Consider the following 55,947-nt stretch of genomic DNA (forward strand, 5'->3'; position numbering starts at 1 on the left):
GTGAGAGTAGGACGTCGCCAAGCAACTAAACACGAGTCAAATGACTCGTGTTTTTTCGTGTTTTCTTTTATAATCCATAGTAATTAAAAAAATGTGCTTAAATAATTACTATTTTGATTAAATGCAGGGGAATGTGGCTAGGATAGTGAATAAGCAAAAGAGTTGCAAATTTTATTAATACGTATATAATTAAAGTCAAAGATAGTCAAAGTCAATAAAGGTGGCGGATAAATGAGAAATATATCTGATATCATTGAGCAATATCTAAAGCAAGTTATTGACTTAAGTAATAATAATGTGATTGAAATCAAAAGAAATGAGATTGCGGATCGATTCGAGTGCGTACCATCTCAAATCAATTATGTAATCAATACCCGTTTTACATTAGAAAGAGGATTTGTAGTAGAAAGTAAACGTGGTGGAGGAGGTTACATTCGCATTATAAAAGTCAAACTGCATGATGATATAGACATTATTGATCAAATGCTTCATATGATTGATCATAGCGTTGCACAAGGGAATGCAGAGAGTATGATTATACGTTTATTAGAAGAGGGAATCATAACAGGCCGTGAAGCAAAACTAATGTTAAGTGTACTAGATCGTTCTGTATTATCAATGGATATTCCTTCTCGAGATGAACTTAGGGCTCGAATATTATGCGCAATGTTAAGAACACTGAAATATAAATAAATACAGCTTTTGTAAAAGAATGATAATTAAGATAGGGCAGTTAAATATTGTAGAAGTTTTGAAAAAGAGCATGTACTTTTATCTAAATGGATTAAGGAAAGAGGACAATCTAGTAATGTATGAAAAGTATCATGAGGTAGATCGTTCCTGTTGTAAAGGTGGGGATATTGATGACTTGTCAAAACTGTAATATAAGACCAGCAACTTTACATTATACAAAAGTAATCAACGAGAAGAAGGCGGAAGTTCATCTTTGTGAGCAATGTGCAGAGCAAAGTGGCTATACGTCTTTCTTTCAATCATCACAGTCTAACTTTTCATTTCATGATGTATTTGCTGGTTTATTACACGGTGAATCAACAATGTTTGGAGAAGGAAAAAACGGGTTTTCAAATACAAATACAATAAGATGTCCAGGTTGTAAGATGACATACGAACATTTTACAAAGGTGGGACGCCTTGGTTGTGCTTCTTGTTACGATACATTTAAAGGACACTTAAACCCATTGTTAAAACGACTTCATGGTGGACATACAGAACATTGTGGAAAAATTCCGGAACGAATGGAAGGAAATATCCACTTAAAGAAAGAATTAGATGAACTAAAACTTATTCTGAAACAATATGTACAGAATGAGGAGTTTGAGAAAGCTGCTGAGGTAAGAGATGAAATTCGAGGGCTTGAAACTCAGCTTAGTGAGCATAGAGAGGGGGAGTAGTTCTATGTCACTGGACAAAATTATGAATGAAGCGATTAGTCCATGGATGAAGGGGGATGGCCCTGATTCTGATATTGTTTTAAGTAGTCGAATTCGTTTGGCTCGTAATTTTAAGCAATATCAATTTTCTACTATGCAAAACGAAGAGGAAGCTCAAAAGGTTCAAGAATTATTTAAAAAGAAATTTATAAATAAAGCGGTAGAGCCCTTTGGGAAGTTTGGACTATTAAAAATGAATGAATTAACGCCTCTTCAAAGGAGAGTTTTAGTCGAAAAGCATTTAATTAGTCCAAATCTAGCAGGGACTGAATATGGAGCATGTCTGTTATCAGAAAGCGAACACATTAGTGTGATGCTTAATGAGGAAGACCACATTAGGATTCAGTGCCTATTTCCAGGACTACAGTTATCAAAGGCGCTTCAAAGCGCCAATCAAATAGATAATTGGATTGAGAAAGAGGTTGAATATGCTTTTGATGAATCACTTGGATATATTACGAGTTGTCCTACTAACGTTGGTACAGGATTAAGAGCTTCTGTAATGATTCATTTACCAGGGCTGGTTTTAACAAAAAGAATTAGCCGTATTATACAAGTAATTCAAAAATTAGGTTTAGTAGTAAGAGGAATATACGGTGAAGGTAGCGAAGCGTTAGGTAATATATTTCAAGTATCAAATCAAATGACGCTAGGGAAATCCGAAGAAGATATTATTGCAGATTTAAAGAGTGTCATGCAGCAAATTATACAACAAGAAAAATTGGCCAGAGAATTAATTGTACAAAATTCGAGTATTGAGCTTGAAGATAAGGTTTATCGTTCTTACGGTATACTAGCAAACAGTCGTTTAATTCAATCTGCAGAAGCGGCAACTTGCTTATCGGATGTACGACTTGGTATTGATCTAGGATATATAAAAGGTATATCGAGAAATATTTTGACTGAGCTAATGGTTCTTACGCAACCTGGTATTTTACAACAATACGCAGGAGGACCTTTAGGACCAGAAGAAAGAGATTATCGAAGAGCAACCTTAATCCGTGAGCGATTACGTATTGAAAAAAACTAAGCGCAAGTAGGAGGCGATTTCTATGATGTTTGGAAGATTTACAGAAAGAGCACAGAAAGTATTAGCTTTATCTCAAGAGGAAGCAATTCGCATTGGGCATAATAACATTGGAACAGAACATATTTTACTTGGGCTTGTACGCGAAGGTGAAGGAATTGCAGCAAAAGCGTTAATTGCTCTTGGATTGAGCCCGGAGAAAGTGCAAAAAGAGGTAGAAGCGTTAATTGGACGTGGAACAGAAGCTTCTCAAACTGTACATTATACACCTCGTGCTAAAAAAGTTATTGAATTGTCTATGGATGAAGCGCGTAAGCTAGGACATTCTTACGTTGGAACAGAACATATTTTACTTGGCTTAATCCGTGAAGGTGAAGGTGTAGCGGCACGTGTTTTAAATAATTTAGGCGTCAGCCTCAACAAAGCAAGACAACAAGTGTTACAACTTCTTGGAAGTAACGAAGCAAGTTCAGGTCACCAAGGTGGTTCATCGACAAATGCAAATACACCGACACTAGACAGTTTAGCGCGCGACTTAACAGTTGTTGCACGTGAGAATCGTTTGGATCCTGTTATTGGACGTAGTAAAGAAATTCAACGTGTAATTGAAGTGTTAAGCCGTAGAACAAAAAACAATCCAGTGTTAATTGGAGAGCCTGGTGTAGGTAAAACAGCAATTGCTGAAGGGTTAGCACAGCAAATCGTAAATAATGAAGTTCCTGAAACGTTAAGAGATAAGCGTGTTATGACACTAGATATGGGAACAGTGGTAGCTGGGACGAAATATCGTGGTGAGTTTGAAGATCGTTTAAAGAAAGTAATGGATGAAATACGTCAAGCAGGGAATATTATTCTATTTATTGATGAACTTCATACACTAATCGGTGCAGGTGGAGCAGAAGGTGCAATCGATGCATCAAATATTTTAAAACCATCTTTAGCACGCGGAGAATTACAATGTATTGGTGCGACAACTTTAGATGAGTATCGTAAATATATTGAAAAGGATGCAGCTTTAGAGAGACGTTTCCAGCCAATTCATGTTGATGAGCCGAGTCTAGAAGAATCAACTCAAATCTTGAAAGGTTTACGCGATCGTTATGAGGCCCATCACCGTGTGTCTATTACAGATGATGCAATTGATGCAGCTGTGAAACTTTCCGATCGTTATATTACGGATCGTTTCTTACCAGATAAAGCAATTGATTTAATTGATGAAGCTGCTTCAAAGGTTCGCTTACGTTCTTATACAACACCACCAAACTTAAAAGAGCTTGAAGTGAAGCTTGAGGAAATTCGAAAAGAAAAAGATGCGGCTGTACAAAGTCAAGAGTTTGAAAAGGCTGCTTCCTTACGTGATATGGAACAACGCTTACGTGAGAAATTGGAAGATACAAAGCGTCAGTGGAAAGAACAACAAGGAAAAGAAAATTCAGAGGTTACGGTAGAAGATATTGCAAATGTCGTTTCTACATGGACACGTATCCCTGTTTCTAAACTTGCACAAACAGAGACTGATAAATTATTAAACTTAGAATCCATTCTTCATGATCGTGTCATCGGCCAGGATGAAGCGGTAGTGGCTGTAGCGAAAGCTGTTCGTCGTGCAAGAGCAGGACTGAAAGATCCGAAACGTCCAATTGGTTCATTTATTTTCTTAGGACCAACAGGTGTAGGTAAAACAGAATTAGCAAGAGCGTTAGCAGAATCTATGTTCGGTGATGAGGATGCAATGATTCGCATTGATATGTCTGAGTATATGGAGAAACATTCAACTTCTCGCTTAGTTGGTTCTCCTCCAGGATATGTTGGGTATGAAGAAGGCGGACAATTAACAGAGAAGGTTCGTCGTAAGCCGTATTCAGTTGTCCTATTAGATGAAGTAGAGAAGGCGCATCCTGATGTATTTAATATTTTACTACAGGTATTGGAAGATGGTCGTTTAACTGATTCTAAAGGACGTACAGTTGACTTCCGTAATACGATTGTTATAATGACGTCTAACGTTGGTGCTGAGGCGTTAAAACGTAACAAACATCTTGGATTTAACGTACAAGATGAAAGCCGTGATTATTCGGATATGAAAGGTAAAGTAATGGATGAGCTGAAAAAGGCATTTCGTCCAGAATTCTTAAACCGTATTGATGAAATTATCGTATTCCATATGCTTGAGAAAAAACATATTCAAGAAATTGTGACTCTTATGGTAAATCAGTTAGTGAATCGCTTAAAAGAACAAGAAATTGAATTGCAATTAACAGAAGGGGCGATTGCAGCTATTGCTGATAAAGGGTTTGATCGTGAATATGGTGCTCGTCCACTACGTAGAGCAATTCAGAAGCATGTAGAAGATAGACTATCGGAAGAACTTTTAAAAGGTGCTATTGAGAAAGGACAAAAAGTTATCTTTGATGTAGAAGGGGAAACATTTGTCATTCATAGTGCTGAAAAGGTAAAATAAGTATAGACAAACTAAGAGGGCTACGAGATAGCCCTCTTTCTTGTACGAGAAGGTCAAATGTTTATAGATGAAAGCGAAGTGAAATATAAAAAGATATGGCTAAAAAGAAAACAAAATTCACATGTCAAGAGTGTGGTTATCAATCACCAAAATATATGGGTAAATGTCCAGGGTGTGGTCAATGGAATTCGCTTGTTGAAGAGATGGAACCCGTTGTATCATCCAGACGCCTAAATTATGCAAATGCAATTCAAACAGAAGTAACAAAACCAAGACGTCTTACAGAAGTAGAAACAAAGTCTGAGGCACGTATTGAAACAAAATTTCAGGAGTTTAACCGTGTACTAGGTGGCGGAATTGTAGATGGATCTTTAGTACTTATTGGTGGGGACCCTGGGATTGGAAAATCAACGTTATTATTACAGATTTCCTCGCAATTAGCAGATGCTTCATATGATGTATTGTATATATCAGGTGAGGAGTCAGCAAAGCAGATTAAACTTCGTGCAGATCGTTTACATGTAAATGGTAGTAATCTATTTGTTGTATCAGAGACAGATTTACAGCGTATTGCAGCACATATTGAAGAGATGAATCCTGCTTTTGTTGTTATTGATTCTATTCAAACGATACATTTACCTGAAGTGACATCAGCTCCTGGTAGTGTGGCGCAAGTACGTGAATGTACAGCAGAATTAATGAAACTTGCAAAAACAAAGGGAATCCCAATTTTCATCGTAGGGCATGTGACAAAAGAAGGTGCAATTGCGGGACCGCGTATGCTAGAACATATGGTCGATGCAGTTCTTTACTTTGAAGGAGATCGACACCATACATATCGTATTTTACGAGCTGTAAAGAATCGTTTTGGTTCTACGAATGAAATGGGTATCTTTGAAATGAAAGAACTTGGCCTTGCAGAAGTCTTAAATCCTTCTGAAATTTTCCTTGAGGAAAGACCAGTTGGAGTTGCAGGTTCAACAGTAGTTGCCTCAATGGAAGGAACAAGACCAGTTTTAGTAGAAATACAGGCATTAATTTCCCCTACTAGTTTTGGAAATCCTCGAAGAATGGCGACAGGAATTGATCATAATCGTGTCTCGCTTATTATGGCGGTACTAGAGAAAAGAACAGGTTTACTATTACAAAATCAAGATGCGTATTTAAAAGTAGCTGGTGGTTTGAAATTAGATGAACCGGCAATTGATTTAGCTGTTGCCTTAAGTATAGCTTCAAGTTTTAGAGATAAATCTACGGCACCAACTGATGCGGTAATAGGAGAAGTTGGATTAACTGGAGAAATAAGAAGAGTATCAAGAATCGAACAACGTGTACAAGAAGCAGCTAAATTAGGATTTCAACGTGCTATCATTCCTAGAAAAAATTTAGGGGGGTGGACAATTCCAGAGGGGATTGAGGTTGTAGGTGTTTCTAATTTAGGAGAAGCGCTTCGTTTGACATTAGGAGGCTAGGCTATGGAAGAAAATAAGCAACGTGTCAAAAGTATAATTAATATTTTACAGCTCGTGGCCCCGGGAACACCACTGCGCGAAGGGATAGATAATGTACTTCGTGCACAAACAGGGGGACTAATTGTTCTTGGGTATAATGAGCAGATTAAAAGCATTGTTGATGGTGGTTTTCATATTAATTGCGCATTCTCTCCTGCTAGTTTATATGAATTAGCAAAAATGGATGGAGCACTTATTTTAAATGAAACTGGAAGTAAAATTTTAATTGCAAACGCACAGTTAGTTCCGGATTCATCTATTGATTCTATTGAAACAGGTATGCGTCACCGAACAGCAGAGCGTGTAGCAAAGCAGACGGGCAGCCTTGTTGTGGCCATTTCACAAAGACGTAATGTAATTACGCTATATCAAGGGAACTTACGTTATACATTAAAAGATATAGGTGTCATTTTAACAAAAGCAAATCAAGCAATTCAAACGCTAGAAAAATATAAGGCTGTATGGAATGACGGCATTACGAATTTGGGTATTCTAGAATTTGAAGAGGTCGTTACAATGTCCGAGGTGGTTCACGTTTTACATAGTGTTGAAATGGTGCTGCGTATAAAAAATGAAATATTGAGCTATATTCATGAGTTAGGAACAGAAGGTAGGTTAATTCGTTTACAGCTTACAGAATTACTAGCTGATTTAGAGGCAGAGGCAGCATTGTTAATTAAAGATTATCACCAGGAGAAAACACAAGACCATCATCAAATCTTGAAAAAGTTACAAGATCTTGCAAATACACAACTTTTAGAGGATAGTGATTTAGTTAAATTACTTGGCTATCCAGGACAAACAAGCTTAGAAGAAAGTGTGACACCTAGAGGGTACCGAATCACAAGCAAGATTTCTCGTGTTCCGCCACTTATTATCGAGAATTTAATTAATCGATTTAAAACATTGCAAGGTGTTTGCCGAGCAACTATTAATGAATTGGATGATGTGGAAGGAATTGGAGAAGTGAGAGCGAAGAAAATACGAGAAGGTCTAAAAAGAATTCAAGAGCATCTCTATATGAGTAGACACAATTAAGAATATTACATTGATTCTATAATATAACGACACTAGAACATTTTTGGTATATGATATGATATATTGGTAAATAAAACTATTTACAAAAAAACACGTCCGCTTTTGCATTCGGCGTTTTGATTAGCGAAACAATGGTTAATAATGAGTAGGAGGTGGTTGGATGTTAAAACGGATTGTACAGCTCTTCTTTTTAGTGATCGGGGGAGCGTTAGGGATTTACTTAATCCCAAAAATTATTAATGTATTAGATATCGGTGCGGTTCCTTTGTTGGAAGGATCGTATGTTCGTGCAATTATTGGTGCAATTATTTTATTTTTAACAACATTTTGGCTTGTAGATTATATTGTTCAACTTATTAAGCATATTGAAGAGGCTCTTGTAAAGGCGCCTGTAGCAGATGTTTTATTTGGTACATTAGGATTAATCTCTGGTCTTATTGTTGCATATTTAATTTTGATACCAATTCGTGAATTTACAATTCCAGTTATTAGTACGGTGTTGCAAGTGTTCTTCACCCTTTTACTTGGATATTTAGGATTCCAAGTAGGATTTAAAAAGAGGAATGAATTGCTAGGATTATTTACATTACCCCAACGCGGAGGTAAGAAGAAAAACAATAGTGAGAATGAAGAGGTAGAGGTCGAAGCAGAAAAATCTACGACTCATTGGAAAATTCTCGATACGAGTGTAATTATTGACGGACGTATTGCAGATATTTGCCAAACAAAGTTTTTAGAAGGAACAATTGTCATTCCGCAATTCGTATTAGAAGAGCTTCAGCATATTGCCGATTCTTCAGATGCTTTAAAGCGTAATCGTGGCCGCAGAGGGCTAGACATTTTAAATCGTATTCAAAAGGAGATGCCAATTCCGGTAGAAATTTATGAAGGCGATTTCGATGATATCCAAGAAGTAGATAGCAAGCTTGTAAAGTTGGCAAAAATCACTGGTGGAACTGTAGTAACAAACGATTTCAATTTAAACAAAGTTTCTGAATTACAAGGGGTTACGGTGTTAAACATTAATGATTTAGCTAATGCGATTAAACCAGTCGTACTCCCTGGTGAAGAATTAAGTGTTTATGTTGTGAAAGATGGTAAAGAACAAAATCAAGGTGTTGCATACTTAGATGATGGTACGATGATTGTAGTAGAAGATGGTAGAGAGTATGTGGGTTCACAACTTGACGTACTTGTTACTAGCGTATTACAAACATCGGCTGGTCGTATGATTTTTGCAAAACGTAAATTGCTAGAAAAAGCATTATAAGTAGAGGATTATTAATATGTATACATTAATTATTCCGGCAGCGGGCCAAGGAAAACGAATGGGTGCTGGTAAAAATAAGTTATTTTTACTTATAGATGAAGTACCAATTATTGTGCACACATTGCGTGCTTTTGAAAAAGATAAAGCGTGCAAAAGTATTATTATGGCAATTAACGAAGAAGAACGCCCGTATTTTGAAGAGTTAATGCAGAAGTACCAGATTGAAAAGCACGTACAATTTATTCAGGGTGGAGCCGAAAGACAAGATAGCGTATATAACGCACTTCAGTATGCGAGTGGTGTCGAATATGTTCTTGTGCATGACGGGGCGCGCCCGTTCGTAACGAATAAAGTGATTCGCGATGTATTAATTGCAGCAGAAAAATATGGAGCTTCCATTTGTGCAGTGCCAGTAAAAGATACTGTTAAGAAAGTAGAGCAGGGTGTTGTTGTAGAAACGGTAGAGCGATCTCAACTTAACGCTGTACAAACACCACAAGGATTCTCTGTTTCTCTTTTGCTAGAAGCTCATAGAAGCGCAAAGCAAAGTTGTTTTCTTGGCACAGATGATGCAAGTCTCGTAGAACGTGTTGGGAAGCAAGTAGGTGTAGTAGAGGGGAGTTACTATAATATTAAAGTGACGACTCCGGAAGATCTATTAATTGCTGAAAGTTTCCTACGTGTTCAGAAGAAATAATGTTGATGATGTGTTAATAAAGAAAAGCTCGGCAACAGCCGGGCTTTTCTTTATAAGGATAGCGATATAATATAGAGTCATAAAGCTCAGTAGTTTAGCTTAAGGAGGAAGTAAGGATGTTTCGAATTGGACAAGGTTTTGATGTACATGAATTTGCGGAAGGGCGCCCGTTGATTATCGGTGGAATTACAATTCCACACGAGAAAGGATTAATTGGTCATTCAGATGCAGATGTATTGTTACATACGATTGCTGATGCATGTTTAGGTGCGATTGCAGCAGGAGATATCGGAAAGCACTTTCCTGATACAGACCCAGCTTTTAAAGATGCAGATTCAGCTGTATTGTTACAAAAAGTTTGGGAATTTGTGCGTGAACAAGGTTACGAGTTAGGAAATTTAGATTGTACAATTATTGCTCAACAACCAAAAATGGCACCACATATTGAGAGCATGCGTAAGCGCATTAGTGAACTGTTAGAAACGTCTATCGATAACATTAATGTAAAGGCAACAACAACAGAAAAATTAGGATTTACAGGTAGAGAAGAAGGGATTGCTTCTCAAGCGGTTGTTTTATTACAGAAAAAATGATGGTTTTTAATTCGTAAGATGGATAATCACATTTTTTTGGTGTACAATTATAGAATGTGTTGACATTAAGGATGGAAGGTGTACCAATTATGGAAAAGCAAGTGAGAGTACGCTACGCGCCAAGTCCAACAGGACACTTACATATCGGAAATGCGCGTACGGCATTATTTAATTATTTATTTGCTCGTCATTTAGATGGCAAATTTATTATTCGTATTGAAGATACTGATGTAAAACGTAACGTGGCTGGTGGAGAAGAAAGCCAATTAAAATACTTGAAATGGCTCGGTATGGACTGGGATGAAGGTGTTGATGTTGGTGGTGAATTTGGACCATATCGCCAAACAGAGCGTTTAGATATTTATAAAAAATTATATGAAGATTTATTAGAGCGTGGTCTAGCTTATAAATGTTATATGACAGAAGAAGAGCTAGAAGCAGAGCGTGAAGGACAAATCGCTCGCGGTGAAACACCTCGTTACGCAGGTAACCACCGTGAATTAACTGAAGAACAAGTGAAAGAATTTGAAGCTGAGGGACGTATTCCAAGTATTCGTTTCCGTGTACCAGCTGATCGTGACTACACATTCAAAGATATTGTAAAAGATGAAGTTGCGTTCCATTCAAATGATTTCGGTGATTTTGTTATTGTGAAAAAAGATGGAATTCCAACTTATAACTTTGCAGTAGCAGTAGATGATCATCTAATGGAAATTACACATGTACTTCGTGGTGATGATCATATTTCAAATACACCGAAACAAATGATGATTTATGAAGCTTTCGGCTGGGATATTCCACAATTCGGTCATATGACTCTAATTGTTAATGAAAGTCGTAAAAAGTTAAGTAAGCGTGATGAATCTATTATTCAATTTATTGAGCAATATAAAGAGCTTGGGTATCTTCCAGAAGCAATCTTTAACTTTATTGCACTACTAGGTTGGTCTCCGGTAGGAGAAGAAGAAATCTTCTCTAAAGATGAGTTTATCAAAATGTTCGATGCAGCTCGTTTATCAAAATCACCTGCATTATTTGATTCTCAAAAACTAAAATGGATGAACAACCAGTATATGAAAAAGCAAGATTTAGATACGGTTGTAGAGTTAAGCTTACCGCATTTAGTGAAAGCTGGACGTGTGGGAGAAACTTTAAGCGAACAAGACCAAGCTTGGATTCGTGATGTAATTGCTTTATACCATGAACAAATGAGTTTTGGAGCTGAAATTGTAGAGCTTTCTGAAATGTTCTTTAAAGATCATGTTGATTATGAAGAAGAAGGACAAGAAGTATTAAATGGTGAACAAGTACCTGAAGTACTTCGTGCATTTGCTGGTCAAATAGAAGCTCTAGAAGCAATGGAGCCAGCAGCAATTAAGGCAGCGATTAAAGCAGTTCAAAAGGAAACAGGACATAAAGGTAAAAATTTATTTATGCCAATCCGTGTTGCAACTACAGGACAAACGCATGGTCCAGAGCTTCCGAATGCTATTGCACTTCTTGGAAAAGAAAAAGTTTTAAATCGTCTTCAAAAAGTAATTGGTTAACATTTTCTAGGTTTAGAAATATAATAAGTATACCTAAAACCTAATAAGGAAAAGCGACGAGAAGGAGAAGTAGAAAATCAGGCTTTTTACAGAGAGAACCACCTTTAGGCTGGGAGTGGTTTATAAGCGGATTTTTGAAATGCCCCTTCGAGTCTTCTGCTGAACAGCGAATTGCTTCGTGGGATGTCTTAGGCCGCAAAGTAAGCAGGAGCGGTGTACACCGTTATCATGGATGAGTTTGAGGCTTTTTTAAGCCTAAACAGAGTGGAACCGCGCTTAAAAGGCGTCTCTGTCAATATGACAGAGACGCCTTTTTTTTATACCGTGTAAATAGGTATGAATATAGAATTTATCTCCTTATATAAAGAATTAGGGGAGAAGTGATGAGTTAGGGGAGTTAGTTCGTTCGACAAAAAAGCAGCCCATAAAGGGGAGGGAACACCGATGTTTAAGAGGCTTCGGGAAGATATTGAAGTCGTTTTTGAACAGGATCCAGCGGCAAGAGGTTATTTCGAAGTCATTTTAACTTACTCTGGATTACATGCAGTTTGGGCCCATCGAATTGCACATGCTTTTTATAAAAGAAATTTTTTCTTTCTTGCACGTTTTGTTTCACAAGTGAGCCGCTTTTTTACTGGCATTGAGATCCATCCAGGAGCAACTATTGGTCGACGCTTTTTTATAGATCATGGAATGGGAGTTGTAATTGGAGAAACTTGTGAAATTGGTGATAATGTAACGATTTATCAAGGGGTTACATTAGGTGGTACAGGAAAAGAAAAAGGGAAGAGGCACCCAACAATTCAGGATAATGTATTAATTGCGACGGGTGCTAAAGTTCTTGGGTCTATTACTGTGGGAGAGAATTCTAAAATCGGAGCAGGGTCTGTCGTATTAAAAGAAGTTCCTGCACATTCTACAGTTGTAGGTATACCTGGCCGTGTCGTTATTCAAAATGGAGTAAAGATTGGTCAAGAATTAAATCACTCTGACCTTCCAGATCCGATTTTTGATAAATTAAAGGCTATGGAAGTAGAACTTGATAAATTGAAGAAACAATTGGAATTAAAGGTAGAAAGGAAGGATAAAAATGACTATTCACATTTATAATACGTTAACACGTCAAAAAGAAGAGTTTGTTCCATTAGAAGAAAATAAGGTAAAGATGTATGTATGCGGACCTACAGTTTATAACTACATTCATATTGGGAATGCAAGACCTCCTATGGTATTCGATACAGTGCGTCGTTATTTAGAATACAAAGGATACGATGTGCAATATGTATCTAACTTTACGGACGTAGATGATAAATTAATTAAAGCGGCAAATGAATTAGGTGAAGATGTACCAACGATTGCTGATCGTTTTGTTGAAGCGTACTTTGAAGATGTAACAGCACTAGGTTGCAAACACGCAACAGTTCATCCTCGTGTAACAGAAAATATGGATATCATTATTGAATTTATTCAAGAACTTGTGAATAAAGGGTATGCATATGAATCAGAGGGTGATGTGTACTTTAAGACGAAGGAATTCGAAGGTTACGGTAAATTATCACATCAACCAATCGCAGATTTACGTCACGGTGCTCGTATTGAGGTAGGGGAAAAGAAACAAGACCCTCTTGATTTTGCTTTATGGAAAGCTGCGAAAGAAGGAGAAATCTTCTGGGAAAGCCCTTGGGGGCAAGGACGTCCAGGATGGCATATTGAATGTTCAGCAATGGCGCGTAAGTACTTAGGGGATACAATTGACATTCATGCTGGTGGGCAAGACTTGGCGTTCCCGCATCATGAAAATGAAATTGCGCAGTCAGAGGCATTGACTGGAAAAACGTTTGCACGTTACTGGATGCATAATGGATATATTAATATTAACAATGAGAAGATGTCTAAATCGCTGGGTAACTTTATTTTAGTTCACGATATTATTAAGCAATACGACCCGCAGTTAATTAGATTCTTTATGTTATCAGTACACTATCGTCACCCGATTAACTTTAGTGAAGAGTTATTACAAAGTACGAATAATGGACTGGAAAGAATTAAAACAGCTTATGGAAACTTAAAGCATCGTATGGAGAGTAGTACGGATTTAACGGACCATAATGAGAAATGGTTAGCTGAAATAGAGAAATTCCAGACTGCATTTGAAGAGGCAATGAATGATGACTTTAACACTGCAAATGCAATTACCGAATTATACAACGTAGCAAATCATGCAAATCAATATTTACTTGAAGAGCATACATCTAAAGTTGTGATTGAAGCATACGTAAAACAACTGGAAACGTTATTTGATATTTTAGGATTAGAATTATCAAAAGAAGAATTACTGGATGAAGAAATTGAAGAGCTTATCCAAAAGCGCATTGAAGCTCGTAAAAATCGCGATTTCGCATTGTCTGATCAAATTCGTGACGATTTAAAAGAACGTAATATTATTTTAGAAGATACCGCTCAAGGTACAAGATGGAAAAGAGGATAAGGATGATTGATGCAAAGCAATTAAACAGCTTGGCGTTAGCGTATATGGGTGATGCGGTATATGAACAATATATCCGCTATCACCTCCTTCAAAAAGGAAAAGTTCGCCCTAATCAATTACATCGCTTAGGGACGAGCTTTGTTTCAGCAAAAGCACAGGCGAAAGTTGTTTATCATTTATTAGAGACGGCATTTTTGACAGAGGAAGAAGAGGCGGTATTAAGAAGAGGGCGTAATGCAAATTCAGGTACAGTTCCGAAAAATACGGATGTACAAACATATCGACATAGTACAGCCTTTGAAGCACTAATTGGTTATCATCATTTATTAAATAATCGTGAAAGATTAGACGAAATTGTATATAAGGCAATTGCAGTTTTAGAAGAAAAGGAAGGGGGCACATCATCATGACTAGTGAATATATTATCGGACGTAACCCTGTAATTGAAGCGTTAAGATCAGGGAGAGATATTAATAAAATTTGGATCGCAGAAGGTGCTGCCAAAGGACAAGTACAAATTGTACTAGCGTTAGCGAAAGAAAATAAGATTATTTTACAACATGCACCAAAGAAAAAGTTAGATCAATTAGTTGAGGGTAATCATCAAGGTGTAATTGCTCAAGTAGCTGCATATCAGTATGCAGAGTTAGAAGATTTATTCAAAGTGGCAGAAAAACGTAATGAAGATCCGTTCTTCTTGATTTTAGATGAGATTGAAGATCCGCATAACCTAGGTTCTATTATGCGTACTGCTGATGCAACAGGAGCTCATGGAATTATTATTCCGAAGAGAAGAGCTGTGGGACTTACCGCATCAGTTGCGAAAGCATCAACAGGAGCGATTGAATACATTCCTGTTGCGCGCGTAACAAACTTATCTCGTACAATTGATGAATTAAAAGAGCGTGGACTTTGGATTGCTGGTACAGATGCCAAAGGGAAAACGGATTACCGTAATTTAGATAGTACAATGCCGATTGGATTAGTAATTGGTAGTGAAGGAAAAGGTATGAGTCGTATTATTGGTGAAAAGTGTGATTTCTTAATCACTCTACCGATGGTTGGTAAAGTTACATCCTTAAATGCTTCAGTAGCCGCAAGTTTGTTAATGTATGAGGTATATCGTAAACGTCACGAAATTGGTAAATAAAAAATGAACGATATTTTAATCGTTGACGGCTACAACATTATCGGAGCTTGGGGAGATTTGAAGAAACTGCGGGATGTAGATTTACAATCATCAAGAGATGCGCTTATTGATAAGATGGCGGATTATCAAGGTTATACAGGCACAAAAGTGATGATAGTCTTTGATGCCTATACAGTCCATGGTATTGAAAAAAAGATGAAACAATCTCGTGTAGAAGTAATATTCACACGAAAGAATCAAACTGCAGACGAAAAGATAGAGCAACTTGCGATAGAGCTTAGAAATATAAATACACAAATATATGTTGCGACTTCTGATTATACAGAACAATGGGTTATATTTGCGCAAGGTGCCCTTCGAAAATCTGCGCGTGAATTAGAGTTGGAAGTACAAGCAATGGAACAACAAGTAAGAAGGCGTACAAAAGACGCGAAAGAACAGCAGCCCGCCATGCGAAAGATATTTAGTAAGGATATTACAGAAAAATTAGAAAAATTAAGAAGAGGAGAGCGTTGAAGCATTGACGCTCTTTATCTTTTTACTGTATAATATTGCTAAATAAATAGCGGTCGGAGGGATCAAGGTGGAAGCAGGCTTCGTAAGTATAGGCGACGTTACATTTCGTGATTTAGAGGATGAGGCAATCGTTGAGTTAGTTCGAAAAGGTAATACTGACGCTCTAGAATATTTAATTCACAAGTATAAGAACTTTGTTCGTGCGAAATCAAGATCTTACTTTTTAGTGGGTGCCGATCGAGAAGACATTGTTCAAGAAGGTATGATAGGGTTGTTTAAAGCAATTCGTGATTATAAAGAGGACAAGCTGTCTTCATTCAAAGCATTTGCTGAACTATGTATCACTCGACAAATTATTACCGCTATTAAAACGGCAACAAGACAAAAACATATTCCTTTAAATTCGTATGTGTCTTTAGATAAGCCGATTTACGATGAGGAATCTGATCGAACGTTATTGGATGTTATTTCTGAAGCGAAGGTGACTGATCCTGAAGAGATGATCATTAGCCAGGAAGAATATACAGACATAGAATCAAAAATATCTGAATTATTAAGCGATTTAGAAAGAAAAGTGCTTTCTTTATATTTAGATGGTCGTTCTTATCAAGAGATTTCAGAACAGTTAAACAGGCATGTGAAATCTATTGATAACGCTTTACAAAGAGTAAAGAGGAAATTGGAACGATATATGGAAATGAGAGAAAGTACAACTTTAAATTCATAAGAAGTAACAAGTGCTGCAGGTGTAAAATAAATCACCTGTTTTCTTTTGTAGAGAGTACAAAATGCATGTCATTGACATTGTCTTTTATTGTATGATACATTTTTAGGGACATAATGTTACAAGGTTGGTGTAACTAATGAGGAAAAAAGTTGTACTCTCATGTGAAGAGTGTAAAAATCGAAACTACTCTACTATGAAAGATACGAGCTCAATAGAGCGACTTGAAATAAAAAAGTTTTGTAAAACATGCAATCAGCATACAGTTCACAAGGAAACAAAATAAATAATTGAAATAATACACTGGAGGTCCCGCAGATGCGTTTAACGAACTTTTTCGGCGATGTAGGTCGCGAAATGAAAAAAGTAAGTTGGCCTAAAAAAGATGAATTACTCCGCTCAACAGCGACTGTTGTTGCTACAGTTGTGTTCTTTGCGATTTTCTTCGCAGTAGTTGATATGGGCATTTCTTCTTTAATTCGGTTAATTCTTGGTTAATTCTTGAATAAGAAGCACTTATCCATGATATAATGTTATTTATAAGAACTGTGTAAAAGCCCGGTGAACGGGTTTTTTCATTTGCGCAAAAAAATGTACGTCAGGGAGGGAAGGACGCTCGTCCTAAATGAATGGAAAAAAGTTGGTATGTTGTCCATACTTATTCTGGATATGAAAATAAAGTAAAAGCAAACCTAGAGAAACGTGTAGAATCAATGGGTATGCAAGATAAAATTTTCCGTGTTGTTGTCCCGGAAGAAGTAGAAGTAGAAATGAAAAACGGAAAAGAAAAATTAATGAAAAGAAAAGTGTTCCCAGGTTATGTATTAGTAGAATTAATCATGACTGATGACTCTTGGTATGTTGTACGTAACACGCCGGGTGTAACTGGGTTCGTTGGTTCTTCTGGTTCTGGATCTAAACCATCACCTCTATTAGAAGAGGAAGTTGTTACCATTATGAAACATATGGGAATGGACAACGAAGTGGTTGATTTCGACTTTGAACTTCATGAGACAGTACGTGTAAATGAGGGGCCATTCGCAGATTATACAGGTGCTATTGAAGAAATTGATGTGGAGAAGAAAAAGGTTAGCGTGCTTGTGGATATGTTTGGTCGCGAGACTCCAGTTGAACTTGACTTCCATCAAATTGAAAAATTATAAAATGAAACTTGAAATGAATTGTAAAAAGTGATAATATCTTTTAAGTCAGTACGTCTTCGTTATCGGAGACGTTTTTTGAAAGATTTTATCCTTACAGATAAAATATGACGTGGGAGGGCAAATCACTGTCCAATTGACCACATCACGGACTTAAGGAGGTGTGTCTCGTGGCTAAAAAGGTAATTAAAATGGTAAAGCTTCAAATTCCTGCAGGTAAAGCTAACCCAGCTCCACCAGTTGGTCCAGCATTAGGACAAGCAGGTGTTAACATCATGGGCTTCTGTAAAGAGTTTAACGCTCGTACAGCAGATCAAGCTGGTCTTATCATCCCTGTTGAAATTACGGTATTTGAGGACCGTTCATTCACTTTCATTACTAAAACTCCTCCTGCTGCTGTTCTTCTTAAGAAAGTAGCTGGTATTGAGTCTGGTTCTGGTGAACCAAACCGTAATAAAGTGGCAACTGTTAAGCGTGATAAAGTACGCGAAATCGCTGAAACTAAAATGCCTGACCTAAACGCTGCTAGCGTAGAAGCTGCAATGCGTATGGTTGAAGGTACTGCACGCAGTATGGGCATCGTTATCGAAGACTAATTCGATTTGTTTTTAAAAAAGGTTGCGGGTCTGGAATTCCAATTCGCAACCTTTATTATCGTAAATGATTATCGTTTTTAAATAAATGGATGGCGCTCATCCTCAGGTTATACCTGAAAACAGGCGTAAACGTGGGAGGTTATTCCGCTAAAACCACATTCGAGGAGGAAATAAAAATGGCTAAAAGAGGTAAAAAGTACGTAGAAGCTGCAAAGCTTGTTGATCGTGCAGCTGCTTACTCTGCAACAGAAGCAGTAGAATTAGTAAAGAAAACAAACACAGCTAAATTTGATGCAACTGTAGAAGCTGCATTCCGTTTAGGTGTTGACCCTAAGAAAGCTGACCAACAAATCCGTGGTGCAGTTGTTCTTCCACACGGTACTGGTAAAGTACAACGTGTATTAGTATTTGCTAAAGGTGAAAAAGCTAAAGAAGCTGAAGCTGCTGGAGCTGACTTCGTAGGCGATACTGATTACATCGGTAAAATCCAACAAGGTTGGTTCGATTTCGATGTAGTAGTAGCAACTCCTGACATGATGGGTGAAGTTGGTAAACTTGGTCGCGTATTAGGACCTAAAGGTTTAATGCCAAACCCTAAAACTGGAACAGTTACTTTCGATGTAACTAAAGCTGTTAACGAAATCAAAGCTGGTAAAGTTGAATACCGCGTTGATAAAGCTGGTAACATCCACGTTCCAATCGGTAAAGTATCTTTCGAAGATGCTAAATTAGTAGAAAACTTCAAAACAATTGCTGACACTTTACAAAAAGTTAAGCCAGCTGCTGCAAAAGGTACTTACATGAAGAACGTAACAGTTGCTTCTACAATGGGACCTGGCGTACGTGTAGACGTTTCTACATTAGCGTAAATTTTGGAAGTTGACTTCATAAAGAAGTTTTAATATAATCATTTATGTTGTGAATTTAATTAGTGTACCGTAGACAGTAGGTGTCAATAGACTTAATTTCCTACCTAGGTGTTAATATACGAAGCGGAATCTTTTTTCTGTGACTATATGCCTCCATGTCTACAAGTTGGGCATGGAGGTTTTTAGTGCACTTTCGGTACATCTTCTATATAATCTACAGGAGGTGTAATAACATGAGCAAAGTAATCGAAACTAAACAACAAGTTGTAACTGAAATCGCGGACAAACTTCGCGCTAGTAAATCTACAATCGTTGTTGACTACCGTGGTTTAACAGTTTCTGAAGCAACAGAATTACGTAAGCAATTACGTGAAGCTGGCGTTGAGTTCAAAGTTTACAAAAACTCTCTAACTCGTCGTGCTGCAGAATCTGCTGAAATGGCTGAGTTAAATGAATTCTTAACAGGACCAAACGCAATCGCGTTCAGTAACGAGGATGTAGTTGCTCCTGCGAAAGTATTAAACGACTTCGCTAAAGATCATGAAGCTTTAGAAATTAAAGCGGGCGTAATCGAAGGTAAACTTGTAACACTTGATGAGGTTAAAGCAATCGCTACTCTTCCATCACGTGAAGGCTTACTTTCTATGCTTCTTAGCGTTCTTCAAGCTCCAATCCGTAACCTTGCACTTGCTACTAAAGCAGTTGCAGACCAAAAGGAAGAGCAAGGCGCTTAATTTTTTAAAAGATAATTACGTATTATCGATAAAACAATACAAACCTATTTAAGGGAGGATATTTACAATGACTAAAGAACAAATCATTGAAGCAGTTAAATCTATGACTGTATTAGAACTTAACGACTTAGTAAAAGCTATCGAGGAAGAATTCGGCGTAACTGCTGCTGCTCCTGTAGCTGTTGCTGGTGGCGCTGGAGAAGCTGCTGCTGAGAAAACTGAATTTGATGTGGAACTAACTAGCGCTGGTGCACAAAAAATCAAAGTTATCAAAGTTGTTCGTGAAATCACTGGTCTTGGCTTAAAAGAAGCTAAAGAATTAGTTGACAACACTCCAAAAGTAATCAAAGAAGCTGCTGCTAAAGAAGAAGCTGAAGAAATCAAAGCTAAACTTGAAGAAGTTGGCGCTGCTGTAGAAGTTAAGTAATTAACTTTTGATGCTTTAAAAAAGCTCGCTCTCATGCGAGCTTTTTTTTTAACTGTAAAGAAAAGAGGTGGCCATATGGCAGACCATTATTTTTCTAACGACCCTTCTAGTAAAAGTGATCGTAAGCGATGGGAGTTTGCCCTTCGTGGATCTCGATTCACTTTCTTATCTGACCATGGGGTGTTCTCGAAAAACGAAGTGGACTTTGGTTCCCGTCTTTTAATTGAAGCGTTTCAAATGCCAGATATTAAAGGTGATATATTAGACGTAGGTTGCGGATACGGTCCTATTGGTTTGTCGTTAGCGAAAGAGTTTCAAGGTCGTGAAGTTCACATGGTGGATGTGAACGAGAGGGCACTTGGGCTTGCGAAAGAAAACGCCGCTAATAACAAAATCGAGAATATACGTATTTTTCAAAGTAGCGTCTATGAAAATGTAGATGGTAAGTATGCTGCTATTCTATCTAACCCTCCAATTCGTGCGGGTAAAGATATCGTACATGAGATTTTAGAAAAAGCTGTGGAGTATTTAGTTCCAGATGGAGAGCTTTGGATTGTTATTCAAAAGAAACAAGGTGCACCGTCTGCGCTAAAAAAACTAGAAGAAGTATTTTCTGAAGTTGAGGTTGTAGAAAAGAAAAAAGGATATTATATCATAAAATCAAAAAAACGTTGACGGTTATTTTTGGCTATGTTAACATTATACAATGCCAATATATGATTTTCTGCGTTGAGAAAGATGTATATTTTTGTTTCTCTTGGAAAAGATAGTAAAATCAGCAGATTATGAAACAGAATGATGGTTTTCTTATAGAAGCCATTTTTCTTTTTTGAGCAGGTAGAAAGACTCAACGTATTTATCTTTAAGAGAAAGAGACTACGCTAATAGCAGTAGTTGTATTTATTTGTGATTTTGCACAAATTTTTTTGTGCATTTATAATACTCATGATTTGAGGGGTGAAGCAGTTGACAGGTCAACTAGTTCAATACGGACGCCACCGCCAACGAAGAAGTTATGCCCGTATTAGTGAAGTATTAGAGTTACCAAATCTTATCGAAATTCAAACCTCTTCTTATCAGTGGTTTCTTGATGAGGGTTTGCGAGAAATGTTCCAAGACATTTCTCCGATTGAAGACTTTACGGGAAATCTATCGCTTGAATTTATCGACTACAGCTTAGGTGAACCTAAATACTCTGTAGACGAATGCAAAGAGCGTGATGTGACGTATGCAGCACCACTTCGTGTAAAAGTGCGTCTAATCAACAAGGAAACTGGTGAAGTAAAAGAACAAGATGTGTTCATGGGAGATTTCCCACTCATGACAGAGACTGGAACATTCGTAATTAACGGTGCAGAACGTGTTATCGTTTCCCAGTTAGTTCGCTCTCCAAGCGTATACTATAGTGGCAAAGTGGATAAAAACGGAAAACGTGGTTTTACTGCTACTGTAATTCCAAACCGCGGAGCTTGGTTAGAGTATGAGACAGATGCTAAGGATGTTGTATATGTGCGTATTGACCGTACGCGTAAACTTCCTGTAACTGTTTTGTTACGCGCATTAGGGTTTGGCTCTGATCAAGAAATCACCGAGCTTTTAGGTGATAACGAATACTTAAGCAACACATTAGAAAAAGACAACACAGATAGCACAGAAAAAGCATTGCTTGAAATTTATGAGCGTCTACGTCCTGGTGAACCACCAACAGTAGAAAACGCTAAGAGCTTACTTGTGTCTCGTTTCTTCGATCCAAAGCGCTACGATTTAGCAAATGTAGGTCGCTATAAGATCAACAAGAAGTTACACATTAAAAACAGATTGTTTAATCAACGTTTAGCTGAAACATTAGTGGATCCAGAAACTGGTGAAATTTTAGCGGCAGAAGGAACAATCTTAGATCGTCGTACACTTGATCGCATTTTACCTTACTTAGAGAAAAACATTGGATTCAAAACAGCGAAACCAATGGGTGGAGTGGTAGAAGGCGATGTTGAGCTGCAATCTATTAAGATTTATGCTCCTGAGTCGGAAGGCGAACGCGTAATTAATGTAATTGGTAATGCAAACATTACTCGTGATGTGAAACACATCACACCAGGTGATATCCTTGCTTCTATCAGTTACTTCTTCAACCTACTATACAAAGTAGGGGATACAGATGATATTGACCATTTAGGAAACCGTCGTCTGCGTTCTGTTGGAGAACTATTACAAAATCAATTCCGTATCGGTCTTTCTCGTATGGAACGTGTTGTTCGTGAGAGAATGTCGATCCAAGATACAAATGCGATTACACCACAGGCACTAATTAATATTCGTCCTGTTATTGCATCTATTAAAGAGTTCTTCGGAAGTTCTCAGTTATCTCAGTTTATGGACCAAACAAACCCATTAGCAGAGTTAACTCACAAACGAAGACTATCTGCATTAGGACCTGGTGGTTTAACGCGTGAGCGTGCAGGCTTTGAAGTGCGTGACGTTCATTACTCTCACTACGGTCGTATGTGTCCGATTGAAACACCAGAGGGACCAAACATCGGTTTGATTAACTCATTATCTTCGTTCGCGAAAGTAAATGAGTTTGGTTTCATTGAAACACCATACCGTCGTGTTGACCCAGAAACTGGTCTTGTAACAGGGCATGTTGATTACTTAACAGCAGATGAAGAAGATAATTATGTTGTAGCCCAAGCGAATATGAAATTATCTGACGAAGGTGAATTCCTAAGTGAAGATATCGTAGCTCGTTTCCGTGGTGAAAACATTGTCACAAATAGAGAACGCATCGACTACATGGATGTATCTCCAAAACAAGTAGTGTCGGCAGCGACAGCTTGTATTCCATTCTTAGAAAACGATGACTCTAACCGCGCACTTATGGGAGCGAACATGCAACGTCAGGCGGTTCCGTTAATGAATCCGGAATCTCCGATTGTAGGTACAGGTATGGAGTACGTATCAGCAAAAGACTCAGGTGCTGCAGTAATCTGTAAACATCCTGGTGTTGTTGAGCGCGTAGAAGCACGTGAAGTTTGGGTACGTCGCTATGTAGAAGTTGACGGTCAAACAGTAAAAGGCGACTTAGATCGCTACAAAATGCAAAAATTCATTCGTTCTAACCAAGGAACTTGTTACAACCAACGTCCAATCGTAAGTGTTGGAAATGAAGTTGTAAAAGGTGAAATCCTTGCGGATGGTCCTTCTATGGAATTAGGTGAACTAGCACTTGGACGTAACGTGCTTGTTGGCTTCATGACTTGGGATGGTTATAACTACGAGGATGCGATCATCATGAGTGAGCGCCTTGTAAAAGATGATGTGTACACTTCTATTCATATTGAAGAATATGAATCAGAAGCTCGTGATACGAAGCTTGGACCAGAAGAAATTACACGTGACATTCCAAACGTTGGGGAAGACGCATTACGTAACCTTGACGAGCGCGGTATCATTCGCGTTGGTGCTGAAGTAAAAGATGGAGATTTACTTGTTGGTAAAGTAACACCTAAAGGTGTAACAGAATTAACAGCTGAAGAACGTCTATTACATGCTATCTTTGGAGAAAAAGCTCGTGAAGTACGTGATACATCACTACGTGTACCACACGGTGGTGGCGGTATTATCTTAGACGTAAAAGTATTCAACCGTGAAGATGGCGATGAATTGCCACCAGGCGTGAATCAACTTGTACGTGCATATATCGTTCAAAAACGTAAAATTTCTGAAGGTGATAAGATGGCCGGACGTCACGGTAACAAAGGTGTTATTTCTCGTATTTTACCAGAAGAAGATATGCCTTACTTACCAGACGGTACGCCAATCGATATCATGTTAAACCCATTAGGGGTACCATCTCGTATGAATATCGGTCAGGTATTAGAGCTTCATCTTGGTATGGCAGCAAGATACCTTGGTATTCACATTGCAACACCAGTATTCGATGGTGCTCGTGAGGAAGATGTTTGGGGCACAATTGAAGAAGCTGGTATGGCAAATGACGCGAAAACAATCCTGTATGACGGACGTACTGGTGAACCATTCGATAACCGCGTATCTGTTGGTGTCATGTATATGATCAAACTTGCGCACATGGTTGACGATAAACTTCATGCTCGTTCTACTGGACCATACTCACTTGTAACGCAGCAACCTCTTGGAGGTAAAGCTCAGTTCGGTGGACAGCGTTTCGGTGAGATGGAGGTTTGGGCACTTGAAGCTTACGGTGCTGCTTATACTCTTCAAGAAATCTTAACAGTGAAGTCTGATGATGTTGTTGGACGTGTTAAGACTTATGAAGCAATTGTTAAAGGCGAAAATGTTCCAGAACCAGGCGTTCCTGAATCATTCAAAGTATTGATTAAAGAGCTGCAAAGTTTAGGTATGGACGTTAAAATGATGTCTAGCGACGATACAGAAATTGAAATGCGTGATACAGAAGATGACGATGATCATCAATCAGCAGATAAATTGAATGTCGAAGTTGAGACAACTAAGGAATAATTGGGATAACCTGTAGACTAAAAGGGAGGTAGGCCCCTTGATAGATGTAAATAACTTTGAATATATGAAGATTGGACTTGCTTCACCTGACAAGATTCGTTCTTGGTCATACGGTGAAGTTAAGAAACCAGAAACTATTAACTATCGTACGTTAAAGCCTGAAAAAGATGGCTTGTTCTGTGAGCGTATTTTCGGACCACAAAAGGACTGGGAATGTCATTGCGGAAAATACAAACGTGTACGTTATAAAGGTGTAGTTTGTGATCGATGTGGCGTTGAAGTAACGCGTGCAAAAGTACGTCGTGAACGTATGGGTCATATCGAATTAGCTGCTCCTGTATCTCATATTTGGTATTTCAAAGGTATCCCGAGCCGCATGGGACTTGTCTTAGACATGTCCCCTCGCGCGCTTGAAGAAGTAATTTATTTCGCTTCTTATGTTGTAACAGAAAGTGGAGATACACCACTTGATAAGAAGCAATTACTTTCTGAAAAAGAATACCGTGCATATCGTGATCGATATGGTAGCACATTCCAAGCTGCTATGGGTGCAGAAGCAATTAAAAAGCTACTACAAGACATCGATTTAGATAAAGAAGTAGACTTCTTAAAAGAAGAATTAAAAACAGCACAAGGACAACGCCGTACTCGTGCTATTAAACGTCTAGAAGTATTAGAAGCATTCCGTAACTCTGGAAATGAACCGTCTTGGATGATCTTAGATGTTCTACCAGTAATCCCACCAGAACTACGCCCAATGGTACAGTTAGACGGTGGACGTTTTGCTACTTCTGACTTAAACGACTTATACCGTCGTGTAATTAACCGTAACAATCGTTTAAAACGTCTATTGGACTTAGGTGCACCAAGCATCATCGTTCAAAACGAAAAACGTATGTTACAAGAAGCTGTAGACGCATTAATCGATAATGGTCGTCGTGGCCGTCCAGTTACTGGACCAGGTAACCGTCCATTAAAATCACTATCTCACATGCTTAAAGGTAAACAAGGACGTTTCCGTCAAAACTTATTAGGTAAACGTGTTGACTACTCTGGTCGTTCTGTAATCGTTGTAGGACCGAACTTAAAGATGTATCAATGTGGATTACCAAAAGAAATGGCGCTTGAACTGTTCAAACCTTTCGTAATGAAAGAGTTAGTTGAAAAAGGATTAGCACATAACATTAAGAGTGCGAAACGTAAAATCGAGCGTGTACAACCTGAAGTTTGGGACGTTTTAGAGTCTGTGATTAAAGAACATCCAGTACTTCTAAACCGCGCACCAACACTTCACCGTCTTGGTATCCAGGCGTTTGAACCTACATTAGTAGAAGGTCGCGCAATCCGTCTTCACCCACTTGTATGTACTGCATACAACGCGGACTTTGACGGTGACCAAATGGCCGTTCACGTACCTTTATCATCAGAAGCTCAAGCTGAAGCTCGTCTTCTTATGTTAGCGGCACAAAACATCTTGAACCCGAAAGACGGTAAACCAGTTGTTACTCCATCTCAGGATATGGTATTAGGTAACTATTACTTAACACTTGAGCGTGAAGGTGCAATCGGTGAAGGTATGGTCTTCAAAGATGCAAACGAAGCATTGCTTGCATATCAAAATGGATATGTTCATCTTCATACACGTGTTGCAGTAGCTGCAAGTGCAGTAAACAACGCAACATTTACTGAAGAGCAAAAGAGTATGCTTCTATTAACAACAGTTGGTAAATTAATATTTAACGAAATCTTACCAGAGTCGTTCCCTTATATTAATGAACCAACAAATTCAAACCTTGAAAAAGAAACACCAGCGAAATATTTCGTTGAAAAAGGTGCGAACATTAAAGAAATTATTGCTAGTCGCGAAGAAGTGGCGCCATTTAGCAAGAAGATCCTTGGTAACATCATTGCGGAAGTGTTCAAACGTTTCCAAATTACAGAAACGTCTCGCATGCTTGACCGTATGAAAAACTTAGGATTCAAGTACTCTACAAAAGCTGGTATTACAGTTGGGGTATCTGACATTCTTGTATTAGGCGAAAAAGATGAAATTCTCCACGAAGCACAAGCAAAAGTAGATAATGTAATTAAACAATTCCGTCGCGGTTTAATCACGGAAGAAGAACGTTACGATCGCGTTATCTCTATTTGGAGTAATGCAAAAGATGTTATCCAAGGAAAACTGATGAAATCCTTGAATAAACGCAACCCAATCTTCATGATGAGTGACTCAGGTGCCCGTGGTAACGCATCTAACTTTACTCAGCTTGCTGGTATGCGTGGTCTTATGGCCAATCCATCTGGTCGTATCATCGAACTTCCAATCAAATCGAGTTTCCGTGAAGGTTTAACAGTACTTGAGTACTTCATCTCTACGCATGGTGCGCGTAAAGGTCTTGCCGATACAGCACTTAAAACTGCCGATTCTGGTTACTTAACACGTCGTCTTGTTGACGTTGCACAAGATGTAATCGTTCGTGAAGATGATTGTGGAACAGATCGCGGTTTATTAATTGGTGCGATTAAAGAGGGTAATGAAGTTATCGAGTCATTATATGATCGTCTTGTTGGACGTTTTGCAAGAAAAACTGTAAAACATCCTGAAACAGGTGAAGTATTAGTTGCTGAAAATCAATTAATTACTGAAGATATCGCTCATATCGTTGAAAATTCGGGTGTTGAAACTGTAAACATTCGTTCAGCGTTTACGTGTAACACTCGCCACGGTGTATGTAAGAAGTGTTACGGTCGTAACTTAGCAACTGGAACAGACGTAGAAGTAGGAGAAGCGGTAGGTATTATCGCAGCTCAATCTATCGGTGAGCCAGGTACACAGTTAACGATGCGTACATTCCATACAGGTGGGGTTGCCGGAGATGATATCACTCAAGGTTTACCTCGTATCCAAGAGATCTTCGAAGCTCGTAATCCGAAAGGTCAGGCAGTTATCAGTGAAATCGACGGTGTTATCGCAGCGATCAACGACGTTAAAGATCGCCAAGAAGTAGTTGTACAGGGTGAAGTTGAAGCTCGTACGTATGCTATTCCTTACGGTGCTCGTCTGAAAGTAACTCCAGGACAGCCAATTAGCCACGGTAAAGAGTTAACAGAAGGTTCTATTGATCCGAAAGAATTACTAAAAGTAACGGACATTACGGCGGTTCAAGAATACTTATTACGTGAAGTTCAAAAAGTATACCGTATGCAAGGGGTAGAAATTGGTGACAAACACGTAGAAGTAATGGTACGTCAAATGTTACGTAAAGTTCGTGTAAGTGATGCAGGTGAAACAGATGTATTACCAGGAACATTACTAGATATCCATCAGTTCACTGATGCGAATGCTAAGGTCTTACTGCAAGGTAAGCAACCAGCAACAGCTAGACCTGTTCTACTTGGTATTACAAAAGCTTCACTTGAAACAGATTCATTCTTATCTGCAGCATCGTTCCAAGAAACAACTCGTGTCTTAACTGATGCAGCAATTAAGGGTAAACGCGATGAACTTCTAGGATTAAAAGAAAATGTTATTATCGGTAAACTTGTTCCTGCTGGAACAGGTATGAATCGTTATCGCAAAGTGGATCTTGTAAAAACAACACAAGATGACATGAATGTAGAAAACGATGAGGTTTATGTGGAACAGTAAAATTTTCCGGCATAAATTTTGTATAAAAACAATTAATCTTAGTTGACATTGTATGAGTCAAAATGTTACTATAATCAAGGTTGCTCCTGAACGATGCTTTGGAGGATATTTATATGTCTTATCAAAAAGTATCAACTGCTGAAAATGTAGTCGTTGGTCATAAACGCACATTGGAGGCAATCAAAAATGGTACAGTTAAAGAAGTTGTCATCGCAGAGGATGCTGACATGCGGTTAACCCATGCTATCATTCGTGTTGCAATGCAATATAACGTGCCCATAACAAAAGTTGAATCAGTTCGTAAGCTTGGTAAAGCTTCGGGGATTCAAGTGGGAGCTTCAGCAATAGGAATAATAAGTTAAAACTGTTTTTGTGAGGAGAGAGCATTTGCTCTTCCTTGCAAAAACTTTGTTTTCAACTAATAATGAACCACCTGGATATGTGGTCATACAAACATGCGAAGGGAGGATAATCAAATGCCTACTATTAACCAATTAGTGAGAAATGGTCGTACTGATAAAGTATGGAAATCTAAATCACCTGCGTTAAACAAAGGTTTTAACTCTTTAAAGAAAAAATCAACTGATATCTCTGCACCTCAAAAACGTGGTGTATGTACTCGTGTTGGTACAATGACTCCAAAGAAACCTAACTCAGCGTTACGTAAATACGCTCGTGTACGTTTAACAAACGGTATCGAGGTTACAGCTTACATCCCAGGTATCGGTCATAACCTACAAGAGCATAGCGTAGTATTAATTCGCGGTGGTCGTGTAAAGGATTTACCGGGGGTACGTTACCACATCGTTCGTGGTGCGCTTGACACAGCTGGTGTTGACAAACGTATGCAAGGACGTTCTAAATATGGTACTAAGAGACCAAAACCTGCTAAAAAATAATAACTTTAAAATGAAAGGAGGAACTCAATATGCCTCGTAAAGGACCTGTTGCGAAACGTGACGTGTTACCAGATCCAATGTACAATTCGAAGCTAGTAACACGCCTTATCAACAAAATGATGGTTGACGGTAAAAAAGGTAAATCTCAAACAATTCTTTATAATGCGTTCGATATCGTAAACGAACGTACTGGTAAAGAGCCAATGGAAGTATTCGAGCAAGCTCTTAAGAACATCATGCCTGTTCTTGAAGTACGCGCTCGTCGTGTTGGTGGTGCTAACTACCAAGTTCCAGTTGAGGTTCGTCCAGAACGCCGTACAACTTTAGGTCTTCGTTGGTTAGTAAACTACGCTCGTCTTCGTGGTGAAAAAACTATGGAAGAGCGTCTTGCTAACGAAATCTTAGATGCAGCTAACAACGCTGGTGCATCTGTTAAGAAACGTGAAGACACTCATAAAATGGCAGAAGCTAACAAAGCATTTGCTCATTACCGTTGGTAGGATTCAACGTAAAATAAATGTAAGCATAAACCGCTTTATTTGTCGCTTATGGAAGTGTGGAGAGGGAGAATGCCTCTCCCTTTCATCGGGCGCTCGTTTTACATAATGAGAGTACTGGACATACTGACATGTGTAACAATATAAAGTGGCTTTTTTGCTACTTAAAATAAAAAAATCCAATCCATATATGGAAGGAGCAAGACACCAAATGGCAAGAGAGTTCTCTTTAGAAAACACTCGTAATATTGGTATCATGGCTCACATCGATGCTGGTAAAACAACAGCAACTGAGCGTATTCTGTACTACACAGGACGTATTCATAAAATCGGTGAAACTCACGAAGGTGCATCTCAGATGGACTGGATGGAGCAAGAGCAAGAGCGTGGTATCACAATTACTTCTGCTGCAACTACAGCACAATGGAAAGGTCATCGTGTAAACATCATTGATACTCCAGGACACGTAGATTTCACAGTAGAAGTAGAACGTTCTTTACGCGTACTTGATGGCGCTGTAGCAGTACTTGATGCGCAATCTGGTGTAGAACCACAAACAGAAACTGTTTGGCGTCAGGCTACTACTTACGGCGTACCTCGTATCGTATTCGTTAACAAAATGGATAAGATCGGTGCAGATTTCTTATACTCTGTAGGAACAATCCACGATCGTTTACAAGCAAACGCACATCCAATTCAGTTACCAATCGGTGCTGAAGATGAGTTCAATGGTATCATTGACCTTGTTGAAGAGTGTGCTTACATGTACGGTAACGATTTAGGAACAGACATTCAACGTGTTGAAATTCCTGAAGAGCACAAAGAATTAGCTGAAGAATACCGTGGAAAACTTATTGAAGCGGTAGCTGAGCTTGATGAAGAAATGATGATGAAGTACCTAGAAGGTGAAGAAATCACTGTAGAAGAGCTTAAAGCTGGTATCCGTAAGGCTACAACTTCTGTAGAATTCTTCCCAGTAATCTGTGGTTCTGCATTCAAAAACAAAGGTGTTCAAATTCTGTTAGACGCAGTTATCGACTACCTTCCATCTCCACTAGATGTACCTGCTATTAAAGGTACTCTACCGGATACAGATGAAGAAGTAGAACGTAAGTCTAGCGATGAAGAACCATTCGCAGCTTTAGCATTCAAAATCATGACTGACCCTTATGTTGGTAAGTTAACGTTCTTCCGTGTGTACTCTGGTGTGTTAAACTCTGGATCATACGTGAAAAACTCAACTAAAGGTAAGCGTGAGCGTGTAGGTCGTATCCTACAAATGCACGCTAACAGCCGTGAAGAGATTTCAACAGTTTACGCTGGTGATATCGCTGCTGCTGTAGGTTTAAAAGATACTACTACTGGTGATACTCTTTGTGACGAGAAGAGCCTTGTTATCCTTGAGTCTATGGAATTCCCAGAGCCAGTTATCTCTGTAGCTATCGAACCAAAATCTAAAGCTGACCAAGATAAAATGGGTACAGCATTATCTAAGCTTTCTGAAGAAGATCCAACATTCCGTGCTCACACTGACCAAGAAACTGGCCAAACTATCATCGCTGGTATGGGTGAACTTCACCTTGATATCATCGTTGACCGTATGCGTCGTGAATTCAAAGTGGAAGCAAACGTTGGTGCTCCTCAGGTAGCATACCGTGAGACTTTCCGCGCTGCTGCGAAAGTTGAAGGTAAGTTCGCTCGTCAATCTGGTGGTCGTGGACAATTCGGTCACGTTTGGATTGAGTTTGAACCTAACGAAGAAGGTAAAGGATTCGAATTCGAAAACAAGATCGTCGGTGGTGTAGTTCCTCGTGAATACATCCCAGCTGTTGGAGCAGGTCTTGAAGATGCACTTAAAAATGGTGTACTAGCTGGTTATCCACTAGTTGACATTAAAGCTGCATTAGTTGACGGATCTTACCATGATGTCGATTCATCTGAGATGGCGTTCAAAATCGCTGCATCTATGGCACTTAAAGCTGCGGTTTCTAAATGTAGCCCAGTAATTCTTGAGCCAATGATGAAAGTTGAAGTTGTAATTCCTGAAGAGTACATGGGTGACATTATGGGTGACGTAACATCTCGTCGTGGACGTGTAGAAGGTATGGAAGCTCGCGGTAACGCACAAGTTGTTCGCGCTATGGTTCCACTTTCTGAAATGTTCGGTTATGCAACGTCATTACGTTCTAACACTCAAGGACGCGGAACATTCTCTATGGTGTTTGACCACTATGAAGAAGTACCAAAGTCTGTTTCTGAAGAAATTATCAAAAAAAATAAAGGTGAATAATTGATTTTTATCGATTGTTCAAGTATAACTACTTATGTAAGCTTAGAAAGTGGGACGTAAGTTTCACTTTCTAGTCTAAATATAAAATAACCTATATAAACTAAGGAGGAATTTAGAATGGCTAAAGCTAAATTCGAACGTTCTAAACCCCATGTTAACATCGGTACAATCGGCCACGTTGACCATGGTAAAACTACATTAACTGCTGCGATCACTACAGTTCTTGCAAAAGCTGGTGGTGCTGAAGCACGCGGATACGATCAAATCGATGCTGCTCCAGAAGAAAGAGAGCGCGGTATCACAATCTCAACTGCACACGTTGAGTACGAAACTGAAACTCGTCACTATGCACACGTTGACTGCCCAGGTCACGCTGACTATGTTAAAAACATGATCACTGGTGCTGCTCAAATGGACGGCGGTATCTTAGTAGTATCTGCTGCTGATGGCCCAATGCCTCAAACACGTGAGCACATCCTTCTTTCTCGTCAAGTAGGTGTTCCTTACATCGTTGTATTCTTAAACAAATGCGACATGGTAGATGACGAAGAATTATTAGAATTAGTAGAAATGGAAGTTCGCGACCTATTATCTGAATACGGATTCCCAGGCGACGACATTCCTGTAATCAAAGGTTCTGCTCTTAAAGCTCTTCAAGGAGAAGCTGATTGGGAAGCAAAAATCATTGAATTAATGGCTGAAGTTGATGCTTACATCCCAACTCCAGAACGTGAAACTGACAAACCATTCTTAATGCCTGTAGAGGACGTATTCTCTATCACAGGTCGTGGTACAGTTGCTACTGGTCGTGTTGAGCGCGGTATCGTTAAAGTTGGTGACGTAGTAGAAATCATCGGTCTTGCTGAAGAAAATGCTTCTACAACTGTAACTGGTGTAGAGATGTTCCGTAAACTTCTTGACCAAGCTCAAGCTGGAGACAACATCGGTGCTTTACTTCGTGGGGTTGCTCGTGAAGACATCCAACGTGGACAAGTACTTGCAAAAAGCGGTTCTGTAAAAGCTCACGCTAAATTCAAAGCTGAAGTTTTCGTATTATCTAAAGAAGAAGGTGGACGTCACACTCCATTCTTCGCTAACTACCGTCCTCAGTTCTACTTCCGTACAACTGACGTAACTGGTATCATCCAATTACCAGAAGGTACTGAAATGGTAATGCCTGGTGACAACATCGAAATGACTATCGAACTTATCGCTCCAATCGCTATCGAAGAGGGAACTAAATTCTCTATTCGTGAAGGTGGACGTACAGTAGGTTACGGTGTAGTTGCTACTATCGTTGAGTAATCTTAACTGATATAAAAAAACCTAAGGGATTTTCCCTTAGGTTTTTTGTTTGCGTTTATATAAGGGAGAAGAGAGTGTTTTTTTTGTTTTGACGAGTTTCTTCTATAGTAATATAAAAACAACAAAAGATAATCCAGAAACTGTAAAATGAATTCTGTTAGATGAAAACTTGAAATTCTTTAAAGTGCCATGTATAATAGCAAAAGTAGAGAAAAGCAGATGCAAACAAAAAGATGCTTGCATCTAGACGAATAACATTGTATAATAGACAATGTTGGTCTTTGACTGCGATGAAGTGGAAGGTTGCTGACACACCCGGCCGCTTTGCCATGGCATGGTGTGGGGAAATTTCCATGGAGAAGGTCTATTTTAGAAATAGGCGAACGAAGGAGGGAAAATAATGGCAAAAGAAAAAATTCGTATCCGTTTAAAAGCTTACGATCACCGTATTCTTGATCAGTCAGCTGAGAAAATTGTAGAAACAGCTAAGCGTTCTGGGGCAACAGTTTCTGGTCCGATCCCATTACCAACTGAAAAAACTGTTTACACAATTCTTCGTGCTGTTCATAAGTACAAAGATTCTCGTGAGCAATTCGAAATGCGCACGCACAAACGTCTAATCGACATCGTGAGCCCTACTCCACAAACAGTAGATTCATTAATGCGTTTAGACTTACCATCTGGTGTAGATATCGAAATCAAACTATAATTTATATAACTTAAAAATGTAGGAGGTGTAACTCATGACCAAAGGAATCTTAGGAAGAAAGATCGGTATGACTCAAGTATTTGCTGAGAACGGTGAGTTAATCCCAGTAACAGTTATCGCTGCTAATCCAAACGTTGTTCTTCAAAAGAAAACAACTGAAACTGATGGCTACAATGCAATCCAGTTAGGATTTGAAGATAAACGTGAAAAGTTAACTAACAAACCTGAACAAGGCCACACTGCTAAAGCATCTACAACTCCTAAGCGCTTCATTCGCGAAATCCGCGATGCAGACGTGGACGGATTAGAGGTTGGTCAAGAGGTAAAAGTTGACGTATTCGCTACAGGTGAAATCGTTGATGTAACAGGAATTTCTAAAGGTAAAGGTTTCCAAGGTGTTATCAAACGCCACGGACAATCTCGCGGACCTATGTCTCATGGTTCTCGCTATCACCGTCGTCCAGGTTCAATGGGCCCAGTTGCTCCGAACCGTGTATTCAAAGGCAAAAAACTTGCTGGACGTATGGGTGGAGACCAAGTTACTATCCAAAACTTAGAAATCGTTCAAGTTGACACTGAGCGCAACTTATTACTAGTAAAAGGTAACGTTCCAGGTGCTAAGAAATCTCTTGTAGTTGTTCAAGGCGCTGTGAAGGTTAGCAAATAATTCACAATAGGAAGGAGGAATTCCAATGCCAAAAGTTACTGTATATAACCAAACTGGTTCACAGGTTGGTGAAATCGAATTAGCTGAAGCTATTTTCGGTATCGAACCAAATGAAGCTGTACTTTTCGAAGCTGTAATGATGCAACGTGCATCTTTACGTCAAGGTACACACAAAGTAAAAACTCGCTCTGAAGTTCGCGGTGGTGGTCGTAAACCATGGCGTCAAAAAGGAACTGGACGTGCTCGTCAAGGGTCTATCCGCTCTCCTCAATGGCGTGGTGGTGGTACGGTATTCGGACCTACACCAAGAAGCTATGCGTACAAACTTCCTAAGAAAGTTCGTCGTTTAGCAATCAAATCTGCATTAGCTACTAAAGTAGTTGAGAACAACATTGTAGTTCTTGAAGACCTAGTGTTAAATGCACCAAAAACAAAAGATATGCTAGCAGTACTTAAAGGATTAACTGTTGAGAAGAAAGCTCTTATCGTAACTGCTGATGCAAACGAATCTGTAGAGTTATCTGCTCGCAATATCCCTGGAGTAACAGTAATCACTGCTGATGGCGTAAACGTTTTAGACGTGCTTCATCATGATAAGCTAATCATGACAAAAGCGGCAGTGGAAAAAGTAGAGGAGGTGCTTGCATAATGAGAGATCCTCGTGATATCATTAAGCGCCCAGTTATCACTGAACGTTCTATGGAAATGATGGCTGAAAAAAAATACACGTTCGATGTGGACGTTAAATCTAATAAAACAGAAGTTAAAGATGCTCTTGAAGCGATCTTTGGTGTTAAAGTAGAAAAAGTGAACATCATGAACTACAAGCCGAAAGCAAAACGCGTTGGTCGTCACGCTGGTTTTACTAGCCGTCGTCGTAAAGCAATCGTTAAGCTAACTGCTGACAGCAAAGAAATCGAAATCTTCCAAGGCGTTTAATTCTTACTAAAGAAGGAGGGAAATTGAGATGGGAATCAAAAAGTATAATCCAACTACTAACGGTCGTCGTAATATGACTACGAATGATTTCGCTGAAATCACGACTGATAGACCCGAAAAGTCATTACTTGCTCCTTTAAGCAAGAAGGCTGGTCGTAATAACCAAGGTAAAATCACTGTACGTCATCAAGGTGGCGGACATAAGCGTCAATACCGTATCATCGACTTTAAGCGTAACAAAGATGGAATTCCAGGACGCGTTGCTACGATCGAATACGATCCAAACCGCTCTGCGAATATCGCATTAATTAACTACGTTGACGGTGAAAAACGTTACATTCTTGCTCCTAAATCTTTAGAAGTAGGTATGGAAGTTATGTCTGGCCCAGAAGCTGACATTAAAATCGGTAACGCATTACCATTAATCAACATTCCAGTAGGTACTGTTGTTCATAACATCGAGCTTAAGCCTGGTCGTGGCGGACAATTAGTTCGTTCTGCTGGTACATCTGCTCAAGTACTTGGTAAAGAAGGTAAATACGTACTTGTACGTTTAACTTCTGGTGAAGTACGTCTTGTATTATCTGCTTGTCGCGCTTCAATCGGTCAAGTAGGTAACGAACAACACGAACTTATCAAAATCGGTAAAGCAGGTCGCTCTCGCTGGTTAGGTAAACGCCCAACAGTTCGTGGTTCTGTAATGAACCCGGTTGATCACCCACACGGTGGTGGTGAAGGACGTTCTCCAATCGGACGTAAGTCTCCAATGTCTCCATGGGGTAAACCAACTCTTGGATTCAAGACTCGTAAGAAAAACAAAGCGTCTGACAAATTCATCGTTCGTCGTCGTAAAAAATAATGGGATTGTAGTACGGTTCATTTCTAGAACCGTACGCCAATCACGAAGGGAGGCACCAAAATGGCTCGTAGCTTAAAAAAAGGACCATTTGTCGATGATCACTTAATGAGCAAAATGGAAAAATTAGTTGCATCTGAGCAAAAACAAGTTGTTAAAACTTGGTCTCGCCGTTCAACAATCTTCCCTCAGTTCATCGGACACACAATCGCTGTATATGATGGTCGTAAACACGTACCTGTGTACATCACTGAGGATATGGTTGGCCATAAGTTAGGTGAATTCGCACCAACTCGTACGTACAAAGGTCACCTTGCTGACGATAAGAAAACTAGAAGATAATGAGAGGAGGCACTTCAATGCAAGCTAAAGCAGTAGCGAGAACAGTTCGTATTGCTCCTCGTAAAGTTCGTTTAGTAGTAGACTTAATCCGAGGTAAGCAAGTGGGTGAAGCGATTGCTATCCTTAACCACACACCAAAAACTGCTTCTCCAGTTGTAGAAAAAGTTTTAAAATCTGCAATCGCAAATGCAGAGCACAATTATGAGATGGACATTAACAACCTAGTTGTTGAAAAAGTTTTCGTTGACGAAGGTCCAACGTTAAAACGTTTCCGTCCACGTGCAATGGGTCGTGCAAGCCAAATTAACAAACGCACAAGCCACATCACAGTTGTGGTATCAGAAAAGAAGGAGGGATAATCGATGGGTCAAAAGGTTAATCCAATTGGTCTTCGTGTCGGCGTTATCCGTGACTGGGAATCTCGTTGGTTCGCTGAGAAAGATTACGCTACATTATTACATGAAGACATCAAAATCCGTGAGTACATTAATGTACGCTTAAAAGATTCTGCTGTTGCTAAAGTAGAAATCGAACGTGCAGCAAATCGTGTAAATGTTACAATTCACACTGCAAAACCTGGTATGGTAATTGGTAAAGGTGGTACTGAAGTTGAAGCACTTCGTAAAGCTCTTAACCAATTAACAGGCAAGCGTGTACACATCAACATTTTAGAAGTTAAGAGAGCTGATCTTAACGCTAAATTAGTAGGCGAAAACATCGCTCGTCAATTAGAAAACCGTGTATCATTCCGTCGTGCACAAAAGCAAGTTATTCAACGTGCTATGCGTGCAGGTGCTAAAGGTATTAAAACACAGGTTTCTGGTCGTCTTGGCGGAGCTGATATCGCTCGTGCAGAATCTTACAGTGAAGGAACTGTTCCACTTCATACACTTCGCGCTGATATTGACTATGCAGCAGTTGAAGCTGATACAACATACGGTAAATTAGGCGTAAAAGTATGGATCTACCGTGGAGAAGTCCTTCCTACAAAAAAGAAAGCTTCTGAGGAAGGAGGAAAATAATATGTTAATGCCAAAACGCGTAAAATATCGTAGAGAGCATCGTGGTAAAATGCGTGGTCGTGCTAAAGGTGGAACTGAAATTGCTTTCGGTGAATTCGGTTTACAAGCACAAGCTGCTTCATGGATTACAAACCGTCAAATCGAAGCTGCTCGTCGTGCAATGACTCGTTACATGAAACGTGGCGGTAAAGTATGGATTAAAATTTTCCCTTCTAAACCTTACACTGCAAAACCTCTAGAAGTACGTATGGGTTCCGGTAAAGGGGCACCAGAAGGCTGGGTAGCAGTAGTAAAACCTGGGAAAATTATGTTCGAAATCGCGGGTGTATCTGAAGAGGTAGCACGCGAAGCATTACGTCTTGCAGCTCACAAGTTACCTGTGAAATGTAAATTCGTAAAACGTGAAGAAAATGGTGGTGAATCTAATGAAAACTAATGATATTCGTGAATTAACCACTGCCGAAATCGAAACAAAAGTTAAAGCTTTAAAGGAAGAGTTGTTTAATCTTCGCTTCCAACTTGCTACAGGACAATTAGAGAATCCAACTCGCATTCGTGAAGTGCGTAAAGCAATTGCTCGTATGAAAACTGTAGTTCGTGAAAGAGAGATCGGAATTAATCGATAAATTGAGGGGAGGTTTGCATAGTGAGCGAACGTAACCAACGCAAAGTTTATACTGGTCGTGTAGTGTCTGACAAAATGGACAAAACGATTACAGTTTTAGTTGAAACTTACAAAACTCATTCCTTGTACGGAAAACGTGTTAAGTATTCTAAGAAGTACAAAGCCCATGATGAGCAAAACCAAGCGAAACTTGGCGATATCGTTAAAATCATGGAAACTCGCCCGCTTTCTGCTACTAAGCGTTTCCGTTTAGTTGAAATCGTTGAAGAAGCGGTTATTATCTAAATAGACGAATCGGAATTTTTAGTCCGAAGGGAGGTTTCATAACATGATCCAACAAGAATCTCGTTTGAAAGTTGCTGACAACTCTGGTGCACGTGAACTTTTAACAATTAAAGTATTAGGCGGCTCTGGTCGTAAATATGCTAACATTGGTGACATTATCGTTGCTACGGTAAAACAAGCAACACCAGGTGGCGTTGTTAAAAAAGGTGACGTTGTTAAAGCAGTAGTGGTACGTACGAAGAGCGGAGCTCGTCGTCCGGACGGTTCTTACATCAAATTTGATGAAAACGCAGCGGTTATCATTAAAGACGATAAGAGCCCACGTGGTACTCGTATCTTCGGACCAGTAGCTCGTGAATTACGTGATAGCAACTTCATGAAGATCGTTTCTTTAGCTCCAGAAGTTCTATAATTTAAGGTATTGCCTTGCTAAGGAGGTGCAGAATTAAGATGCATGTAAAAAAAGGTGATAAAGTACAGGTAATCACTGGTAAAGACAAAGGAAAACAAGGCGTTATCCTTGTGGCTTTCCCAAAGCAAAACCGTGTTATCGTTGAGGGTGTCAATATCGTTAAGAAGCACTCTAAGCCATCTCAATTAAATCCACAAGGTGGAATTATTACTAAAGAAGCACCTATTCACGTTTCTAACGTTATGATTTTAGATCCGAAAACAGGTGAACCTACTCGTGTAGGCTTCAAAGTAGAAGATGGTAAAAAAGTTCGTATTGCAAAAAAATCTGGTGAATTATTAGATAAATAATTTTCTTAAGAAAGGAGGTCACTTCATTGAATCGCCTTAAAGAGAAGTTCCAAAAGGAAATTACTCCTGCTCTAGTGAGCAAGTTTAACTATAAATCTGTAATGCAGGTACCAAAAATCGAAAAGATCGTAATCAACACTGGTGTTGGTGACGCGGTATCTAACTCAAAAGCGTTAGACAACGCAGTAGAAGAATTAACACAAATCACAGGTCAAAAACCTGTTGTAACTCGTGCTAAAAAATCAATCGCTGGTTTCCGTCTTCGTGAAGGTATGCCAATCGGTGCGAAAGTAACTTTACGCGGCGAGCAAATGTATGAGTTCTTCGACAAATTAGTATCAGTTTCTTTACCACGTGTACGTGATTTCCGTGGTGTTTCTAAGAAATCATTCGATGGTCGTGGAAACTATACATTAGGTGTTAAAGAGCAACTTATTTTCCCTGAGATTGATTATGATAAAGTAAGCAAAGTCCGCGGTATGGACATCGTAATCGTTACTACAGCGAAAACTGATGAAGAAGCTCGTGAACTTTTAACACAATTCGGTATGCCATTCCAAAAATAATGGAAGCCAACGCTAAGTAGAGGAGGCGAAAACGTGGCTAAAAAATCTATGATAGCGAAACAAAAGCGTACTCCTAAGTTTAAAGTACAAGAGTATACACGTTGCGAACGCTGCGGTCGTCCGCATTCTGTATACCGCAAATTTAAACTTTGCCGTATTTGTTTCCGTGAACTTGCATATAAAGGTCAAATTCCTGGTGTTAAAAAAGCTAGTTGGTAAAACCCACAAATGGGAAGGAGGTAAAACACATGGTGATGACAGATCCAATTGCAGACATGCTTACTCGCATCCGTAATGCGAACATGGTACGTCATGAGAAATTAGAGGTTCCTGCTTCTAAAATCAAAAAAGAGATCGCTGAACTTTTAAAACGTGAAGGTTTCATTCGTGATGTAGAATACATCGAGGATAACAAACAAGGTATCCTTCGTATTTTCCTGAAATATGGTGCAAACAATGAACGTGTAATCACTGGATTAAAACGTATCAGTAAACCTGGCTTACGCGTTTACGCTAAAGCTGACGAAGTACCACGTGTACTTAACGGATTAGGTATCGCTCTTGTTTCTACATCTAAGGGAGTAATGACAGACAAAGACGCTCGTCAATTACAAACTGGTGGAGAAGTAGTAGCATACGTTTGGTAATATATATTTAAAACGAACGGAGGTGTGACCACATGTCTCGTATTGGTAAAAAGATTCTTGAAATCCCTGCAGGTGTTACTATTACAGTTGCAGAAGACAATACTGTAACAGTAAAAGGCCCTAAAGGTGAATTAACTCGTACTTTCAATGCTGATATGCTTATCAAAATTGAAGAGAATACATTAACAGTTGAGCGTCCATCTGAACAGAAGGAACACCGTGCATTACACGGTACAACTCGTGCTTTAATCGGAAACATGGTTGAAGGTGTAACTGAAGGTTTCGCACGCGGACTTGAATTAGTCGGTGTTGGTTACCGTGCTCAAAAACAAGGTGATAAACTTGTATTAAGCGTAGGTTATTCTCATCCAGTAGAAATGACTCCGGAAGCAGGTCTTGAAGTTGAAGTACCTGCACCAACTAAGATCGTAATTAAAGGTATCGACAAGCAACGTGTTGGCGAATTCGCTGCTAACATCCGTGCTGTACGTGCTCCTGAGCCTTACAAAGGTAAAGGTATTCGTTACGAAGGCGAAGTTGTTCGTCGTAAAGAAGGTAAAACTGCTAAGTAAACCCGTTAGGTGAGAGAAAGGAGTGACAAGAATGATCACTAAAGCTGATAAAAATGCGACTCGTAAGAAAAGACATGCACGTGTACGTGCTAAACTTACTGGTACTGCAGAGCGTCCACGTTTAAACGTGTTCCGTTCTAACCAACATATTTACGCTCAAGTTATTGATGATGTGAATGGTGTAACGTTAGTAAGTGCATCTACTCTTGATAAAGACCTTGCTCTTAACGGTACTAGCAATATTGAAGCTGCTACGAAAGTTGGAGAATCAGTTGCTAAGCGTGCTGTAGAGAAAGGCGTTAAAGAAGTAGTATTTGATCGCGGTGGTTACTTATACCATGGCCGTGTTAAAGCTCTAGCTGAAGCTGCTCGTGAGGCTGGATTACAATTTTAATGGTCAAAGGAGGGAAAATTGATGCATCGCATTGACCCAAGTAAATTAGAACTTGAAGAACGTGTAGTTACGATAAATCGTGTCGCGAAAGTTGTTAAGGGTGGTCGTCGTTTCCGCTTTGCTGCACTAGTTGTAGTTGGCGATAAAAACGGTCATGTTGGATTCGGTACTGGTAAAGCACAAGAGGTACCAGACGCAATCCGTAAAGCTATCGAAGACGCTAAGAAAAACTTAATCGCTGTACCATTAGTTGGTACAACAATTCCACACACAATCAACGGTCATTTTGGCGCTGGTGAAGTATTCTTAAAACCTGCTGCTGAGGGTACTGGTGTTATTGCTGGTGGACCTGTTCGTGCGGTCCTTGAATTAGCTGGTGTACAAGATATTCTTTCGAAATCTCTTGGTTCTAACACACCAATCAACATGATTCGCGCTACTGTGAACGGATTAAGCGAACTTAAGCGCGCTGAAGATGTTGCAAAATTACGCGGTAAATCTGTAGAAGAGCTACTAGGTTAAGGAGGGAAAACAAATGGCGAAAAAGTTAGAAATTACCCTCACTCGTAGTGTAATTGGTCGTCCACAAGATCAACGTGCGACGGTAGAAGCTTTAGGTCTTAAAAAGTTGAATTCAACTGTAGTTAAGGAAGAAACTCCTGCTATTCTTGGTATGATCAACAAAGTTTCTCACCTTGTAACTGTAAAAGAAGCTTAAGGATAACTCATTAATATAAGGAGGTGCCTGGGAATGAAACTTCATGAATTAAAACCTGCAGAAGGTTCTCGTAAAGTACGTAACCGTGTCGGTCGTGGTATCGGTTCTGGTAACGGTAAAACTGCTGGTAAAGGTCATAAAGGACAAAACGCACGTTCTGGCGGCGGTGTTCGTCTTGGCTTCGAAGGTGGTCAAACTCCATTATTCCGTCGTTTACCAAAACGCGGCTTCACAAACATTAACCGTAAAGAGTTTGCTATTGTAAACTTATCAACGTTAAATCGTTTTGAAGATGGTACAGAAGTAACACCTGAATTATTGCTGGAAACTGGCGTTATCAGCAAGTTAAACGACGGTGTTAAAGTTCTTGCAAGCGGAGCAGTAGAGAAAAAACTAACTGTTAAAGCGCACAAGTTCTCTTCAAGTGCTAAAGAAGCAATTGAAGCAGCTGGCGGATCAGTTGAGGTGATCTAATGTTTCGTACAATCTCCAACTTTATGCGCGTTGCTGAGATAAGACGTAAAATATTATTCACTTTAGCGATGTTAATCGTATTCAGGATTGGCACGTTTATCCCCGTGCCATTTACAAATGGAGACGTACTGAAGGCACAAGATCAATTAAATGCTTTAGGTATTCTAAATACATTTGGCGGTGGAGCCTTGAAAAACTTCTCCATCTTTGCGATGGGAATCATGCCGTATATTACAGCATCCATCATCGTGCAATTATTGCAGATGGATGTTGTTCCTAAATTTTCGGAATGGTCGAAGCAAGGTGAAATGGGCCGTCGTAAATTAACGCAATTCACGCGTTACTTTACAATTGTTCTTGCGTTTATTCAGGGGTTTGGTATGTCAATCGGTTTTAACGGTATGGTAGGTGGACAATTAATTTTGAATCCAGGTTGGAGCACTTATTTATACATTGCTACGGTACTGACTGCTGGTACTGCATTTTTAATGTGGTTAGGTGAACAGATTACAGCTAAAGGTGTAGGTAATGGTATTTCCATCCTTATCTTTGGCGGTATTGCCGCAGCGATCCCAAGTGTTATATCTCAAGTGTATCAGCAACAGTTTCAAAATATCGGAGATCAATTGTTCATGAGTATCGTTAAAGTTGCATTGATTTTACTAGCTGTGCTAGCAGTTATTGTGGGTGTTATTTTCATTCAACAGGCTGTTAGAAAGATCCCAATTCAATATGCGAAGCGTGTAACAGGAGGAAATGGTGGTTATGCTGGAGCACAAAACACACATTTACCGCTTAAGGTAAATAGTGCTGGTGTTATTCCAGTAATTTTTGCTGTTTCATTCTTAATTACGCCTCCGACTATTGCACAGTTCTTCCCGAAACATGATGTATCGCAGTGGATTATTGCAAACTTTAACTATTCTCACCCAGTGGGAATGATCATATATGTTGCGCTCATTGTAGCCTTCACATATTTCTATGCATTTGTTCAGGTTAATCCAGAGCAAATGTCAGAGAATCTAAACAAGCAAGGTGGATATGTTCCAGGTATTCGTCCGGGTAAGAATACGGAACAATATCTAACAAAAATCTTGTATCGTTTGACCTTTGTAGGATCAATTTTCCTAGCAGCGATTGCAATCTTACCAGTTATCTTTACGAAATTGGGAAATCTTCCTCCATCTGCACAGATCGGTGGAACGAGTATGTTAATCGTTGTCGGCGTTGCTTTAGAAACAATGAAGCAGCTAGAAAGCCAACTGGTAAAACGCCATTACAAAGGGTTTATCAAGCAGTGAGTAAGTGGGAAGAATTGTCTTCCCTACATGCTCATGTACTCTGAGGGGGAACAAGGATGAACTTAATTTTAATGGGGCTTCCTGGTGCTGGTAAAGGTACACAAGCCGAACAGATTGTTGCCAAGTATAACATCCCTCACATTTCAACAGGAGACATGTTCCGTGCAGCTATGAAGGCTGAAACTGAAATGGGTCTACAAGCAAAATCTTTTATTGATAAAGGTGCACTTGTTCCAGATGAAGTTACAATCGGAATCGTTCGTGAACGTTTAAGTCAAGACGACTGCGTAAGAGGTTTCTTACTAGACGGTTTCCCACGAACTGTTGCACAAGCATCAGCTCTTGAAGAAATTATGAAAGATCTTGGCAAAAAAATCGACTATGTTTTAAACATTAATGTGGATTCAGGGTTGTTATTAAAACGCCTTACAGGCCGTCGCATTTGTAAAGAGTGCGGTGCGACTTACCACTTAGAATTCAATCCACCAGCAAAAGCTGATGTGTGCGATAAATGTGGTGGCGAATTATATCAACGCTCTGATGACAATGAAGAAACTGTAGCAAATCGTTTAGATGTAAATATTAAGCAAACAAAACCTTTGCTTGATTTCTACGAAGAGCTTGGTTACTTACAAAGCATTAATGGTGAGCAAGATATCAATAAAGTATTTGCTGATATCGATGTTCTCATCGGAGGCTTAGCGTAATGATAATCTGCAAAACTCCTCGCGAGATAGAAATCATGCGAGAAGCTGGCAGGATCGTTGCTTTGACTCATCAAGAGTTGAAACAGCACATTACTCCAGGAATTACAACGAAAGAGCTCGATCAAATAGCGGAAAAGACGATTCAAAAATATGGTGCTACGCCATCTTTTAAAGGATACAACGGATTTCCGGGGAGCATATGTGCTTCTGTAAATGAAGAGCTTGTACACGGAATTCCAGGGAAGCGCAAGCTCAAAGAGGGCGATATCATCAGTATCGATATTGGTGCGAAATACAATGGGTACCATGGAGATTCTGCATGGACGTATCCAGTTGGAAACATTTCTGAATCTGTTCAAAAGCTACTTGATGTCACAGAAAAATCGTTGTATCTTGGTCTAGAACAAGTAAAACCAGGCGAGAGATTATCAAATATCTCACATGCGGTTCAAACCCATGCTGAAGAGAATGGATTCTCGATCGTTAGGGAGTATGTTGGTCACGGAATCGGGCAAGACTTACATGAGGACCCTCAAATCCCGCACTATGGTCCACCCAATAGAGGCCCTAGATTAAAGCCGGGAATGGTCATCTGTGTTGAGCCGATGGTGAATCAAGGAAGACGATATGTAAAAACACTATCTGATGACTGGACAGTGGTAACGGTAGATGGTAAATGGTGTGCCCATTTTGAGCACACGATTGCTCTTACAGAAGCAGGATACGAAATCCTTACCACTTTATAAGTAGCTGGCTCTCCGGGATTTCAGAGCAGTGTAAAATGTTACTGATTTGAAGAAGGGAGAACTATTGAATGGCTAAAGATGATGTAATTGAAGTCGAAGGTACCGTTCTTGAAACGTTGCCAAATGCTATGTTCAAAGTAGAATTAGAGAATGGGCATGTCGTATTGGCTCACGTTTCTGGTAAAATCCGTATGAACTTCATTCGTATTTTACCAGGAGACAAAGTTACGGTAGAATTATCTCCGTACGATTTAAATCGTGGTCGTATTACGTACCGTTTTAAATAATATAGCACTCCGTAATCTTTAAGGAGGTTCGAGACATGAAAGTAAGACCGTCAGTTAAACCAATCTGCGAAAAATGTAAAGTTATTCGTAGACGTGGAAAAGTAATGGTTATTTGTGAAAACCCTAAACATAAACAAAAACAAGGTTAATCAGAAGGAGGTGCATTCGTAATGGCACGTATCGCAGGTGTAGATATTCCTCGAGACAAACGCGTTGTTATTTCTTTAACTTACGTATTCGGCATTGGTCGCACAACTGCTGAAAAAATTCTTGCTGAAGCAGGTATTTCTGAAGAAACACGAGTTCGTGATTTAACGGAAGACGAATTAGGACGTATCCGTGATATCATCGATCGTATTAAAGTTGAGGGAGACCTTCGTCGTGAAGTATCTCTTAACATCAAACGTCTAATGGAGATCGGTTCTTACCGTGGTCTTCGTCACCGTCGTGGTTTACCAGTTCGTGGTCAAAACTCTAAAAACAATGCTCGTACACGTAAAGGTCCACGTCGTACAGTAGCAAATAAAAAGAAATAATAAGTAAAGGAGGTTGAACTAACAATGGCACGTAAAACAAACACTCGTAAAAAACGTGTGAAAAAGAATATTGAAGCTGGTATAGCTCATATTCGTTCTACTTTCAACAACACAATCGTAACACTTACAGATACTCACGGTAACGCACTTTCTTGGTCTAGTGCTGGTGCACTTGGTTTCCGTGGATCTCGTAAATCTACTCCATTCGCTGCGCAAATGGCTGCTGAAACTGCTGCTAAAGCTGCAATGGAACACGGTTTAAAAACTTTAGAGGTTACTGTTAAAGGTCCTGGTGCTGGTCGTGAAGCTGCAATTCGTGCTCTTCAAGCTGCAGGTCTAGAAGTAACAGCAATTAGAGATGTTACTCCAGTTCCTCATAATGGATGTCGTCCACCAAAACGTCGTCGTGTGTAATTTTTCTGTATAGAATTTTCCCTTTTGTCTATAATGGATATGATGCATTATCGAGAAATTTCGTACAGAAACATCGCTTGTTGTGCACAATCGGGAACTGCCTAAGGGGGACTTTCGGTTAGACAGGGGTTATACCTTTGTTTAACCGGGGTTTCGACGTTTTGAAGGAGGGTTTAGTTAATGATTGAAATCGAAAAGCCGAAAATCGAAACGGTTGAACTTAACGAAGATGCTAAATATGGTAAATTCGTAATTGAACCGCTTGAGCGTGGATATGGTACTACTTTGGGTAACTCCTTACGTCGTATTCTTTTATCCTCACTCCCTGGTGCCGCTGTTACTGCTATCCAAATCGATGGCGTATTACATGAATTTTCAACAGTTGAGGGCGTAGTAGAAGACGTTACGACGATCATCTTAAACTTGAAAAAGTTAGCTCTTAAAATCTACTCTGAAGAAGAGAAGACGTTGGAAATTGATGTACAGGGCGAAGGTATTGTCACAGCTGCTGATATTACTCACGATAGTGATGTAGAAATCTTAAATCCAGATTTACACATTGCAACGTTAGCAAAAGATGCGCATTTCCGCGTGCGTTTAACTGCAAAGCGTGGCCGTGGGTATACGCCAGCTGATGCAAATAAAAGCGAAGATCAACCAATAGGAGTAATTCCTATTGATTCTATTTATACTCCAGTATCACGTGTGACTTACCAAGTGGAAAAGACACGTGTCGGACAAGTGGCTAATTATGATAAGCTTACGCTTGATGTATGGACGGATGGAAGCATCGGGCCAAAAGAAGCTATCTCTTTAGGTGCCAAAATCTTAACTGAGCATTTAAATATCTTTGTTGGTTTAACTGATGAAGCACAAAATGCTGAGATTATGGTCGAGAAGGAAGAAGATCAAAAAGAGAAAGTTCTTGAGATGACTATCGAAGAACTAGACCTTTCTGTTCGTTCTTATAATTGCCTAAAACGTGCAGGAATTAATACTGTACAAGAGCTTGCGAACAAAACAGAAGAAGATATGATGAAAGTTCGTAACTTAGGACGTAAATCCTTAGAAGAAGTTAAACATAAACTTGAGGAATTAGGTTTAGGTTTACGTAAAGACGACTGAGGATTTAAACCCATCAACAAAGGAGGGAACTACGAATGGCATACAGAAAATTAGGCCGTACAAGTGCGCAACGTAAAGCTATGTTACGTGATTTAGCTACTGATTTAATTATCAACGAGCGCATCCAAACGACAGAAACTCGTGCAAAAGAACTTCGTTCTGTAGTGGAAAAAATGATCACTTTAGGTAAACGCGGAGATCTTCATGCTCGTCGTCAAGCAGCAGCTTTCATTCGCAATGAAGTAGCTAACGCTGAGACTGGTCAAGATGCACTTCAAAAACTATTCGCTGATGTAGCTCCACGCTATGCTGAGCGCCAAGGCGGATACACTCGTATTGCAAAAATTGGTCCACGTCGCGGAGACGCAGCACCAATGGTAATTATCGAGTTAGTATAATGATAATTAAAAGGGCAGGACAGTTCTTTTCAAGAAACTGGTCATGGCCCTTTTTTTTAAATATAAAAATATGCTAACTGTGCGAAGGAAAGGGTGCCTTCTATTGAAAAAAGAGAAACTTCGGATAGAAAATATATCATTTCAATATCCTGGGGCAGCCACTTATGCATTAAAAGATGTTTCATTTTCCTTATATGAGGGAGAGTGGGTATCTATTATTGGACAAAACGGTTCAGGAAAGTCTACACTTGCAAAATTATTGAATGGTTTGTTTTTGCCAGAAGCAGGGACTATTACAGTAAATGATACAATGGTTTTATCAGAGGAAACGGTATGGGATGTTCGAAAACAAATTGGAATGGTATTTCAAAATCCAGATAATCAATTTGTTGGAACAACAGTGCAAGATGATGTTGTATTTGGCTTAGAGAATATCGGAATGCCAAGAGAACAAATGATTGAAAGATTAGAACAGGCCTTGCGACTTGTCCGTATGGAAGATTTTCTTAATGATGAGCCTCATTCCTTATCTGGTGGGCAAAAGCAGCGAGTGGCAATAGCAGGCGTTTTAGCACTTCAACCATCTATTTTAATATTAGATGAAGCAACGTCAATGTTAGACCCTCAAGGGAGACGTGAAGTAGTAGAAACGGTTAGACAACTTGTTACTCAAAAAGGTATTACCGTGTTATCGATTACGCACGATTTAGAAGAAGCGGCACAGTCAGATCGTGTCATTATTTTAAATAAGGGAGAAATATTAGAGGAAGGGACTCCAGAAAAAATTTTCAAATCCTCTCATATGCTCCAAGAAATTGGCTTAGATGTACCGTTTTCAGTGAAAATAGCAGAATTATTAAAAAGAAATGAAATTCTCTTGCAAAATACGCATCTTACAATGGAAAGCTTGGTGAACGAACTTTGGAGATTACATTCCAAAAAGTAGAGCATCGTTATCAATATAAAACTCCATTTGAAAGACGCGCACTTTATGATGTAGATGTGTCGTTTCCAAGTGGGGGCTATTATGCCATTATTGGTCATACTGGTTCAGGTAAGTCAACGATGATTCAACATTTAAATGGTTTATTGCAGCCGACAAATGGTACAGTTCAAATTGGTGAACATTTGATTTCGGCAGGAAAGAAAGAAAAAAAGTTAAAGCCACTACGTAAAAAAGTAGGGGTTGTCTTTCAATTCCCAGAACATCAGTTGTTTGAAGAGACTGTGGAGAAAGATATTTGTTTCGGCCCTACTAATTTTGGAGTATCTGTAGACGAAGCAAGGCAAAAGGCTAGAAAGGCAATTGAACTTGTAGGGCTAGAACCGGAACTGTTAACACGTTCTCCGTTCGAATTAAGTGGTGGACAAATGAGACGTGTTGCTATAGCGGGTGTACTGGCGATGGAACCTGAAGTGCTTGTATTAGATGAACCTACAGCAGGACTAGATCCAAAAGGGCAGAACGAACTTATGGAGATGTTTTATAAGCTGCACAAGGAGAAAGGTCTTACAGTTATCCTTGTAACGCATAATATGGAGGATGCTGCTCAGTATGCGGAGCAGATTGTAGTTATGCATAAAGGAACGGTCTTTTTGCAAGGAAGTGCAGAGGAAGTATTTTCACATGCCGATGAACTAGAGAAAATTGGTGTGGATCTTCCTATGTCATTAAAGTATAAACGTGCAATTGAAGAGAAGTTTGGTATTTCAATTCCAAAGGCTACCTTATCTTTAGAGGATCTTACTCATGAAGTTGTGCAGGTGTTACGAAAAGGTGGTCATGAATCATGCAGCAGTTGATTATTGGGAGATATATCCCGGGGAATTCACTTATTCATCAACTTGATCCACGTACGAAGCTGCTGATTGTCTTTTTATATGTATTTGTTGTTTTCTTAGCAAATAATGCGATTTCATATGGATTTTTATTTTTATATGCACTCATTGCTTTATTTTTTGCAAAAGTGCCGATTCGTTATGTACTTTCGGGCTTAAAACCAATTTTATGGATTTTTCTTTTTACATTTTTCCTGCATATTTTTACAAATAAGGAGGGGGATGTACTATTCCAGCTTGGTTGGTTTTCGATATATGAAAAAGGATTAGAGCAAGGGATATACATTTCTGTACGATTCTTCGTTATTATTTTAATGACGACATTATTAACGTTAACGACGACACCTATTGAAATTACAGATGGTTTGGAGACGTTATTAAAGCCGTTGAAGCGTATAAAGGTTCCTGTTCATGAAATCGCATTAATGATGTCAATTTCTCTTCGTTTTATCCCGACATTAATGGATGAAACGAGTAAAATAATGAAAGCACAAGCGTCACGTGGTATTGATTTTGCCGGGGGACCGATAAAAGATAGAATGAAAGCTATTATTTCACTGCTCGTTCCTCTGTTTATCAGTGCTTTTAAGCGTGCAGAGGACTTAGCCATTGCGATGGAAGCTCGTGGATATCAAAGTGGTGAAGGACGTACTAAATTTAGGCAACTACGCTGGAAAACAAGCGATACAGTAACGATTGTCAGCTTATTTTGTTTAGCTTGTATTTTGGCATGGGTGCGATCGTAATGGAGAATAGAGAAATGGATAGAATAAAATGTACGGTTGCATATGATGGCATGCATTTTTGTGGTTATCAAATTCAGCCGAACCATCGTACTGTTCAACAGGAGATAGAAAAAGCATTGCAGAAATTGCATAAGGGAGAACTTGTTCGTGTTCAGGCATCTGGTAGAACAGATTCTACAGTTCATGCAAAAGGACAAGTAATACACTTTGATACTCCTTTGTCTCTTGAAGAGTGGCAATGGATTAATGCTTTAAACACAATGTTGCCAGATGATATTGTTATTAGGCAAGTAGAGAAAAAAACAGAAGAATTTCATGCACGTTACGGTGTTGAGAAAAAAGAATATCGTTATCGTGTATTATTATCAAAGACTGCGGATGTATTCCGTAGAAATTACGTATATCAATATCCATACCCGCTCGAAATCAACTCTATAAGAAAAGCAATTCCTTATTTTATTGGAACACATGATTTCACTTCTTTTTGTTCGGCAAAAACTGACAAAAAAGATAAAGTGCGAACAATTTATGAAATCGAGTTAATTGAACAAAATGATGAAATAATTTTTCGTTTTGTAGGTAATGGATTTTTATATAATATGGTCAGAATTATTGTTGGTACGTTACTTAGCGTAGGGCAAGGAAAGCTTGATCCTGATAGCATTCCAGAGATTTTAGCGAAACAAAATCGTCAGTTTGCTGGAAAGATGGCTCCAGGTCATGGGCTTTACTTATGGGAGGTAAACTATAACAACTAATCCTGGTGTAACATTTGCTTGACATTAGAAACTCAAAAGTATATCATAACATATGGTATTGTTTCTAAAACCACGATTAGCCCCGGAAGGAAATCGTGTTTAAGATAAACAATAGATTTTTTCTATGGAAAAGATAACGAGGAGGGAAACACATGCGTACGACTTTTATGGCAAAAGCTAACGAAGTTGAGCGTAAATGGTATGTGGTTGATGCTGAAGGTCAAACTTTAGGTCGCCTTGCTAGTGAAGTAGCATCCATTTTACGTGGTAAAAACAAACCTACATTTACACCACACGTTGACACGGGTGATCATGTAATTATTATTAACGCTGAGAAAATTCATTTAACAGGTAATAAATTAAACGATAAAATTTACTACCGTCACACTAACCACCCAGGTGGACTTAAGCAAAGAACAGCTCTTGAAATGCGTACAAACTACCCTGTACAAATGTTAGAGCTTGCAATTAAAGGCATGCTTCCAAAAGGACGCTTAGGCCGTCAAGTTTCTAAGAAACTTAACGTGTATGCTGGAGCAGAGCATCCACACCAAGCACAAAAACCAGAAGTTTACGAACTTCGCGGATAATTAATTAAAGGAGGGCTTACTTTGGCACAGGTTCAATACTATGGCACTGGACGTCGTAAGAGTTCAGTAGCGCGCGTACGCCTAGTTCCAGGCGAAGGACGCGTTATCATTAACGGTCGTGATTTTGAAAACTATATCCCATTTGCTGCATTACGTGAAGTAGTGAAACAACCTCTAGTTGCAACAGAAACTTTAGGTAACTACGATGTACTTGTAAACGTAAATGGTGGTGGATACACTGGTCAAGCTGGTGCTATTCGTCACGGTATTTCTCGCGCTTTATTAAAAGCTGATCCAGAATACCGTCTAACACTAAAACGTGCAGGTCTATTAACTCGTGACGCACGTATGAAAGAGCGTAAAAAATACGGTCTTAAAGGCGCACGTCGTGCACCTCAGTTCTCAAAACGTTAATTTTTGCGAACTACAAACCCCAACCATTTTGGTTGGGGTTTTTTATGTTTCATTCCTCTTTTGCAATTTTTATAGCTTGGAATATTTTAGTGCTACCGCCACGCGTATGCTTCTTCTTTAGAAGTTTAGACTAATACGTATTAGGGAGGTTTATAAGTACTATGAATGTCATTGTCAGCTTACAAGAAAAACAAAAAGAAAAGCAGTTAAAATACGAGCGGAAGATGTTGCGGGAATTATCATTAAAAACATTGCGTTCAAATATTCGTGATGCCTTTCAAATGCAAGAGCTTCATCGTCAGTATGAAGATTACTGTATTGAATTAGGGATAGAATCTTATTTATTAGGAGCGAGATACAGTAAATTTGGTTATTATGGTGAATCGTTTTTTGATGTGAAATATAGAGCTTTAGAAGAAGAACAACAATTAACTGAAACGCTATTTCAATTTTTAACGAGTATGACTATGCGAGAAATAAAGTTGAAAGATGAGGAATTACTTTTTGAATCTTGTCAGCAGTTTATAGGATTGTGGTGGCAAGAAGGGTATGAAAAAGGTGAAAGAAGATATCGATTAAAGCTTCATTAAGACAAGCATAAACTTTCCTCTTGTCCCATATAAGTAATTAGAGGGACTAGCTGGAGGAGGAAAGGTATGAAGAGAATTCGAATTATCTCTTTTGCACTCGCTGCGGTTGTATTGTTTTTTTTAGTCAAACAAGAATTTCAAATTACAAAATCGTGGCGTGCTTGGAATTTACCCTTATCAGGGAAAGTAATCGTATTAGATGCTGGGCATGGTGGACCAGATGGAGGGGCTGTTGGTGGAAAGGATATTATAGAAAAGGATATTACGCTTGAAATTACAAAAAAGGTACAAGACTATTTACAAGAACAAGGTGCACTAGTTATTTTAACGCGTGAGGGAGATTATGATTTAGCTAACAAAGATACAAAGTCATATAGCAGACGTAAAGCAGAGGATTTAAAAAAACGTGTAGAAATCATCAATAAACCTGATGTAGACTTTTTTGCAAGTATTCATTTAAATGCTTTAACTAGTAGTGGATCGAAAGGCGCACAAACGTTCTATTACCGCTCTTCAATTGAAAATGAACGTGCTGCAAAATTTATACAGGCTGAATTGAGAACAAGTTTAGAGAATACGAATCGTTCTGCTAAGACTATTTCGCATGTGTATTTATTAAAGTATTCTAAAACACCAGGTGCTTTAATTGAAGCTGGCTTTTTATCGAATGTGAACGAAAGGTATATGTTAAATTCGGAGAAATATCAGCAAAAGGTAGCAGCTGCAATATACCGTGGTATACTACGGTATTTCACGGAAAAAGGAAATCCTCCAGAATAAGGAGGATTTTTTTGAGCTTCTCTCGTTAACGAAGTTTTCGGAAAATATGTTATACTGGAAATGTAAACGCATTTATTTCAAGAATAAGCAGAGATAAATTCAATTAACATTACGTTATTTTTCATACAGGGGGCTGGGCTAATTATGGTAACGAAAGAGCAAGTGGTTGAAGCGTTAGAAGGGATTGTAGATCCGTTTTTACATAAAACATTAAAAGAAACAAGTGCAATTAAAGAGGTAACAGTCAAGCCAGAGAAGGAACATGTGAGTGTCAAAATTGCAATCGTAAAAACCGGTACAGCGGAACAAATGCAGTTGCAGTCTGGAATTGTAAAGTTAGTAAAAGAACTTGGGGCAGCAACAGTTGGACTTCGTTTTGCAGAATTTACAGAAGAGGAATTAGCTCAGTTTGCACCGGAACAAGAAGAAGAGCAAAGTGAATCTTTATTGTCACCTAATTCAAAAACAACATTCTTAGCAGTAGCGAGTGGAAAAGGTGGCGTGGGAAAATCAACTGTTTCCGTTAACCTTGCAGTTGCTTTAGCTCGTTTAGGAAAAAAAGTTGGTATTATTGATGCGGACATTTACGGTTTTAGTGTGCCAGACATGATGGGGATAGAAAAACGTCCTATCGTAAGAGGTGACAAGATAATTCCGGTGGAACGTTTAGGTGTAAAGGTAATCTCAATGGGCTTCTTTGTAGAGGATAATGCACCAGTTATTTGGAGAGGACCTATGCTTGGGAAAATGTTAAACCACTTCTTCACAGAAGTAGAATGGGGCGATTTAGATTATTTAGTACTAGATTTGCCACCAGGCACAGGTGATGTTGCGTTAGATGTGCACTCAATGTTGCCATCTTGCAAAGAGATTATTGTAACGACGCCTCATCCAACAGCTGCGTTTGTAGCAGCGCGTGCTGGAGCGATGGCATTGCGCACTGAACATAGTATTCTTGGTGTTGTTGAGAATATGGCATATTTTGAAAGTAAGGTAACTGGTGAGAAAGAATATGTATTTGGAAAAGGCGGGGGAGATAAGTTAGCTACCGAATTACAAACAAATGTTCTTGGGCGTATTCCACTACAACAACCCGATTGGAATAAAGAAGACTTTGCTCCTTCAGTATATGAAGATACACATACAACGGGCATTATTTATAGTAAAATAGCTGAAACAGTAATTGATAAAACAGCTGTTACACAAAAATAAAGTGAAACTTTAATCAGTGGGGTTTACCTGTTACTGACAACAATAAGGCTGTAAACCTTTCGCTTAACTAGAGGGGTCCATTTTGTCTATTAATAGCAAGATAAAGTAATAACGAGTGAACAATGTATACATTGTTCACTCGTTATTATAGTTATTATTTTTTACTGTTCTTCCTTCTTCTCGTCTTGAGAACCACCGTCACCGCCTGCTTCTTTCTTACCGGATCCGCCTTTTTCAGCTTTTTGCACACCTTTACTAATGATATCAATCATCTTGGCTTGGAAGAGTGGACTTTCAGCAGTTTCTGTTAGTACTTGTTGTAGATATTGACGGTATTCTTTACTCTTCATTGTTTGTAACATCATTTTTTCTACTTCAGGATTTTTCATAATTTCTATAACGCCTGCTTGGTATTCAGGGTCTTTTAGTAAGGTTTTCATTAATTGAGTTTGTTCTTTCCCCATACTTTTAGCAAACTTTGATGAGAACTCAGGATCTTTAAAGAGCTTTTCCCAGAATTGTTGCCC

General features: G+C 39.1%; 71 protein-coding genes and 2 other annotated features (1 of these 73 only partly in view). Of the genes, 70 read left to right on the forward strand and 1 reads right to left on the reverse strand.

Features of this window, described 5'->3' with window-relative positions; genetic code table 11:
• Window positions 1-231: 231 nt before the first annotated feature.
• The 70 genes from ctsR (at window position 232) to HMPREF2590_RS08695 (ending at window position 55,420) form a co-directional block, all read left to right on the forward strand.
• On the forward strand, window positions 232-693 hold the full coding sequence (gene ctsR, locus HMPREF2590_RS08350) for a transcriptional regulator CtsR (RefSeq protein ID WP_001244565.1): 462 nt from the start codon (window positions 232-234) through the stop codon (window positions 691-693).
• Between the two features lie 170 nt (window positions 694-863).
• Window positions 864-1,412: a protein-arginine kinase activator protein McsA gene (mcsA, locus tag HMPREF2590_RS08355; protein WP_000128398.1), complete on the forward strand. Its 549-nt coding sequence runs from the start codon at window positions 864-866 to the stop codon at window positions 1,410-1,412.
• Between the two features lie 4 nt (window positions 1,413-1,416).
• On the forward strand, window positions 1,417-2,481 hold the full coding sequence (gene mcsB / locus HMPREF2590_RS08360) for a protein-arginine kinase McsB (protein WP_000050842.1): 1,065 nt from the start codon (window positions 1,417-1,419) through the stop codon (window positions 2,479-2,481).
• 22 nt (window positions 2,482-2,503) lie between these two features.
• The gene (gene clpC / locus HMPREF2590_RS08365) at window positions 2,504-4,939 is read left to right on the forward strand and encodes an ATP-dependent protease ATP-binding subunit ClpC (protein ID WP_000971184.1); all 2,436 of its coding nucleotides are present in this window, start codon (window positions 2,504-2,506) and stop codon (window positions 4,937-4,939) included.
• Window positions 4,940-5,034: 95 nt separating this feature from the next.
• Window positions 5,035-6,411, forward strand: coding sequence for a DNA repair protein RadA (gene radA, locus HMPREF2590_RS08370; protein WP_001085202.1), 1,377 nt, complete (start codon window positions 5,035-5,037; stop codon window positions 6,409-6,411).
• A 3-nt stretch (window positions 6,412-6,414) separates the two neighbouring features.
• On the forward strand, window positions 6,415-7,488 hold the full coding sequence (gene disA / locus HMPREF2590_RS08375) for a DNA integrity scanning diadenylate cyclase DisA (protein WP_000392158.1): 1,074 nt from the start codon (window positions 6,415-6,417) through the stop codon (window positions 7,486-7,488).
• Window positions 7,489-7,648: 160 nt separating this feature from the next.
• Window positions 7,649-8,758 (forward strand): PIN/TRAM domain-containing protein, encoded by a 1,110-nt coding sequence (locus HMPREF2590_RS08380; protein WP_000919677.1) that lies wholly within the window; start codon window positions 7,649-7,651, stop codon window positions 8,756-8,758.
• Window positions 8,759-8,774: 16 nt separating this feature from the next.
• A complete protein-coding gene (gene ispD / locus HMPREF2590_RS08385) occupies window positions 8,775-9,455 on the forward strand; it encodes a 2-C-methyl-D-erythritol 4-phosphate cytidylyltransferase (protein WP_000288282.1) in 681 nt (226 codons plus the stop codon).
• Window positions 9,456-9,571: 116 nt separating this feature from the next.
• On the forward strand, window positions 9,572-10,048 hold the full coding sequence (gene ispF, locus HMPREF2590_RS08390; protein ID WP_000488391.1) for a 2-C-methyl-D-erythritol 2,4-cyclodiphosphate synthase: 477 nt from the start codon (window positions 9,572-9,574) through the stop codon (window positions 10,046-10,048).
• 89 nt (window positions 10,049-10,137) lie between these two features.
• Entirely contained in the window at window positions 10,138-11,595 is a 1,458-nt protein-coding gene (gltX, locus tag HMPREF2590_RS08395; protein ID WP_000415143.1) for a glutamate--tRNA ligase, read from the forward strand.
• A 47-nt stretch (window positions 11,596-11,642) separates the two neighbouring features.
• Window positions 11,643-11,889 (forward strand) — a binding site (T-box leader).
• 150 nt (window positions 11,890-12,039) lie between these two features.
• Window positions 12,040-12,705, forward strand: a complete 666-nt coding sequence (gene cysE, locus HMPREF2590_RS08400; RefSeq protein WP_000476497.1) for a serine O-acetyltransferase — start codon at window positions 12,040-12,042, stop codon at window positions 12,703-12,705.
• Window positions 12,686-14,083 (forward strand): cysteine--tRNA ligase, encoded by a 1,398-nt coding sequence (gene cysS / locus HMPREF2590_RS08405; RefSeq protein WP_000152276.1) that lies wholly within the window; start codon window positions 12,686-12,688, stop codon window positions 14,081-14,083. Before cysE ends, cysS begins: the two co-directional genes overlap by 20 nt.
• Before the next feature lie 2 nt (window positions 14,084-14,085).
• Window positions 14,086-14,493, forward strand: a complete 408-nt coding sequence (locus tag HMPREF2590_RS08410) for a Mini-ribonuclease 3 (RefSeq protein WP_000564261.1) — start codon at window positions 14,086-14,088, stop codon at window positions 14,491-14,493.
• Window positions 14,490-15,233 carry a 23S rRNA (guanosine(2251)-2'-O)-methyltransferase RlmB gene (gene rlmB, locus HMPREF2590_RS08415; protein WP_000200239.1) on the forward strand — a complete coding sequence of 248 codons (744 nt, stop codon included), beginning with the start codon at window positions 14,490-14,492 and terminating at the stop codon, window positions 15,231-15,233. Before HMPREF2590_RS08410 ends, rlmB begins: the two co-directional genes overlap by 4 nt.
• Before the next feature lie 3 nt (window positions 15,234-15,236).
• Entirely contained in the window at window positions 15,237-15,749 is a 513-nt protein-coding gene (locus HMPREF2590_RS08420; RefSeq protein ID WP_000997880.1) for an NYN domain-containing protein, read from the forward strand.
• A gap of 67 nt (window positions 15,750-15,816) precedes the next feature.
• Window positions 15,817-16,476, forward strand: a complete 660-nt coding sequence (locus HMPREF2590_RS08425; RefSeq protein ID WP_000387193.1) for an RNA polymerase factor sigma-70 — start codon at window positions 15,817-15,819, stop codon at window positions 16,474-16,476.
• A gap of 136 nt (window positions 16,477-16,612) precedes the next feature.
• Entirely contained in the window at window positions 16,613-16,759 is a 147-nt protein-coding gene (gene rpmG, locus HMPREF2590_RS08430) for a 50S ribosomal protein L33 (RefSeq protein ID WP_014481927.1), read from the forward strand.
• Window positions 16,760-16,791: 32 nt separating this feature from the next.
• Window positions 16,792-16,971: a preprotein translocase subunit SecE gene (gene secE, locus HMPREF2590_RS08435; RefSeq protein ID WP_001241323.1), complete on the forward strand. Its 180-nt coding sequence runs from the start codon at window positions 16,792-16,794 to the stop codon at window positions 16,969-16,971.
• 131 nt (window positions 16,972-17,102) lie between these two features.
• Window positions 17,103-17,636 carry a transcription termination/antitermination protein NusG gene (gene nusG, locus HMPREF2590_RS08440; RefSeq protein ID WP_000415794.1) on the forward strand — a complete coding sequence of 178 codons (534 nt, stop codon included), beginning with the start codon at window positions 17,103-17,105 and terminating at the stop codon, window positions 17,634-17,636.
• 167 nt (window positions 17,637-17,803) lie between these two features.
• On the forward strand, window positions 17,804-18,229 hold the full coding sequence (rplK, locus tag HMPREF2590_RS08445; protein ID WP_001085872.1) for a 50S ribosomal protein L11: 426 nt from the start codon (window positions 17,804-17,806) through the stop codon (window positions 18,227-18,229).
• Between the two features lie 176 nt (window positions 18,230-18,405).
• Complete coding sequence (gene rplA, locus HMPREF2590_RS08450; protein ID WP_001987630.1) at window positions 18,406-19,098, forward strand: 50S ribosomal protein L1; 693 nt, start codon at window positions 18,406-18,408, stop codon at window positions 19,096-19,098.
• Window positions 19,099-19,147: 49 nt separating this feature from the next.
• Window positions 19,148-19,292: a sequence feature (ribosomal protein L10 leader region), on the forward strand.
• A 39-nt stretch (window positions 19,293-19,331) separates the two neighbouring features.
• Window positions 19,332-19,832, forward strand: a complete 501-nt coding sequence (gene rplJ, locus HMPREF2590_RS08455) for a 50S ribosomal protein L10 (RefSeq protein ID WP_000048716.1) — start codon at window positions 19,332-19,334, stop codon at window positions 19,830-19,832.
• Window positions 19,833-19,899: 67 nt separating this feature from the next.
• Window positions 19,900-20,259: a 50S ribosomal protein L7/L12 gene (gene rplL / locus HMPREF2590_RS08460; protein ID WP_000159736.1), complete on the forward strand. Its 360-nt coding sequence runs from the start codon at window positions 19,900-19,902 to the stop codon at window positions 20,257-20,259.
• A gap of 75 nt (window positions 20,260-20,334) precedes the next feature.
• On the forward strand, window positions 20,335-20,934 hold the full coding sequence (locus HMPREF2590_RS08465; protein ID WP_000763262.1) for a class I SAM-dependent methyltransferase: 600 nt from the start codon (window positions 20,335-20,337) through the stop codon (window positions 20,932-20,934).
• Window positions 20,935-21,225: 291 nt separating this feature from the next.
• A complete protein-coding gene (gene rpoB, locus HMPREF2590_RS08470) occupies window positions 21,226-24,759 on the forward strand; it encodes a DNA-directed RNA polymerase subunit beta (RefSeq protein ID WP_000147553.1) in 3,534 nt (1,177 codons plus the stop codon).
• Between the two features lie 37 nt (window positions 24,760-24,796).
• Window positions 24,797-28,408 carry a DNA-directed RNA polymerase subunit beta' gene (gene rpoC, locus HMPREF2590_RS08475; protein WP_000567939.1) on the forward strand — a complete coding sequence of 1,204 codons (3,612 nt, stop codon included), beginning with the start codon at window positions 24,797-24,799 and terminating at the stop codon, window positions 28,406-28,408.
• A 113-nt stretch (window positions 28,409-28,521) separates the two neighbouring features.
• On the forward strand, window positions 28,522-28,770 hold the full coding sequence (locus HMPREF2590_RS08480; RefSeq protein WP_000121837.1) for a 50S ribosomal protein L7ae-like protein: 249 nt from the start codon (window positions 28,522-28,524) through the stop codon (window positions 28,768-28,770).
• Window positions 28,771-28,884: 114 nt separating this feature from the next.
• Window positions 28,885-29,307, forward strand: coding sequence for a 30S ribosomal protein S12 (rpsL, locus tag HMPREF2590_RS08485; protein WP_001142341.1), 423 nt, complete (start codon window positions 28,885-28,887; stop codon window positions 29,305-29,307).
• A 29-nt stretch (window positions 29,308-29,336) separates the two neighbouring features.
• Window positions 29,337-29,807, forward strand: a complete 471-nt coding sequence (gene rpsG, locus HMPREF2590_RS08490) for a 30S ribosomal protein S7 (protein ID WP_001137491.1) — start codon at window positions 29,337-29,339, stop codon at window positions 29,805-29,807.
• Window positions 29,808-30,015: 208 nt separating this feature from the next.
• A complete protein-coding gene (gene fusA, locus HMPREF2590_RS08495; protein ID WP_000090370.1) occupies window positions 30,016-32,094 on the forward strand; it encodes an elongation factor G in 2,079 nt (692 codons plus the stop codon).
• 117 nt (window positions 32,095-32,211) lie between these two features.
• A complete protein-coding gene (gene tuf, locus HMPREF2590_RS08500) occupies window positions 32,212-33,399 on the forward strand; it encodes an elongation factor Tu (protein ID WP_001029614.1) in 1,188 nt (395 codons plus the stop codon).
• 400 nt (window positions 33,400-33,799) lie between these two features.
• Complete coding sequence (gene rpsJ, locus HMPREF2590_RS08505; RefSeq protein WP_001040596.1) at window positions 33,800-34,108, forward strand: 30S ribosomal protein S10; 309 nt, start codon at window positions 33,800-33,802, stop codon at window positions 34,106-34,108.
• Between the two features lie 34 nt (window positions 34,109-34,142).
• A complete protein-coding gene (rplC, locus tag HMPREF2590_RS08510; protein ID WP_000160207.1) occupies window positions 34,143-34,775 on the forward strand; it encodes a 50S ribosomal protein L3 in 633 nt (210 codons plus the stop codon).
• A 25-nt stretch (window positions 34,776-34,800) separates the two neighbouring features.
• The gene (gene rplD, locus HMPREF2590_RS08515; protein ID WP_001127258.1) at window positions 34,801-35,424 is read left to right on the forward strand and encodes a 50S ribosomal protein L4; all 624 of its coding nucleotides are present in this window, start codon (window positions 34,801-34,803) and stop codon (window positions 35,422-35,424) included.
• A complete protein-coding gene (gene rplW / locus HMPREF2590_RS08520) occupies window positions 35,424-35,714 on the forward strand; it encodes a 50S ribosomal protein L23 (RefSeq protein WP_001205558.1) in 291 nt (96 codons plus the stop codon). Before rplD ends, rplW begins: the two co-directional genes overlap by 1 nt.
• A 28-nt stretch (window positions 35,715-35,742) precedes the next feature.
• Window positions 35,743-36,573 (forward strand): 50S ribosomal protein L2, encoded by an 831-nt coding sequence (rplB, locus tag HMPREF2590_RS08525; protein WP_000511583.1) that lies wholly within the window; start codon window positions 35,743-35,745, stop codon window positions 36,571-36,573.
• A gap of 60 nt (window positions 36,574-36,633) precedes the next feature.
• Window positions 36,634-36,912, forward strand: coding sequence for a 30S ribosomal protein S19 (gene rpsS / locus HMPREF2590_RS08530; protein WP_000124454.1), 279 nt, complete (start codon window positions 36,634-36,636; stop codon window positions 36,910-36,912).
• Window positions 36,913-36,929: 17 nt separating this feature from the next.
• A complete protein-coding gene (rplV, locus tag HMPREF2590_RS08535) occupies window positions 36,930-37,271 on the forward strand; it encodes a 50S ribosomal protein L22 (RefSeq protein ID WP_001148024.1) in 342 nt (113 codons plus the stop codon).
• A gap of 3 nt (window positions 37,272-37,274) precedes the next feature.
• Window positions 37,275-37,934: a 30S ribosomal protein S3 gene (gene rpsC / locus HMPREF2590_RS08540; RefSeq protein WP_000529956.1), complete on the forward strand. Its 660-nt coding sequence runs from the start codon at window positions 37,275-37,277 to the stop codon at window positions 37,932-37,934.
• A gap of 1 nt (window position 37,935) precedes the next feature.
• A complete protein-coding gene (gene rplP / locus HMPREF2590_RS08545; protein ID WP_000928969.1) occupies window positions 37,936-38,370 on the forward strand; it encodes a 50S ribosomal protein L16 in 435 nt (144 codons plus the stop codon).
• Entirely contained in the window at window positions 38,360-38,560 is a 201-nt protein-coding gene (gene rpmC, locus HMPREF2590_RS08550) for a 50S ribosomal protein L29 (protein ID WP_000855718.1), read from the forward strand. The genes rplP and rpmC overlap by 11 nt, the downstream gene beginning before the upstream one ends.
• A gap of 20 nt (window positions 38,561-38,580) precedes the next feature.
• Window positions 38,581-38,844: a 30S ribosomal protein S17 gene (gene rpsQ / locus HMPREF2590_RS08555; RefSeq protein ID WP_000004106.1), complete on the forward strand. Its 264-nt coding sequence runs from the start codon at window positions 38,581-38,583 to the stop codon at window positions 38,842-38,844.
• A 43-nt stretch (window positions 38,845-38,887) separates the two neighbouring features.
• The gene (gene rplN, locus HMPREF2590_RS08560) at window positions 38,888-39,256 is read left to right on the forward strand and encodes a 50S ribosomal protein L14 (protein ID WP_000615912.1); all 369 of its coding nucleotides are present in this window, start codon (window positions 38,888-38,890) and stop codon (window positions 39,254-39,256) included.
• A gap of 38 nt (window positions 39,257-39,294) precedes the next feature.
• Window positions 39,295-39,606, forward strand: a complete 312-nt coding sequence (gene rplX / locus HMPREF2590_RS08565) for a 50S ribosomal protein L24 (protein ID WP_000558200.1) — start codon at window positions 39,295-39,297, stop codon at window positions 39,604-39,606.
• Between the two features lie 26 nt (window positions 39,607-39,632).
• On the forward strand, window positions 39,633-40,172 hold the full coding sequence (rplE, locus tag HMPREF2590_RS08570) for a 50S ribosomal protein L5 (protein WP_001080831.1): 540 nt from the start codon (window positions 39,633-39,635) through the stop codon (window positions 40,170-40,172).
• A gap of 33 nt (window positions 40,173-40,205) precedes the next feature.
• Window positions 40,206-40,391 (forward strand): 30S ribosomal protein S14, encoded by a 186-nt coding sequence (gene rpsN, locus HMPREF2590_RS08575; RefSeq protein ID WP_001085700.1) that lies wholly within the window; start codon window positions 40,206-40,208, stop codon window positions 40,389-40,391.
• Between the two features lie 29 nt (window positions 40,392-40,420).
• Window positions 40,421-40,819 carry a 30S ribosomal protein S8 gene (rpsH, locus tag HMPREF2590_RS08580; protein ID WP_000245511.1) on the forward strand — a complete coding sequence of 133 codons (399 nt, stop codon included), beginning with the start codon at window positions 40,421-40,423 and terminating at the stop codon, window positions 40,817-40,819.
• Window positions 40,820-40,851: 32 nt separating this feature from the next.
• Window positions 40,852-41,391 carry a 50S ribosomal protein L6 gene (gene rplF / locus HMPREF2590_RS08585; protein ID WP_000086558.1) on the forward strand — a complete coding sequence of 180 codons (540 nt, stop codon included), beginning with the start codon at window positions 40,852-40,854 and terminating at the stop codon, window positions 41,389-41,391.
• Window positions 41,392-41,422: 31 nt separating this feature from the next.
• Window positions 41,423-41,785, forward strand: a complete 363-nt coding sequence (rplR, locus tag HMPREF2590_RS08590; RefSeq protein WP_000628816.1) for a 50S ribosomal protein L18 — start codon at window positions 41,423-41,425, stop codon at window positions 41,783-41,785.
• A 21-nt stretch (window positions 41,786-41,806) separates the two neighbouring features.
• Complete coding sequence (gene rpsE / locus HMPREF2590_RS08595) at window positions 41,807-42,307, forward strand: 30S ribosomal protein S5 (protein WP_000554646.1); 501 nt, start codon at window positions 41,807-41,809, stop codon at window positions 42,305-42,307.
• 13 nt (window positions 42,308-42,320) lie between these two features.
• Complete coding sequence (rpmD, locus tag HMPREF2590_RS08600; RefSeq protein ID WP_001085234.1) at window positions 42,321-42,503, forward strand: 50S ribosomal protein L30; 183 nt, start codon at window positions 42,321-42,323, stop codon at window positions 42,501-42,503.
• Window positions 42,504-42,536: 33 nt separating this feature from the next.
• Window positions 42,537-42,977 carry a 50S ribosomal protein L15 gene (rplO, locus tag HMPREF2590_RS08605; RefSeq protein ID WP_000766081.1) on the forward strand — a complete coding sequence of 147 codons (441 nt, stop codon included), beginning with the start codon at window positions 42,537-42,539 and terminating at the stop codon, window positions 42,975-42,977.
• On the forward strand, window positions 42,977-44,278 hold the full coding sequence (gene secY / locus HMPREF2590_RS08610) for a preprotein translocase subunit SecY (RefSeq protein ID WP_000490117.1): 1,302 nt from the start codon (window positions 42,977-42,979) through the stop codon (window positions 44,276-44,278). Before rplO ends, secY begins: the two co-directional genes overlap by 1 nt.
• Before the next feature lie 56 nt (window positions 44,279-44,334).
• On the forward strand, window positions 44,335-44,985 hold the full coding sequence (locus tag HMPREF2590_RS08615; protein ID WP_001048989.1) for an adenylate kinase: 651 nt from the start codon (window positions 44,335-44,337) through the stop codon (window positions 44,983-44,985).
• A complete protein-coding gene (map, locus tag HMPREF2590_RS08620; RefSeq protein WP_000582539.1) occupies window positions 44,985-45,731 on the forward strand; it encodes a type I methionyl aminopeptidase in 747 nt (248 codons plus the stop codon). The genes HMPREF2590_RS08615 and map overlap by 1 nt, the downstream gene beginning before the upstream one ends.
• 68 nt (window positions 45,732-45,799) lie before the next feature.
• A complete protein-coding gene (gene infA, locus HMPREF2590_RS08625; protein ID WP_001029884.1) occupies window positions 45,800-46,018 on the forward strand; it encodes a translation initiation factor IF-1 in 219 nt (72 codons plus the stop codon).
• A gap of 35 nt (window positions 46,019-46,053) precedes the next feature.
• Window positions 46,054-46,167 carry a 50S ribosomal protein L36 gene (rpmJ, locus tag HMPREF2590_RS08630; RefSeq protein WP_000868344.1) on the forward strand — a complete coding sequence of 38 codons (114 nt, stop codon included), beginning with the start codon at window positions 46,054-46,056 and terminating at the stop codon, window positions 46,165-46,167.
• Between the two features lie 21 nt (window positions 46,168-46,188).
• Window positions 46,189-46,554, forward strand: coding sequence for a 30S ribosomal protein S13 (gene rpsM, locus HMPREF2590_RS08635; protein ID WP_000090788.1), 366 nt, complete (start codon window positions 46,189-46,191; stop codon window positions 46,552-46,554).
• 24 nt (window positions 46,555-46,578) lie between these two features.
• A complete protein-coding gene (gene rpsK, locus HMPREF2590_RS08640; RefSeq protein WP_000101798.1) occupies window positions 46,579-46,968 on the forward strand; it encodes a 30S ribosomal protein S11 in 390 nt (129 codons plus the stop codon).
• A 180-nt stretch (window positions 46,969-47,148) separates the two neighbouring features.
• A complete protein-coding gene (locus tag HMPREF2590_RS08645; protein WP_000569643.1) occupies window positions 47,149-48,093 on the forward strand; it encodes a DNA-directed RNA polymerase subunit alpha in 945 nt (314 codons plus the stop codon).
• A 35-nt stretch (window positions 48,094-48,128) separates the two neighbouring features.
• Window positions 48,129-48,491, forward strand: coding sequence for a 50S ribosomal protein L17 (rplQ, locus tag HMPREF2590_RS08650; RefSeq protein WP_000331490.1), 363 nt, complete (start codon window positions 48,129-48,131; stop codon window positions 48,489-48,491).
• A gap of 103 nt (window positions 48,492-48,594) precedes the next feature.
• The gene (locus HMPREF2590_RS08655) at window positions 48,595-49,437 is read left to right on the forward strand and encodes an energy-coupling factor ABC transporter ATP-binding protein (protein WP_000711759.1); all 843 of its coding nucleotides are present in this window, start codon (window positions 48,595-48,597) and stop codon (window positions 49,435-49,437) included.
• Window positions 49,413-50,294: an energy-coupling factor ABC transporter ATP-binding protein gene (locus HMPREF2590_RS08660; protein ID WP_000406535.1), complete on the forward strand. Its 882-nt coding sequence runs from the start codon at window positions 49,413-49,415 to the stop codon at window positions 50,292-50,294. The genes HMPREF2590_RS08655 and HMPREF2590_RS08660 overlap by 25 nt, the downstream gene beginning before the upstream one ends.
• Complete coding sequence (locus HMPREF2590_RS08665; protein ID WP_001186526.1) at window positions 50,282-51,076, forward strand: energy-coupling factor transporter transmembrane component T family protein; 795 nt, start codon at window positions 50,282-50,284, stop codon at window positions 51,074-51,076. The genes HMPREF2590_RS08660 and HMPREF2590_RS08665 overlap by 13 nt, the downstream gene beginning before the upstream one ends.
• A gap of 14 nt (window positions 51,077-51,090) precedes the next feature.
• Window positions 51,091-51,834 (forward strand): tRNA pseudouridine(38-40) synthase TruA, encoded by a 744-nt coding sequence (gene truA, locus HMPREF2590_RS08670; RefSeq protein ID WP_002098927.1) that lies wholly within the window; start codon window positions 51,091-51,093, stop codon window positions 51,832-51,834.
• Between the two features lie 152 nt (window positions 51,835-51,986).
• On the forward strand, window positions 51,987-52,424 hold the full coding sequence (gene rplM / locus HMPREF2590_RS08675; RefSeq protein ID WP_001260793.1) for a 50S ribosomal protein L13: 438 nt from the start codon (window positions 51,987-51,989) through the stop codon (window positions 52,422-52,424).
• Between the two features lie 21 nt (window positions 52,425-52,445).
• The gene (gene rpsI / locus HMPREF2590_RS08680) at window positions 52,446-52,838 is read left to right on the forward strand and encodes a 30S ribosomal protein S9 (RefSeq protein ID WP_000079986.1); all 393 of its coding nucleotides are present in this window, start codon (window positions 52,446-52,448) and stop codon (window positions 52,836-52,838) included.
• Window positions 52,839-52,999: 161 nt separating this feature from the next.
• Entirely contained in the window at window positions 53,000-53,428 is a 429-nt protein-coding gene (locus tag HMPREF2590_RS08685; RefSeq protein ID WP_001101005.1) for a DUF2521 family protein, read from the forward strand.
• A 66-nt stretch (window positions 53,429-53,494) separates the two neighbouring features.
• Complete coding sequence (gene cwlD, locus HMPREF2590_RS08690) at window positions 53,495-54,208, forward strand: N-acetylmuramoyl-L-alanine amidase CwlD (protein WP_000822439.1); 714 nt, start codon at window positions 53,495-53,497, stop codon at window positions 54,206-54,208.
• A gap of 144 nt (window positions 54,209-54,352) precedes the next feature.
• A complete protein-coding gene (locus HMPREF2590_RS08695) occupies window positions 54,353-55,420 on the forward strand; it encodes an Mrp/NBP35 family ATP-binding protein (RefSeq protein WP_000256628.1) in 1,068 nt (355 codons plus the stop codon).
• A 161-nt stretch (window positions 55,421-55,581) separates the two neighbouring features.
• Here the strand turns inward: HMPREF2590_RS08695 and gerD are convergent, their stop codons facing one another.
• A protein-coding gene (gene gerD / locus HMPREF2590_RS08700; RefSeq protein ID WP_000827293.1) for a spore germination lipoprotein GerD crosses the window boundary here: on the reverse strand, window positions 55,582-55,947 show its 3' portion. Its footprint extends 252 nt past the window's final position; 366 of the gene's 618 nt are visible here — the last part of the coding sequence; its start codon lies beyond the right edge, outside the window — the gene reads right to left on this strand; it ends in the stop codon at window positions 55,582-55,584.

This window comes from Bacillus sp. HMSC036E02, assembly GCF_001836235.1.
GTDB classification, from domain to species: Bacteria; Bacillota; Bacilli; order Bacillales; family Bacillaceae_G; genus Bacillus_A; species Bacillus_A cereus.

Bases quoted from the DNA above. Each gene is read 5' to 3' on its own strand.
- ispF (WP_000488391.1), top strand. From the start codon at position 9,572: ATGTTTCGAATTGGACAAGGTTTTGATGTACATGAATTTGCGGAAGGG.
- nusG (WP_000415794.1), top strand. From the start codon at position 17,103: ATGGAAAAAAGTTGGTATGTTGTCCATACTTATTCTGGATATGAAAAT.
- rpsL (WP_001142341.1), top strand. From the start codon at position 28,885: ATGCCTACTATTAACCAATTAGTGAGAAATGGTCGTACTGATAAAGTA.
- cysE (WP_000476497.1), top strand. From the start codon at position 12,040: ATGTTTAAGAGGCTTCGGGAAGATATTGAAGTCGTTTTTGAACAGGAT.
- rplN (WP_000615912.1), top strand. From the start codon at position 38,888: ATGATCCAACAAGAATCTCGTTTGAAAGTTGCTGACAACTCTGGTGCA.
- HMPREF2590_RS08380 (WP_000919677.1), top strand. From the start codon at position 7,649: ATGTTAAAACGGATTGTACAGCTCTTCTTTTTAGTGATCGGGGGAGCG.
- rplQ (WP_000331490.1), top strand. From the start codon at position 48,129: ATGGCATACAGAAAATTAGGCCGTACAAGTGCGCAACGTAAAGCTATG.
- cwlD (WP_000822439.1), top strand. From the start codon at position 53,495: ATGAAGAGAATTCGAATTATCTCTTTTGCACTCGCTGCGGTTGTATTG.
- map (WP_000582539.1), top strand. From the start codon at position 44,985: ATGATAATCTGCAAAACTCCTCGCGAGATAGAAATCATGCGAGAAGCT.
- rplV (WP_001148024.1), top strand. From the start codon at position 36,930: ATGCAAGCTAAAGCAGTAGCGAGAACAGTTCGTATTGCTCCTCGTAAA.
- rplL (WP_000159736.1), top strand. From the start codon at position 19,900: ATGACTAAAGAACAAATCATTGAAGCAGTTAAATCTATGACTGTATTA.
- ispD (WP_000288282.1), top strand. From the start codon at position 8,775: ATGTATACATTAATTATTCCGGCAGCGGGCCAAGGAAAACGAATGGGT.
- rpsH (WP_000245511.1), top strand. From the start codon at position 40,421: ATGGTGATGACAGATCCAATTGCAGACATGCTTACTCGCATCCGTAAT.
- rpsE (WP_000554646.1), top strand. From the start codon at position 41,807: ATGCATCGCATTGACCCAAGTAAATTAGAACTTGAAGAACGTGTAGTT.
- rplC (WP_000160207.1), top strand. From the start codon at position 34,143: ATGACCAAAGGAATCTTAGGAAGAAAGATCGGTATGACTCAAGTATTT.
- fusA (WP_000090370.1), top strand. From the start codon at position 30,016: ATGGCAAGAGAGTTCTCTTTAGAAAACACTCGTAATATTGGTATCATG.
- rplD (WP_001127258.1), top strand. From the start codon at position 34,801: ATGCCAAAAGTTACTGTATATAACCAAACTGGTTCACAGGTTGGTGAA.
- mcsB (WP_000050842.1), top strand. From the start codon at position 1,417: ATGTCACTGGACAAAATTATGAATGAAGCGATTAGTCCATGGATGAAG.
- truA (WP_002098927.1), top strand. From the start codon at position 51,091: ATGGATAGAATAAAATGTACGGTTGCATATGATGGCATGCATTTTTGT.
- ctsR (WP_001244565.1), top strand. From the start codon at position 232: ATGAGAAATATATCTGATATCATTGAGCAATATCTAAAGCAAGTTATT.
- rplM (WP_001260793.1), top strand. From the start codon at position 51,987: ATGCGTACGACTTTTATGGCAAAAGCTAACGAAGTTGAGCGTAAATGG.
- rplF (WP_000086558.1), top strand. From the start codon at position 40,852: ATGTCTCGTATTGGTAAAAAGATTCTTGAAATCCCTGCAGGTGTTACT.
- rpsJ (WP_001040596.1), top strand. From the start codon at position 33,800: ATGGCAAAAGAAAAAATTCGTATCCGTTTAAAAGCTTACGATCACCGT.
- clpC (WP_000971184.1), top strand. From the start codon at position 2,504: ATGATGTTTGGAAGATTTACAGAAAGAGCACAGAAAGTATTAGCTTTA.
- rplJ (WP_000048716.1), top strand. From the start codon at position 19,332: ATGAGCAAAGTAATCGAAACTAAACAACAAGTTGTAACTGAAATCGCG.
- cysS (WP_000152276.1), top strand. From the start codon at position 12,686: ATGACTATTCACATTTATAATACGTTAACACGTCAAAAAGAAGAGTTT.
- HMPREF2590_RS08665 (WP_001186526.1), top strand. From the start codon at position 50,282: ATGCAGCAGTTGATTATTGGGAGATATATCCCGGGGAATTCACTTATT.
- secE (WP_001241323.1), top strand. From the start codon at position 16,792: ATGCGTTTAACGAACTTTTTCGGCGATGTAGGTCGCGAAATGAAAAAA.
- HMPREF2590_RS08465 (WP_000763262.1), top strand. From the start codon at position 20,335: ATGGCAGACCATTATTTTTCTAACGACCCTTCTAGTAAAAGTGATCGT.
- secY (WP_000490117.1), top strand. From the start codon at position 42,977: ATGTTTCGTACAATCTCCAACTTTATGCGCGTTGCTGAGATAAGACGT.
- rplO (WP_000766081.1), top strand. From the start codon at position 42,537: ATGAAACTTCATGAATTAAAACCTGCAGAAGGTTCTCGTAAAGTACGT.
- radA (WP_001085202.1), top strand. From the start codon at position 5,035: ATGGCTAAAAAGAAAACAAAATTCACATGTCAAGAGTGTGGTTATCAA.
- rplR (WP_000628816.1), top strand. From the start codon at position 41,423: ATGATCACTAAAGCTGATAAAAATGCGACTCGTAAGAAAAGACATGCA.
- HMPREF2590_RS08480 (WP_000121837.1), top strand. From the start codon at position 28,522: ATGTCTTATCAAAAAGTATCAACTGCTGAAAATGTAGTCGTTGGTCAT.
- rpmG (WP_014481927.1), top strand. From the start codon at position 16,613: ATGAGGAAAAAAGTTGTACTCTCATGTGAAGAGTGTAAAAATCGAAAC.
- rpmD (WP_001085234.1), top strand. From the start codon at position 42,321: ATGGCGAAAAAGTTAGAAATTACCCTCACTCGTAGTGTAATTGGTCGT.
- rpmJ (WP_000868344.1), top strand. From the start codon at position 46,054: ATGAAAGTAAGACCGTCAGTTAAACCAATCTGCGAAAAATGTAAAGTT.
- rpsK (WP_000101798.1), top strand. From the start codon at position 46,579: ATGGCACGTAAAACAAACACTCGTAAAAAACGTGTGAAAAAGAATATT.
- rplX (WP_000558200.1), top strand. From the start codon at position 39,295: ATGCATGTAAAAAAAGGTGATAAAGTACAGGTAATCACTGGTAAAGAC.
- rpsC (WP_000529956.1), top strand. From the start codon at position 37,275: ATGGGTCAAAAGGTTAATCCAATTGGTCTTCGTGTCGGCGTTATCCGT.
- rpsM (WP_000090788.1), top strand. From the start codon at position 46,189: ATGGCACGTATCGCAGGTGTAGATATTCCTCGAGACAAACGCGTTGTT.
- tuf (WP_001029614.1), top strand. From the start codon at position 32,212: ATGGCTAAAGCTAAATTCGAACGTTCTAAACCCCATGTTAACATCGGT.
- HMPREF2590_RS08645 (WP_000569643.1), top strand. From the start codon at position 47,149: ATGATTGAAATCGAAAAGCCGAAAATCGAAACGGTTGAACTTAACGAA.
- HMPREF2590_RS08410 (WP_000564261.1), top strand. From the start codon at position 14,086: ATGATTGATGCAAAGCAATTAAACAGCTTGGCGTTAGCGTATATGGGT.
- gltX (WP_000415143.1), top strand. From the start codon at position 10,138: ATGGAAAAGCAAGTGAGAGTACGCTACGCGCCAAGTCCAACAGGACAC.
- infA (WP_001029884.1), top strand. From the start codon at position 45,800: ATGGCTAAAGATGATGTAATTGAAGTCGAAGGTACCGTTCTTGAAACG.
- HMPREF2590_RS08615 (WP_001048989.1), top strand. From the start codon at position 44,335: ATGAACTTAATTTTAATGGGGCTTCCTGGTGCTGGTAAAGGTACACAA.
- rpsS (WP_000124454.1), top strand. From the start codon at position 36,634: ATGGCTCGTAGCTTAAAAAAAGGACCATTTGTCGATGATCACTTAATG.
- rlmB (WP_000200239.1), top strand. From the start codon at position 14,490: ATGACTAGTGAATATATTATCGGACGTAACCCTGTAATTGAAGCGTTA.
- rplW (WP_001205558.1), top strand. From the start codon at position 35,424: ATGAGAGATCCTCGTGATATCATTAAGCGCCCAGTTATCACTGAACGT.
- rplP (WP_000928969.1), top strand. From the start codon at position 37,936: ATGTTAATGCCAAAACGCGTAAAATATCGTAGAGAGCATCGTGGTAAA.
- disA (WP_000392158.1), top strand. From the start codon at position 6,415: ATGGAAGAAAATAAGCAACGTGTCAAAAGTATAATTAATATTTTACAG.
- rplA (WP_001987630.1), top strand. From the start codon at position 18,406: ATGGCTAAAAGAGGTAAAAAGTACGTAGAAGCTGCAAAGCTTGTTGAT.
- HMPREF2590_RS08420 (WP_000997880.1), top strand. From the start codon at position 15,237: ATGAACGATATTTTAATCGTTGACGGCTACAACATTATCGGAGCTTGG.
- mcsA (WP_000128398.1), top strand. From the start codon at position 864: ATGACTTGTCAAAACTGTAATATAAGACCAGCAACTTTACATTATACA.
- rplB (WP_000511583.1), top strand. From the start codon at position 35,743: ATGGGAATCAAAAAGTATAATCCAACTACTAACGGTCGTCGTAATATG.
- rpsG (WP_001137491.1), top strand. From the start codon at position 29,337: ATGCCTCGTAAAGGACCTGTTGCGAAACGTGACGTGTTACCAGATCCA.
- rpmC (WP_000855718.1), top strand. From the start codon at position 38,360: ATGAAAACTAATGATATTCGTGAATTAACCACTGCCGAAATCGAAACA.
- HMPREF2590_RS08685 (WP_001101005.1), top strand. From the start codon at position 53,000: ATGAATGTCATTGTCAGCTTACAAGAAAAACAAAAAGAAAAGCAGTTA.
- HMPREF2590_RS08695 (WP_000256628.1), top strand. From the start codon at position 54,353: ATGGTAACGAAAGAGCAAGTGGTTGAAGCGTTAGAAGGGATTGTAGAT.